Genomic DNA, 55851 nt, shown 5'->3' with positions numbered 1-55851 from the left:
TGCCGGCAATGCCGACCCGATCAAGCTGCTGAACCCGATCGCCAGCCAGCTCAGCGTGATGCGCAGCTCGCTGCTGGGCAGCCTGCTCAACGTGCTCAAGTTCAACACCGACCGCAAGGCCGCGCGCGTGCGCGTGTTCGAGCTCGGCCGCGTGTTCCGCAAGGATGCCAGCGTGCTCGACAGCGAGACCACGGTGGCCGGCTTTGACCAGCCGATGCGCGTTGCCGCGCTGGCCTGGGGTGACGCCGAGCAGCAGCAATGGGGTCTGCCGGCGCGTGCGGTCGATTTCTTCGATGTCAAGGGCGATGTCGAGGCGCTGCTGGCGCCGCGCGTGCCGAGCTTCGAGGCGGCCGAGCATCCGGCCATGCACCCGGGCCGCTGCGCCCGCGTGCTGCTCGACGGCGTGGCGATCGGCTTCGTCGGTGAACTGCATCCGCGCTGGCGCCAGGCCGAGGGCTGGCAGCAGGCGCCGGTGCTGTTCGAACTCGACCTGCCGGCGGTGCTGGCGCGCGAGGTGGCCCAGGCCCGGCCGGTGCCGCGCCACCAGCCGGTCGAGCGCGACCTGGCGGTCGTGGTCAACGAGTCGGTGACCCATGTCGCGCTGATGGCAGCCATTCGTGGCTCGGACGTCGACGGCCTGCTCAAGTCGGCCGTGCTGTTCGACGTCTACCGCGCCAAGAAGGGCGTCGAGGCGCCCGGACTGGCTGCCGACGAGAAGAGCCTGGCCGTGCGCCTGACGCTCGAAAGCTCGGAAGCGACGCTGACCGACGAGCAGATCGACGGTGTGGTGCAGGCCGCTTTGGCCGCGCTGCAGCAGCAAGTCGGCGCACGCCTGCGTTGAAAGTGACCGCCATGCCACACAACGAGCACCAGAGTGCAGAGCAGGGCGGTAACGCCCTGACCAAGGCCCAGCTGTCGGAAATCCTGTTCGAGCAGATCGGCCTCAACAAGCGCGAGTCCAAGGACATGGTCGACGGCTTTTTCGAGCTGATCGCCGAGACCCTGGTCGAGGGCCAGGATGTCAAGATCTCGGGCTTTGGCAATTTCCAGTTGCGCACCAAGGCCCCGCGTCCGGGGCGCAATCCGCGCACCGGCGAGGTGGTAGCGATTGACGCACGCCGCGTGGTAACCTTTCATGCGAGCCCCAAGCTCAAGGAAGCGGTGCAGTCCGGGTCCCCGGAGGCCGCTGTCTGAAACCTGTCATGAAAGCGTCGACCATGCTCAAGCCGATAGTCCTGGCCCTGTTTGCTTCCCTGATCGCCTTCTCGGCCGCCGCCGAGGGGCCGAGCTGCAGCGCCACTGCCGCCGAGAAGAAGCTGGCCGGCGCGGCCAAGAACAGCTTCATGAAGAAATGCGAGAAGGACGCGCAGGCCGCGGCCTGTGAAGCTCAGGCGGGCGAGAAGAAGCTGGCTGGCGCGGCCAGGAACAGCTTCGTCAAGAAATGCGTCAAGGACGCGGCTGGCGCCTGATCCAGCGCTCGGGCTGGATGAACTCGGTCGACAGCGCGACGCCGAGCAGGATCACCAGCCCGTAGCCGACCATCGCCAGCGTGACCTGTTCGCCCAGCAGCAGCGCGCCGTAGAGCAGCGCGAACAGCGGCACCATGAAGGTCACGGTCAGCGCCTTGGCCGGCCCGGCTTCGGCGATCAGCCGGTAGAACAGCACATAGGCCCAGGCCGTGCACAGCAGTCCGAGCGCGATCAGCGCGCCCCAGGCGGTCAGGCCCGGCATCTGCACCGGCCAGTACCAGACCGTCGGAACGGCGAGCAGCAGCGCCGCACCGATCAGGCTGGCCGCCGTGATCGCCAGCGCAGGCACGCCCTCCAGGTGCTTGCGGGTGTAGGTGGCGCTGATGCCATAGCAAAGGGTCGCGCCCAGGCAGGCCAGCACGGCCCAGCCGGTCTGCTCGCCGCCCACGCTGACCTTGTGCCAGGACAGCAAGGTGATGCCGACAAAGCCCAGTGCCAGCCCGAGCACGCGCCAGCGGTTGGGTACCTCGCGCAGCCAGATCCAGGCCACCAGCGCGCCGAACAGCGGCGCGCTGGCATTCAGTATCGATGTCAGCCCGGTGCTGATGTGCTGCAGCGCGTAGCAATAGAGCGCAAACGGGATGCCGGTGTTGAGCAGGCCCACCAGCAGCAGCGGGACTGCCTTGCGTCGCACCAGCTGCAGGTCGCAGCGCAACAGCAGCAGCGGCAGCATGGCCAGCGCGGCGATGCCGATGCGCAGGCCGGCGGTGCTCCAGGCGCCAAACTCGAGTGCGCCCACGCGCATGAACAGGAAGGAGCTGCCCCAGACAGCGGCCAGCAGCAGGAAATCTGCGCTCAGGGATCGTTGGAATTTCAAGGGAGAAGGAGTCCTTGGGCTTGCTCGAGTTGCAGCAGGAAAGTCTTGCGCGCCAGTCCGCCGGTGTAGCCGGTCAGGCTGCCGTCGGCGCCGATGACGCGGTGGCAGGGCAGAAAGATGGCCAGCGGGTTGCGACCGACCGCTGCCCCGAGCGCGCGCACCGCGCGTGGCCGCCCCAGCGCCTGCGCGAGCTGGCCGTACGGGGTGGTGTGGCCGTAGCGGATCAGAGTCAGCGCCTGCCAGACCGACTGCTGGAATTCCGTGCCATGCGAGTAGTCCAGCGGCAGCTCGAAATCTTGCCGCTGGCGCTCGAAATAGGCTTGCAGCTGGGTACAGGCGCGCGTCAGCAGCGGATGGTCGGGCTTGTCCAGCGCCGCTGCGGTCCAGTCCGGAATGCCCGCCTGGTCGCCGAACCAGCAGCCGCAAAGGGCCTGTTCGTGGCAGAGCAGCAGCAGCTCGCCGACGGGGCTGTGCCAGCGGGTGGAATAAAGGACGGTATTGGCCAGGTTCATCGGGTAGTGATCGTGTGACCCGCCATCATACGCCCAGGCCTGTCACGGATCAGCCAGCTGGATTTCCTACAATGGCAAGCATTTCAACCACAGGCGTTCCAGTTCATGCAAGTTCCTGCCACGGCCTTCAAGGCCTACGATATCCGCGGCGTCGTGCCCGATGCGCTCAATACCGATTTCGCGCGCGCGCTCGGCCTGGCTTTTGGCGCCCGCGCGCTCGGCCTGGGCGAGACCCAGGTCGCGGTCGGCCGTGATGGTCGCCTGAGCAGCCCGGAGTTGGCCGCAGCGCTGATCGAGGGCCTGGTCGAGGCCGGCGTGCAGGTGATCGACATCGGCATGGTCACCACGCCCATGACCTACTACGCGGCCAATGTGCTGTGCAATTCTGGCATCCAGGTCACCGGCAGCCACAACCCCAAGCACCACAACGGCTTCAAGATGGTGCTGGCGGGCCGCGCGATCTACGGCGACGAGATTCAGGCGCTGCGTCAATCGATGGAGGCCGAGGATGCGCCGCGTCGTGCTGGCGGCGGCGTGCGCCAGGTCGCGGTGCAGGACGACTACATCGCGCGCATCGTGTCGGACATCCGATTGGCGCGCCCGCTGAAAGTCGTGGTCGACTGCGGCAATGGCGTGGCCGGTGCCTCGGCGCCGCAGCTGTTCCGTGCGCTCGGCTGCGAGGTGGTCGAGCTGTTCAGCGAGGTCGATGGCGAGTTCCCGAACCACCATCCCGACCCGTCCAAGCCCGAGAACCTGCGCGACCTGATCGCCAAGCTGGCCGAGACCGGCGCCGACCTGGGCCTGGCCTTTGATGGCGACGGCGACCGCCTCGGCATCGTCACGCCGAGCGGCCAGAACATCTACCCGGATCGCCAGATGATGCTGTTCGCGCAGGATGTGCTGAGCCGCGTGCCGGGCGGTCAGATCGTCTTTGATGTCAAGTGCAGCCAGCGCCTGGCACCCGCCATCCTAGAAGCCGGTGGCGTGCCGCTGATGCACAAGACCGGACACTCGCTGATCAAGGCCAAGATGAAGGAAGTCGATTCGCCGCTGGGCGGCGAGATGAGCGGCCATATCTTCTTCAAGGAACGCTGGTATGGCTTCGACGACGGCAGCTACGCCGGCGCGCGCCTGCTCGAGATCGTTAGCCACCACGCCAACCCGGGCGCGCTGCTCGAAGGCCTGCCGACCAGCTTCTCCACCCCTGAGCTCAATGTGGCCTGTGGCGACGGCGAGCAGCATCAGCGGGTGACCGAACTGCAGGCGATCGCATCTTTCGCGGCGCCGGCCCAGGTCAACACCATCGACGGCCTGCGCGTGGACTGGCCGGACGGTTTCGGCCTGATCCGGGCATCGAATACCACGCCGGTGCTGGTGCTGCGCTTCGAGGGCCAGACCCAGGACGCGCTGCACCGCATCGAGGCCGAGATGATGGCGTTGCTGCTGCGCGTCAAGCCCGACGCGGTGGTCGGGGCTTCGGCGCACTGAGAGTCCATCAGCCCTTGAGCTGATCAGCCGGCAGCGCCTGTCTGCCGGTGGCCTGGGCCCAGTATCAGGCCGACAGACCAGCCAGCTGCTGTGCGCGTTCGATCAGCCGCGCGGTGCTGCCCTGGTTCTGGCGCATCCAGTCGGCGACGGCCGGGCTGGCGGCCGGGCTGGGAACCCCCTGCTCGAATGCGGAGACGAGGGCTTGGCCGAGCGCCTGCGCCGAGTCGACCAGCGTCACGGCATCGAGCGCCTGCAGCTCGGCATAGACCTCGCGGAAGTTGAACACCTGCGGTCCGCTGAGCACCGGCAGGTCCAGCACCAGCGGCTCGAGCGGATTGTGGCCGCCGTTGGCCACCAGGCTGCCGCCGACATAGGCCAGGTCGCTGGCGGAGTAGAAGGCCATCAGCTCGCCCAGGGTGTCGACGACCAGCACGGCACCCGTACCTGGGGCTGGCAGGCCGAGCGGCGGCAACTGCGGCACGGGGCCGAGTCCGCTGCGGCGCAGCGGCTGCAGGCCGGCGGCCTGCACCAGCGCCAGTACCGCTTCGGCGCGCTCCGGGTGGCGTGGCGCCAGCAGCAGCAGCGCCTGCGGTTGCTGCTCAAGCAGCAGCCGGTGCGCCGCCAGCACCTGCTCTTCCTCGCCCGGATGGGTGCTGGCGGCGATCCAGACCGGGCGCCCCTGACCCAGCCAGTCGCGCCAGGCCCGGCCCGCTGCGACCACCTGCGGCGAGCGCTCGAGGTCGAACTTGAGGTTGCCCAGCGCCTCGACCTGCCCAGCCGCTGCGCCGAGCGCGACGAAGCGCTCGGCATCTTCGCGCCCGCGCGCCGCGATCAGCGCGACGCGCTGCAGGGTCGGCGCGACCAGCCAGCGCAGCCGGCGGTAGGCCTTGAATGACTTGTCCGACAGCCGGGCATTGGCCATGATCAGCGGCAGCCCGCGCCGCTGCGCGCAGGCGTAGAGATTCGGCCAGATCTCGGTCTCCATCACGATGGCCAGGCTGGGCCGGCTGCGGCGCAGGAACAGCACCACCAGCCACGGCAGGTCGAACGGCAGGTAGCAATGCTCGACGCTGTCGCCGAACAGGCGCCGCACCTGGGCCGAACCGGTCGGGGTCGTGGTCGTGACCAGCAGCGCCCAGTCGGGATGGGCGGCCTGCCAGGCGCGCAGCAGCGGCGCGGCAGCGATCGTCTCGCCGACCGAGACCGCGTGCACCCACAGGCGTTGGCGCCTGGGCAGCACTGGCACGAACCCCAGCCGCTCGCCCCAGCGCTTGCGGTAGTCGGGGTTGCCCCGGCCGCGCAGCCAGAGCCGCAGCAGGGCCAGCGGGGTCAGCAGCAGCAGCAGGGCGGAATAAAGCAGGCGGGTCATGCGTTGAGCAATCGGCGGTAGACGGCCAGGTTGCCTTCACACATGGCATCGATCGAGAATTCATCGAGCACCAGCTGGCGACCGGCCTGGCCCATGGTCTGGCGCAGCGCGGCATCGTCGAGCAGGCGGTTCATGGCGGCGGCTAGGCCCGCCACATCGCCGGGGGCGATCAGCAATCCGTTTTGGCCGTCGCGCACCGCTTCGGGCATGCCGCCGGCCCGGGTGGCAATGATCGGCACCCGCGCGGCCGAGGCCTGCAGCAGCGACACGCCCAGGCCCTCCATGTCGGCCGGATGCACCAGCAGGTCCAGGCAGCCGAGCACGGCCGGCAGGTCGTCGCGAAAACCCAGCAGCCGCACCTGGCCGCTCAGCCCCTGGTCGCCGATGGCCTGCCTCAGCTCGGCCTCGAGCGGGCCGCGGCCGAAGATCAGGACCTGCAGCCTGGGGTGCTTGGCCAGCACCGCGGGCAGGGCGGCGAGCAGATGGCGGTGGCCCTTGCGCGGGATCAGCTGGGCCACGGTGCCGACCAGCAGCGCATCGGGTGCCAGTCCCAGTGCCGCCTTGAAGCCAGCCGGGTCGTAATCGATCAAGTAGGGTTTCGGATCGACCGCGCTGCGCACGCAGCTGACCTTCCCGGGCGCCAGCCCTTCGGCCAGCAGCACCTGGCGGATGCCTTGCGAGATCGTGATCACATGGTCGTACAGCCGGTACTTGAGCTTGACCAGCCAGCGTGGCTCCGGATTGTCGACCCGGCGCGACAGCACGCAGGGCACGCCCGCACGCCTGGCCGCCAGTCCGCCCCAGAGGTCGGCGCCGCGCCGGCTGTGGATATGCACCAGGTCGGGTTGCTCGGCCGCGATCAGGCGCCGCAGCCGCCCGACCAGGCCGAAGTCGAGGTCGCCCTTCATCGGCAGCTCGAACACCTGGGCGCTGGCGCGCGCCGGCTGCGCGATATGCGCACCCGGCGGGCAGGCCAGCAGATTCTCCACGCCGCGCTGGGCCAGCCCTTCCATGATGTAGAGCACCTGCTTGGCGCCACCGTAGAGATGGCGGCCGGATTCGATGTGCAGCACCTTCATGGCTGGTCCTGGCTTGCCAAGGCGGCGCGCGCCTGTTCGAGCACCTGGTCCGGGCGGATGTCGCGCAGGCAGGTATAGGCGCCGTTGCAGGTCGGGCGCCGCCGGCAGGGCGAGCATTCGAGTCCGAGCCAGATCACCCGGCCATTGCGCCGGCCGGTGTCGAGGTAGGGCCGGGTCGAGCCGAACAGCGCCACTGTCGGCCTGGCAAACGCGGTGCCCATGTGGGTCAGGCCGGTATCGACGCCGATCACCAGCGCCGCGTGCTTGATCAGCGCAGCCGCTTCCGGCAGTCGGGTCGCGCCCGCCAGCGACACCACGCCGGGCGTGCCGGCGACGATGCGCTCGGCCGCAGCCTGATCGGCCGGGCCGCCCAGGATCACGGGGGTGAGCCCGAGTTCGTCGCGCACCCGCGGCGCCAGCGCCTGCCAGGCGTCCTCGAACCAGTGCTTCTGTGGTCTTGTCGTGAACGGCGCGAACACCGCGTAGCGGCCGGCTTGCAGGCCATGCTCGGCCAGCAGCGCCTGGGTGCGGGCTTCGGTCTCGGCGGCGACATGCAGCTGCGGCAGGAAATCGCCGACTTCGAGTCCGAGCTGCTCGGCCAGATACAGGTATTCCGAGCTGATGCGGCGCTCGTCGCCACCCTTGGCAATGACCTCGGTCATCAGCCACTGGCTGCCTTCGCGCGAGCCCAGCCCGATGCGGCGCTTCGCACCCGTCAGCCAGGTCAGCCAGCCGCTTTTGAGCAGGCTTTGCAGGTCGATCGCGGTGTCGAAGCGCTTGCCCTTGAGCAGCCTGGCGAAGGCGCGCACGCGGCCCAGCAGCTCGCCGAAGCGGCGCTGCTGCCAGAGCTGCTTCCACTCGCTCTTGGGCCACAGGATCAGTTCATCGATGTTCGGGTCGGCTGCCAGCAGCTCGTGGATGCCGGGCTCGACCAGCCAGGCGATATGCGCTTGTGGATACTTGCGCCTGAGTGCGGCGGCAAACGGCGAGGCGAACACCACGTCGCCGATGGCGGAGGTACGGACGATCAGGAAGCGTTGTGCGGTCATGGATCGGGGTGGCTCAGTCCGGCAGCAAGGCGGCAACGCAGGACTGCAGGTCGGCATGGGCCGCATCGGCTCCGGCCAGCCCGGTGGTCGATTCGGCGTTGTCCGACTGCACGATATAGGCCCGACCGACGCCAGCGGCGCGTGCGGCCTCGATGTCGGACGGCTTGTCGCCGACCAGGATCGAGTCGGCCAGCGACAGGTTCAGCTCCTTGGCCGCGCGCAGGATCATGCCGGGCGCGGGCTTGCGGCAGTCGCAGTCGATGGCCAGTTCCGCCACCTTGCCCTTGGGGTGATGCGGGCAGTGGTAGACCGCATCGACGGCGGCGCCGGCATCCAGCAGCGCCTGCTGCATGGCGGCGGTCAAGGCCTGGTATTGCGCTTCGCTGTAGTAGCCGCGGGCGATGCCGGACTGGTTGGTCACCACCACCAGCGCGTAGCCGGCTTTTTTCAGCCGGCGCATGGCGTCGACGGCTCCCGGCACGAATTCGAAATCTTCCCAGCGGCTGACATAGGCCCGGTCCCGGTTGATCACGCCGTCGCGGTCCAGGAAGGCCGCCTTACGCGGCGTCGCAGCACTGGCTTCGGTGCCATCACCGGCGCGGATGCGCTTGACCAGCGCGGTGGTCGAGTAGCCGTCGACGAAGGGGATTGCCAGCGCGTCGCCGCCCCAGCTGCGCACGACCCGGGTTTCCTCCAGCGTTTCCATGTCGTAGTCGCCGCCCTTGACATAGAGGTCGGGCCGGATTTCCTGGATCAGCTCGACTGGTGTGCGTTCGTCGAAGAAGGTCACCAGTGCCACCGAGGCCAGCCCGGCCAGCACGGCCGCGCGGTCCTCGGCCCGGTTCAGCGGCCGGTCCGGGCCCTTGCCCAGCATGCGGGCCGATGCGTCCGAGTTGACCGCCACGATCAGCGAGCCACCGAGCGCGGCGGCCTGGTGCAGGTAGTTGACATGGCCGCGGTGCAGCACGTCGAACACGCCGTTGGTGAAGACGATCGGGCGTGGCAACGCAGCGATGCGTGCCGGCAGCTCGGCGCGCGGGCAGACCTTGTCTGTCAGTGCGCTCATGCGAACAGCTCCTCGTAGCTGACGGTGGCAGTGCCGAACTTGGCCACCACCAGACCGCCGGCGCGGTTGGCGATCTCCATCGCCTGCTCCAGCGCCAGGCCGCAGGCCAGCATCAAGGCCATGGTCGCGATCACGGTGTCGCCGGCGCCGGTGACATCGGCCACCTCGCGCACCTGGGCCTTGACATGGGAGACCCGGTCGGGCTCGAACAGCGACATGCCTTCCTCGGAGCGCGTCAGCAGCAGCGCCTGCAGCCCCAGGCGCTCGCGCAAGCCTTGCGCCTTGCGCTCAAGCTCGGCCTCGTCCTGCCAGCTGCCCACCACCTGCATCAGCTCGGCGCGGTTCGGCGTGATCAGGCTGGCGCCGCTATAGCGCGCGTAGTCGCTGCCCTTGGGGTCGACCAGCACCGGCTTGCCGGCGGCACGTGCGAGCTCGATCATGCGCGGGATATGCGCCAGCCCGCCCTTGCCGTAGTCCGAGAACAGCACCACGTCGTGCCGCGGCAGTTCGCGCTCGAAGTCGGCCAGCATCTGCGCCAGCACCTCATGTACCGGCTCCTGCTCGAAGTCGATGCGCAGCAACTGCTGGTTGCGGCCGATCACGCGCAGCTTGACGATGGTCTGCAGGCGCGGGTCCTGCCCCAGCACGGTCGCGATGCCTTGCTGGTGCAGCAGGGCCTGCAGCCGTTGTGCGGGTTCGTCCTGGCCCAGCATGCTCAGCAGCGTGACCTGGCCGCCCAGGGTCTTGACGTTGAGCGCGACGTTGGCCGCGCCGCCCAGGCGGTCCTGCTCGCGCTGCACATGCAGTACGGGCACTGGCGCTTCGGGCGAGATGCGCTCGACAGCACCGAACCAATAGCGGTCCAGCATCACGTCGCCGACCACCAGCACGCGGCGGGCTGCCAGCACCGCTTTTTCGGGGCAGGAATTCACGGTCATTGCCATGCTCACACCAGGCCGAGTTGCTGTTCGATCAGGCCGCACAGGGTGTGGCCGATCAGGATATGCGACTCCTGGATGCGTGCCGTCACCTGGCTCGGCACCACGATGGCAACATCACAGAGATCGCGCAGTGCGCCGCCGTCACGACCGAGCAGGCCGATCACTGACATGCCCAGCGCCCTGGCTTCCTCGACCGCGCGGATCACGTTGCGCGAATTGCCCGAGGTCGAGATAGCGACCAGTACGTCGCCGGCGCGACCCAGGCCTTGCAGCTGGCGCGCGAACACCTCGTCGAACGAGTAGTCGTTGCCGATGCAGGTCAGCGCCGAGCTGTCGGTCGACAGCGCCAGCGCCGCCAGCGGCTTGCGGTCCTTGATGAAGCGACCGGTCAGTTCGGCCGCCAGATGCTGGCTGTCGGCCGCGGAGCCGCCATTGCCGCAGAACATCAGCTTGCCGCCGGCGCGCAGCGACTGCGTGGCGAGTGCGCCAGCTTGGGCTACGGCGCCATCCAGGGGCTGCAGAGACTGGAGCAGGGCGATCTGTTCAGCCAGATTGTGCAAAAAGAGGGAATTCATGACGGGTTGCCAGACATGCAATCCCGCTATTGTCAGGGTAAACGGCAGCCGGCCTGCGTCGGCTGCACCGGCTCCATCCGAGCGATGGCGGGTGGTGTCAGGCAAAATACCAGCCTCCTTCCCCCCTCCTGCTTATCCATGCTTCCCACCAACGACAAGCGCCCGCGTACCGTGGTCCTGCTGCAGTACACCGGCATTGGCGACCTGATCTGGCATATCCAGTACTTCAAGGCGATTGCCGGCCAGAGCCAGGGCGGCCAGGTTACCATCGTGGCGCAGCCCTCCACGCTGACGCGCGCCTTCATCGGCAAGGAGAGCTGGGTCGAGGCCGTGATCGACCACGACCACCGTCCGCGGCGCGAAGAAAAGCGCCAGGGACGCCATGCCGGCCTGCTCGGCATGTGGCGCATGGCGCAGCAGCTCAAGCAGGGGCGTTTCGACCGCATCGTGCTGTTCTCGGGTCGCATCAGCCGCGGCCTGGTGGCCGGCCTGAGCGGCATCCCGCTGCGGATCGGCTTTGGCTACAAGCCCTTGCAGCGGATCTTCCTGAACCAAGGCACGTTTGTCCGCGCCTACCAGGGGCCGTCGGTCGCGGCCTACCACGAGGCCAGCGAGCTGATGGTGCGGCATGGTTTCTGCTCCCAGCCGATCGTGCCCCGGCTCGAGGTGCCGGACGAGCAGCTGCGCGCCATGCAGCAGCGCCTGGCCCAGCTGCCCCGGCCGCTCTATGCCTTTGCGATCGGTACCAGCGAAACCCACAAGCAGTGGGGCATCAAGCCCTATGCCGAACTGGCCCAGCGCCTGATCGAGCGCGGCGCCGGCGTCGTGCTGCTCGGCGGCCCGGCCGAGGCGCAACTGGCCCGCGACATCGAAGCCCTGGTGCCGCAGGCGGCGCGCCATGGCCTGGCCGTCCTGACCGATGCGCCGGTGCTGGGCAGCGCCGCGGCGCTCCAGCTGGCCGATGTCTGCGTCGGCAACGACACCGGCATGGTCAACGTGGCCGCGGCCGTGGGCACTCCGACCTTCGTGCTGATCGGGCACCGGCGCACGCTGGACCATGACCCTGAACACCTGTTCAATGTCCAGGCCGAGTCGCTTTCCGCCGTCACCGTCGAGCAGGTGCTGGACCTGGTCACGGCTGCGGCCCCCCAGATGGCGGTGGCCGCATGAAGCAGGCCGAACTCAAGGACACCGGCCGGCGCCTGATGGTCTATGCCCGGCGCCAGTGGCGCATGCTGGGCGCCTCGCTGCTGTTCTTCCTGCTCGGCTCGGCGGTCGAGCCGGTCATCCCGGCACTGTTCAAGAAACTGATCGACTCTGGCTTCCAGGACGGCTTGAAGTTCCCGCTCTGGTCGGTGCCCCTGATCATCATCAGCCTGTTCCTGGTGCGCGGGGTGTTCAACTTCTCGGGCACTTATGTCATGACCTCGGCCACCTCGGCCATGGTGCTTGACCTGCGGCGCGACCTCATGCGCGCCTTGTTGCGCGCCGATGCCAAGCTGTTCACCCATGTCAGCCCGGGGGTGGCGGTGACCAAGGTCATCAACGACCCGCAGTCCGCCTCGCAGGTGATCGGCAACTCGCTGATCACCTTTGTCAAGGACGCGACCACCCTGATGTTCCTGGTCGGCTACCTGCTCTACCTGAACTGGCAGCTCACGCTGCTGTCCTTCATCTCGATGCCGCTGCTCGGCATCACGATCAAGCTGGTGCAAAAGCGCCTGAGCAAGGTCGGCCAGGAGCAGTACCTCTCGCAGCAGCGCCTGGTCAGCACGGTCGATGACAATGCGCGCGCCTGGCGCGTGGTGCGCACCTTTGATGCAGCCGATTTCGAGCTCAAGCGCTTCGACGCCGAGGCCTCCCAATACCGCCGCATGACCTTGAAGCAGGTCGCGACCAGCGCGCTCGTGACGCCGGCGACCCAGGTGGTGGCGGCGATCGGCGTGTCGACCATCATCACGCTGGCGCTGTGGCAGGCCAGCCAGGGTTCGGCCACGGTGGGCGAGTTCGTGTCCTTCGTCACCGCCTTGCTGATGACGATCTCGCCGATGCGCCATCTGACCGATGTCTACCAGCCGATCAACAGCGCGCTGATCACGGCCCGTGGTTCCTTCAGCCTGATGGATGCGCCGCAGGAGCCCGATCACGGCACCCAGGACCTGCCGGTCTGCCAGGGCCGGATCGACTTCAGGCAGGTCAAGGTGCAATACGAGGAGGCGGCCACGCCTTCGCTCGATGGCCTGGACTTGCAGATTGCCCCCGGCACCACGGTGGCGCTGGTCGGCTCATCGGGGGCCGGCAAGACCACGGTGGTCAACACCCTGCTGCGTTTTGCCCATGTCAACAGCGGTGAAGTGCTGCTCGACGGCCAGCCGATCGAGTCGCTCCAGCTCGCCAGCCTGCGGCGCCATTTTGCCGTCGTATCGCAGGACATCGTGCTGTTCGATGGCAGCATCGCGCAGAACGTGGCCTATGCCAGTCCGCTCGGCGTGGACCGGGCCAAGGTCGAGCAATGCCTGCGCGCCGCCAACCTCTGGAACCATGTCGCCAAGCTGCCTGAAGGCATCGATGCGCCGGTCGGCACCAATGGCAGCATGCTGTCGGGCGGCCAGCGCCAGCGGCTGGCGATTGCGCGCGCGCTCTACCGCGACGCCGCGATCTGGATCTTCGACGAGGCCACCTCGGCGCTCGACTCCGAGTCCGAAGCCGTGGTGCAGCGCTCGATCGAGGACCTGCGCCACGCCAAGACCCTGATCCTGATCGCGCACCGCCTGAGCACGATCCGCAACGCCGACCTGATCTGCGTCATGTCCGACGGCCGCATCATCGAGCAGGGCAGCCACGAGGAGCTGATGGCCAAAAACGGCTCTTATGCCGGCATGGTGCGGATCCAGTCGGCCAATCTGTAAACGCTGCGGCGCCTTGGGCGCCAGCCCGAGTGGGTGGCTGCTGCCGCCGGCGAGGGCTTCCTGGCGTCAGTGGCGCCGTGGCAATGCCGCTTTCAGCTGCTGCGCCCGCACGCGCAGATAGAGCTGGAGCTGGTCCCTGGTCCAGCCCAGGCGGTGGCTGCGTCGGCGTACCAAGGCCAGTGCCAGCGCCGACTGGCCGCTGCTCATCAAAGCCTTGATCAGCTGGCGGCCATGCTTGGTCAACACCATCGCGTCGTCGACCGAGAGCAGCCAGTCCTGCAGGTCCTGTGCTGTCATTTCATGGGCAAAGTTGTGCAGCCCGTGAAAGCCGAAGGCGGGGCGCCAGGGGCCGTATTCGATGCCGAATTCCGCGGCCAGCGCCACCGGGGCGATGCGGATGCCGTGCTCGCGTTCCAGCTGCTCGCGCCAGTGGACGCAGATGACCCTGTCCTCCGGCTCGCTGCCGTCGTAGGGCAGCAGCGCCAGCGCATCGATCAGCTGGCGGCTGCGCAGGGAAAAACCGCCGTTGCCGACGGCAGCGGCCTGATGCTTGTAATGCCAGGGCGGGCCGATGTAGTCGTAATCCAGGAACCGGTCTTGCCAGCGCTCCGGGTGGGTGACGAAGCCGTCCCATTGCACGACCAGCACATGGCTGGTGTCGATGTACGGTCCGAGCCCATGCAGCATGAAGCGCGAGTAGGCCTCGATGCTGGTGATGTCCTCGATTGCCACCAGTTCGATGTCGCTCAGGTCCAGTCCCATCGTACGCGCACGGGCCGGGCCCAGGTACAGCACGCGCCCGAAGTCGATCTGGCGCATCGACTGGCGCAGGGCATGCACGGCTTCGGCCGGACTCCGGGTGTCAACGCAGCACAGCGTCACCTGCGGCAAGCACAGTCGCTGCCGCGTCATGGCGGCAGTCCGGTCTGCATCGAGGCCCGTATCACGACATTTGTCATCACGGCATCAGGGCCGCATTGACCGCCTGCAGGTCCTCGCCCTGCAGCACTCCGCCGGCCTGCTTGAGCTTGAGTCCGCCGACCAGCAGGTCGTAGCGGGCCTTGGCCAGGCTGGCCTTGGTCTGGAACAGCTGGCTTTGCGCGTTGAGTACATCGAGGTTGATGCGCACGCCGACCTGGTAGCCGAGCTGGGTTGCTTCGAGCGCGCTCTGGCTCGAGGCCACCGCGGCTTCCAGCGCCTTGACCTGGCCCTGGCCCGAGACCACGCCGTAATAGGCCGCACGCGTGGCCTGCGCCACGCCGCGCCGCGCCGCGTCGAGGTCGTTGCGCGCCTTGTCCTCGAGCGCCAGCGTTTCCTTGATGCGGTTCTGGGTCGCGTAGCCCGCGAACAGCGGCAGGTTGAACTGCACGCCGATCGACGCCGTCTTGTTGCGCAGATAGGGCGGCAGGCTGCTGGCCGAGGAGGGCGTGCGCGCGGCCAGGTATTGCGCCACCGCGTCGAGCGTCGGCAGATGGCCGGCCTGCGCCTTGGCGGTCTCCAGCTTGGCCACTTCGAGCCCGGTGCTGGCCTGGCGCACCTGCGGATGGGCGGTTTCCGCACGTTCCAGCCAGCGACCCAGCTCGGCCGGCTCGAGCGCGGGCAGCGTCACGCCGCTGGCCAGGCGCCAGGGGTTCACCCCCGTCCGGCCGACCAGCTGGTCGAGCGCCAGCCGCTTGACGCGCAACTCGTTGTCGGCCGCGATCTCCTGTGCCACGGTCTGGTCGAAGCGGGCCTGGGCCTCGCGTGTGTCGGTGATGGTGGCGGTGCCGACCTCGAAGTTGCGCTTGGCCGCTGCCAGCTGCTCGGACACGGCGGCTTTTTGTGCCTGCACGAAGGCCAGGCTGTCTTGCGCCGCCAGCACGTCGAAGTAGGCCTGGGCGCTGCGCACCACCAGTTCCTGGCTGGCCGCCTCAAGCTGGGCCTCGGCCGCCTCGAGCGACTTGCGCGCCTGCTCATGGGCCAGCCGGTTGGCTGGCCGGTACAGCGGCTGGCTGGCCGACAGCTGCAGCGTCTGGTTGTTGTAGTTCTTGTCCTGCGTGTCGACGCTGCTGTCGAGATCGCTGAAGTTGGCCGTGGCCGCCAGCGCGGCGCTGGGCAGCAGACCGGCGCGGGCCTGCTCGGCCTTGGCCAGGTTGGCCTGGTATTGCGCCTGCGCCGCCAGGTAGGCCGCATCGTAGCGTTTGGCGGTCTCGTGCAGCTCGGTCAGGCTCTGGGCCTGGGCTGCCAGTGCACAGCCTCCGGCCAGCGCCATCGACCCGAGCAGGCGCGTTGCGCGCGCGACAAGGGCGAGCGTCGGCGTCGGTCCAGCCAGGCGTCGCTCCGGTCTGGCGGTCGTTGGGAAAGCATGGGACAGGGGCATGGCAGATCGACCGTTGGAGGCTAAGGGGAGGGGCTCAGTACTGCGGCACCGACGGATCGACTTCCTGCGACCAGGCGTGGATGCCGCCGTGCAGGTTGACCACCTCGTCATAGCCCTGGTTCAGCAGGAAGTAGGTCACCTGCGCGCTGCGTCCGCCATGGTGGCACAGGCAGGCGATCGGCCGCTCGCGCGGCAGCTCGTTCAGGCGCGCCGGAATGCTGGCCATCGGCATGGCCAGCAGCTCGAAGCCGTCGGGCTTGACGCTGGCGGTCTGCAGCTCCCAGGGCTCGCGCACGTCGAGCACCAGGGGTCGGCATTGCGGGTCCTCGACCTGGCAGGCCGCGATCCAGTCCTTGAGCTGCGCAGGGCGTATCGCTTTGATCACGGCGCGGGTCCGGTCAGAACTTGAACGGGCTGGACTCGGGGAAATGCTGCAGGCGCGGCGCGCTGACATCCCAGGGCTGCTCGACATGCTGGGCGCCAGCGACCGCGCGCACCAGGGTGGCGCGCATGGCGGGGGCGCGGCCGACGACGGCCCACAGGCGACCGCCGGTCTTGAGCAGGGCCAGCAGTTCCGGCGGCACTTCGGCCACCGAGCCGCTCAGCACGATCGCGTCGAACGGTGCGCCGGCGTTGCAGGCGGCAAACTGGTCGGCCGTGGCGTCGGCGGTGCGGACGTCGACGTTCTTCACGCCAGCAGCTTGCAGATTGGCGCGGGCCTGCTGGGCCAGCGCCGGGTCGATCTCGAGGCTGACGACGCTGGCGCACTGGCGCGCCATCAGTGCGGCCAGATAGCCCGAGCCGGTGCCGATCTCGAGCACGCTGTCGCCGGGCTGCAGCGCGAGGTCCTGCAGCAGGCGCGCCTCGACCTTGGGCGCCAGCATGCACTGGCCTTCGCCCTTGCCGAGCGGCACTTCGAGGTCGGCCAGCGCCACGGGCTGGTAGGCTTCAGGCACGAAATCCTCGCGCTTGACCTCGCCCAGCAAGGCCAGCACCTTGGCATCCAGCACATCCCAGGGGCGGATCTGCTGCTCGATCATGTTGAAGCGGGCCTTGTCGAAGTCGAAGGCGATTGCAGTGCTCATGTATATACTCCGGTGGGTATGTTTGCCGATTCTGGTCCATTTTACTGAAGCCAGGCCTCAGGACCCGGTCGCGCTGCTGTCATCTTCATGTGAACGGCCCGACCACAGGCGCTGGAACCAGCGCCCCAGATCGTCCATGTAGCAGTAGACCACCGGCACCACGACCAGGGTCAGCAGCGTCGAGGTCAGCACGCCGCCAATCACGGCCTGGCCCATCGGCGCGCGCTGCTCGGAGCCTTCGCTGATCGCCAGCGCCAGCGGCACCATGCCGAACACCATTGCCAGTGTGGTCATCAGGATCGGTCGCAGCCGCACCCGGCCCGCCAGCAGCAGGGCCGCCTCGCGCTCCATGGCCGGATGGTCGGGCGTGCCTTCGCGTGCGCGGATCGCGAAGTCGATCAGCAGGATCGCGTTCTTGGTCACCAGCCCCATCAGCATCACGATGCCGATGACCGAGAACATCGACAGGCTGGAGCCGAACAGCAGCAGCGCCAGCACCACGCCGATCAGCGTCAGCGGCAGCGAGCTCATCAGCGCCAGCGGCTGCAGGAAGCTCTTGAACTGGCTGGCCAGGATCATGTAGATGAAGATGATGGCCAGCGCCAGCGCCGACGCCGCGTAGCCGATCGACTCGTCCATGTTCTTGGTCGAGCCGCCGAAGCTGTAGCGGTAGCCGCTGGGCAGCTGCAGCGCGTCGAGTTCGCGCCGGATGTCGGCCGAGATCTCGCCGATCGAGCGCGCATAGGCGTTGCCGGTGATGGTGACCTCGCGCGTCAGCGCGCGCCGGTTGATCTGGCTGGCGCCGGTCGATTCGCTGACCTCGGCCACCTGGGACAGCCTGACCACGCGCGCCGAGCCGTCGGCGTTGCTGCCGATCACCAGCGGCAGCGCGCGCAGCTGCTCGAGTGTGCTGCGTCCGGCCAGTGGCAGCCTCACCTGGATGTCGTAGGTCTCGTCGTCGGGCGCGCGCCAGTTGCCCGCGCTCTGGCCCGCCACCAGGGTGCGCAGGCTGGCCGCGAGCTGCGCCGTGCCGATGCCGAGGTCGGAGGCCGCGTCGCGCTTGAGCGTCACCGAGATCGTCGGCTTGTTCGGCTTGGCGCTGCTGTCGAGGTCGACCAGCCCCGGGATGGTACGGATGCGTGCCAGCGCCTGCTGGCCCAGCCGGTCGAGCTGCTGCAGGTCGGGCCCTTGCAGCGAGAACTCGATCTGCTTCTGGCCGCCGACCGGGTCCAGCAGGCCGGCCTGCGTGACCGTGATGCCGCCGACCTGGCGCAGCCGTTCGCGCAGCAGTGCCGACAGCTCGTCGACGCTGCGGCTGCGCTGGTCGCGCTCGACCAGCCGCACATAGAGGCTGGCGCGGGTCTTGCCCTGGGCGTTGCCGCTGTTGATCGTCGTCAGCGTGTAGCGCACCTCGGGCAGGCTGCGCACGATCGCCTCGACCTCGCGCGCCTTGGTCTCGGTACTCTCGAGCGAACTGCCGACCGGGGTCTCGAAGGCGATGCTGGTCTCCGAGAAGTCGGCCTTGGGCACGAACTCGCTGCCGAGCAGCGGCAGCAGCGCGAAGGCCGCTACCAGCGTGCTGGCCGCGATCGCGAGCGTGCTCTTCTTGTGCGCCAGCGACCAGGCCAGCAGGCCCTGGTAGGCCTCGACCAGGCGCTCCTGGGCCTGGTCGATCGCCTGCGTCAGCCGGCCCAGGGTCCGGTCGTAGAGCGTGCGGCGCGGGCGCTGAGGGTCGTGCGGCTCGATCTCGGGGTCATGCCAGACGCTCGACAGCATCGGGTCGAGCGTGAAACTCACGAACATCGAGATCAGCACCGCCGCGACGATGGTGATGCCGAACTCGTGGAAGAACTTGCCGACGATGCCCTGCATGAAGCCGATCGGCAGGAACACCGCGACGATCGACAGCGTGGTCGCCAACACGGCCAGCCCGATCTCCTGCGTGCCGTCGAGCGCGGCCTGGAACGGGGTCTTGCCCATCTGGACATGGCGCACGATGTTCTCGCGCACCACGATCGCGTCGTCAATCAGCAGCCCCACGCACAGCGACAGTGCCATCATCGTGATCATGTTGATGGTGAAGCCGAACAGGTGCATGAACAGGAAGGCGCCGATCAGCGCGATCGGCAGCGTCAGTCCGGTGATGACGGTCGAGCGCCAGGAGTTCAGGAACAGGAACACGATCAGCACCGTCAGCAGCGCGCCCTCGATCAGGGTGCGCGTGACGTTGGCGACCGCGACCCGGATCGGTCGTCCCGTGTCACCGATGGTCGCCAGCTGGATGCCGGCCGGGACTTCCGGGCCGATCTCGGCCAGCACCTGAGTCAGGCTGTCGATGACGGCCAGGGTGTTCTCGTCCTGCGCCTTTTGCACCTGCAGCAGCAAGGTGCGCTGGCCGTTGTAGAGCGCCAGGCTGTCGACTTCCTGCGCGCCGTCGAGCACGCGCGCGACCTGGCCCAGGCGCACCGACTGGCCGTTGTGGCGTGCCACGATCAGGCGTTCGAACTCCTGCGGCCGCGCGGCCCGGGCCTCGATCTGCACCATGCGCTCGCGCTCGAGCGTGCGCAGCGCGCCGACCGGAAGGTCCTGGTTTTCCTGCTGGAGCGTGCTGACGACCTGCTCCGGCGTCACGCCGAAGGCCTCGAGTGCGGCGGGCTGCAGCTCGATCTGGACCGTGCGCCGGCTGGCGCCCGCCAGCGTGATCGCGCCGACGCCGCGCGCATGTTCGAGCCGCTTCTTGAACACCTGCTCGGCCCAGTGGGTCAGCTCGACCGCATCGGGCGCCCGGCCTTGGCTCGGGTCAGCCAGGATCGCCACCGACCAGATCGGCCGGCTGGCGGGGTCGAAGCGCTGGACTCGGGGCTCCTCGACCTCGTCGCGCAGGCTGGCACGCAGCGCCGCGATCTTCTCGCGCACATCCTCGGCCGCCTTGCGCCCGTCGACATGGAGCTGGAACTCGATCACCACCACCGACTGGTTCTCGTAGCTGCGCGAGGTCAGGGTGTTGATGCCGGCGATGCCGTTGACCCCTTCCTCGATCTTGCGCGTGACCTCGGATTCGACGATTTCGGGCGCTGCGCCCGGGTACTCGGTCGAGATCACCACCACCGGAAAGTCGACATTCGGGAACTGGTCGATCTGCAGCCGCTGGAGCGAGAACAGCCCCAGCACCACGAAGGCCAGCATGACCATGGTCGCGAAGACCGGATTGCGCAGCGAGACGCGGGTGAACCACATGGGGGCTGTCCTCGCTCAGCGTGTCGCCGCCGCCGCGTCGGGCTGTGCCGCCGACAGGACGGCACGGGCCGGGGTGCCGGCGGCCAGCGTGCCGGCGCTCGCGCGCAGCACCAGCGTGCCGGGCGCCAGGCCGTCGATCGCGACCAGGGTCTCGCCGCCGACCTTGCCCTGCTGGCCCGGCACCACCTGGCGGTGCACCACCTGGCCGTCCTGCAGCAGCTGCAGATAAGGCTGGGGCTGGTCGCTGCGCAGCGCCGACAGCGGCACGGCGATGGCCCGCAGCTGCCCGGTCTCGATCTGGCCCTGCACGAACAGTCCCTGGCGCAGGCCTTCCTGCGCCGGCACCGTCAGATAGGCCAGCAAGCTGCGGCTGCCGGTCTGCACGGCGGGATTGATGCGCGCGACCCGGGCCCGAGACGGCTGGCTCATGCCTTCGACCGACCAGTCGGCCGGCTGGCCGACCCGCAGCTGCAGCGCATCGGCCGGGGGCAGGGCGGCCTCGATCTCCAGCGCGCGGCTGTCGACGATCTCGAGCACGCGCGCATCGACCGGCACCCGCTCGCCGTCCTGGACCAGCCTGGCCGCGACCTGGCCCGAGATCGGCGCGCGCAGTTCGGTGTCGGCCAGCGCCTTGCGCGCGATGTCGAGCTGGGCCTGCGCCGCCTGCAGGTTGGCGCGCGCGGTCTCGAGATTGAGCTCGGACGTCTGCGCCGCCGTCGACGAGATGAAGCCCTGCCTGACCAGCGCCTGGTTGTTGTCCTGCTGGCGCTGGGCAATCGCGAGCTGGGCCCGGTTCGCAAGGGCCTGCTGTTCGGCCTGCGCCAGCCTTGCCCGGGCCTCGGTGGCGTCCACCTGCGCCAGCAGCTGGCCGGCGCGCACGCGGTCGCCCTCGCGCACCGACAGGCCGCGCAGCTCGCCCGCGACGCGCGCCTTGAGCGTGGCCGAATGCACCGCCTTCAGCGTGCCCGTGAACGGCAGGCTGCGCCGGAGCTCGACCGTTTCGGCGCGGAACAGATCCTGCCCGGACAGCGTGATGGCGCTCGGTGCCTGCGAGCTGGCGGCGAGCCGGCCAGCGGCATCCTGCTGCTGCTGGCGCTTGTCGAGTGCGCGCAGCAGCCCCAGCGCGAGCGCCAGAGTCAACAAGGCCAGCAAGGCCCAGCGTTTCCACGATGTCATCTTGATTTTTTTAGCGAGTGGCTGGCGTATCGGCGGCCTGGCTGGCAACGGGTCAATTGGCCCGGCCGAGGCCCTCTCTTTGTCGTGCGACGAATATAGCCCAGGCGTAACTCCATGATTTTGATAATGTGTACCATCAGTCAAAGGTTATCGAGTTCGTACAAGAAAGGACGCCTGTCATGTCATCACCTGAAACCCTGGTGCTCGGGGGCGGCTGCTTCTGGTGCACCGAAGCCGTTTTCGTGCGCGTCAAGGGCGTGCTCGACGTCGAGTCCGGCTACTGCAACGGCCAGCCCGCGCGCCCGAGCTACGAGCAGGTCTGCAGCGGCCACACCGGCTGCGTCGAGGTCGTCAAGCTCGAGTTCGATCCGGAAGTGATCCCGCTGTCGCAGCTGCTTGCGATCTTCTTTGCCATCCATGACCCGACCCAGCTCAACCGCCAGGGCCATGACGTCGGCAGCCAGTACCGCAGCGGTATCTATTGCAGCAGTCCCGAACAGGAGGTGCAGGCGCGCGACTTCATCGCCGAGCTCGAACGCGAGTCCGCCTTCGCGCAGCCGATCGTGACCGAGGTCAAGCCGCTGGCCCACTACTGGCCGGCCGAGGACTACCACCAGGATTTCTTCGCGCGCAACCCGAACCAGGGCTATTGCCTGGCGGTCGCTGCGCCCAAGGTCGCCAAGCTGCAGCGCGCCTTCGCCGGCTGGCTGCGGGACTGAGCGGGGTGGAGCTGGCCCAGCACCCGGTCCTGGCCTCGCTGATCCCGGTCTGCCTGCTGGTCGGTGCCGGCTGGCTGGCCGGCCGGATGCGCTGGGTCGGTCCGGAGGCCGTGCGCGGCCTGTCCAACCTGGTCTTCATGCTGCTGATCCCGGCGCTGCTGTTTCGCACCATGAGCGCGGTGCGCTTCGAGCAGCTCGACCCCAGGCCCGTGCTGGCGTATTTTCCGGTGGCGCTGGCCTGGCTGCTGGCGCAGATCGGCTGGCGCGGCTTCACGCCGCGCAGCGTGGTGCTGGCGCTGGGCGGGACTTTTTCCAACAACGTCATGATCGGTTTGATCCTGGTCGAGCTGGCCTATGGCAAGCCCGGCCTCGTGACGCTGCTGACCCTGGTCTCGGTGCATTCTCTGATCATCCTGACCGCCGCCTCGGTGCTGATCGAGCTGGCGCAGGCACGCCAGGCCAGCCGGGACAGCGCGCAGGCCCCGCGCCTGCTCAAGACCTTGTGGTCGGCCATGCGCGCCTCGCTGCTGCACCCGATTCCGCTGCCGATTGCCGCCGGCCTGCTGTTTGCCCAGACCGGCTGGAGCTTGTCGCCGCTGGTCGACCAGCCGCTGCGACTGCTCGGCAATGCCTTCGGGCCGCTGTCGCTGGTGCTGGTCGGCATCAGCCTGGCCCTCACGCCGCTGGCAGGCCACTGGCGCGCGGCGCTGCCGGTGGCCGCTTGCAAGAACCTGGCCCTGCCGCTGCTGGTGGCCCTCTCGGGCTGGGCGTTGGGCCTGGGCGGCCTGGCCTGGCAGGTGATCGTGCTCGCGGCGGCCCTGCCGACCGGCGCCAACGTCTTCCTGTTCGCGCAACGCTACCGGGTCGAGCAGGAACTCACCACCGCGGTGGTGGGGCTCTCCACCGCGCTCGGCCTGCTCACGCTCAGCGCCGTGATGCTGCTGACGGCCGCTCTGGCCGGCAGTTGATCGACCTTTTGCTCGCCGGGGCGATCCGGCTATAATGACCGGCTTTGCAACGTTTCGCTGGCCGGGTGGTCAGTCGGTGTCTCAGGCGTTGCGGAAAATTGCGACAGGGCGATGGCGCCCCGTCACCACAGCACCCGAAGGACAAACCATGGTCGTTATCCGACTCTCCCGCGGCGGTTCCAAAGCCCGTCCGTTCTACAACATCGTCGTCGCTCACAAGCAAAACCGTCGTGACGGCCGCTTCATCGAGCGCATCGGCTTCTACAACCCGCTGGCCCGTGGTGGCGAAGAGCCGCTGCGCATCGCCCAGGACCGCCTGACCTACTGGCAGGGCGTGGGCGCCCAGGCTTCCGACGTCGTCGAGCGCCTGGTCAAGCAAGCCGCCAAGGCTGCTGCCGCTACCACTGCTGCCGCCTAATCATGGCTCAGCTGCCCGGCCTCGAACCAGCCGTTCTGCCGCCTGACGCGGTGGAGCTCGGCCGGGTGCAGGAAGCCTGGGGCATCAAGGGTTGGCTGCGACTGCATTCGCACAGCGCCGACCCCGAAGTGCTGCTGGCTGCCAAGCGCTGGTTCCTGATTCCTCCCGAAGCCCGCTTCGCGCGTGGCTTCGATGCATTTTCCGGTGTCGTGACCGTCGTCGTCGACGAGGTCAAGACCCATGCCGATGGCCTGGTGGCGCGGATCGAGGCGATTGCCGACCGCAACGCCGCCGAAGCGCTCAAGGGCGCGCGCATCCATGTGGCGCGTGCCGACTTCCCCGCGGCCAAGAGCGACGACGAATACTACTGGGTCGACCTGCTCGGCCTCGACGTCATCAACCGCGAAGGCGTGCACCTGGGTGTGGTGCGCGACCTGCTGTCGACCGGCCCGAATTCGGTGCTCTGCCTCGAATACACCGAGGACGACAAGACGCAAGAGCGCATGATCCCCTTTGTCTCGGTCTATGTCGACCAGGTCGATCTGCCGGGCAAGCGCATCACGGTCGACTGGCAACCTGACTACTGAAGCGCTGCGGGCGCTCCCGCCTACCATGCGTTTCGACGTCATCACCCTGTTTCCGGAGCTGTTCGCTCCTTTCCTGAGTCACGGCATCAACCGGCGCGCCTTCGAGAGCCGCCAGGTCGACGTGCGCCTGTGGCAATTGCGCGACTTCGCCGAGGGCAATTACCGCCGCGTCGACGACCGCCCCTTTGGTGGCGGTCCCGGCATGGTGATGCAGCCCGATCCGCTGTACCGCTGCTGGCAGGCGATCCGTGCCGAGCGGGCGGCCGAGTCCGCGCAAGCCGATTCCGCCCCGACCGTGCTGTTCTCGCCGCTGGGCCAGCGGCTGGCGCACCCGGTGGTCGAGCGCTTTTGCGGCGAGCAGGGGGCGATCCTGATCTGCGGTCGCTACGAAGGCCTGGATCAGCGCTTCATCGACGCCTGTGTCGATGTCCAGCTCAGCCTGGGCGACTTCGTCCTCTCGGGTGGCGAGATTCCCGCCATGGCGCTGCTCGATTCGGTCGCGCGACTGCAGCCCGGGGTATTGAACGACGCCGGCAGCCACCAGCAAGACAGCTTCAACCCGGCGCTCGACGGCCTGCTCGACTGCCCGCATTACACCCGGCCCGAAGTCTGGCAGGGCCCGCACGGTGCGGAGCCGGTGCCGCCCGTGCTGCTGTCGGGCCACCATGGCCAGATCGAGGCCTGGCGCCGCCAGCAAAGCCTGCGCCAGACCGCCCAGTGGCGGCCCGACGTGCTCGATGCCGCGCGTGCCCGCGGCGCCCTCAGCAAGGCGGACGAGCAGTGGTTGCGTGCCCATCCGCTCGACAAAACCAGGCGATAGGCTATAATCCAAGGCTTTTCGGTCCTCTGGCGGCCGCCTTGACCTGTTGTTTGTCGTCGAGGCCCCTAGCGTAGCCGTATATGAACGAAAACCGAGGTAAATCATGAACCTGATCCAGATCCTCGAGCAAGAAGAAATTGCTCGCCTGAACAAAGAAATCCCCGTTTTCGCTCCCGGCGACACCGTGATCGTCAGCGTCAACGTGATCGAAGGCACCCGCAAGCGCGTGCAGGCTTACGAAGGCGTCGTGATCGCTCGCCGCAACCGTGGCCTGAACTCCGGCTTCATCGTGCGCAAGATCTCGAACGGCGAAGGCGTCGAGCGTACTTTCCCGCTCTACAGCCCGCTGATCGCCAAGATCGAAGTCAAGCGCCGCGGTGACGTCCGTCGCGCCAAGCTGTACTACCTGCGCCAGCGCAGCGGCAAGTCGGCACGCATCAAGGAAAAGCTGGGCGCTTGATCAACTGCTTCGGCAGCTTGATCGTACCCCACGTAAAAAGCGCCTCCGGGCGCTTTTTATTTTTCGGGTCCCAACCCCTTGGAATTCGCATCCGAATGAGTCAGTGTCTTGCATCCTCCCCCATGTGGCGTTCACGGGTTTTCGCTTTTCGCTGGCGCTGCTCGTGGCTGCTGATTGTCTGGTCGTTGCTGTGGGGTTCCGTCGCCCGTGCACAGTCCGCGCCACCCGTCTTGAGCGTGGGCATCGTGCCGCAGCAGGCGGCCAGCGAACTCGCCCGCGCCTGGATTCCGCTGCTGCAGGAAGTGGGACGACGGGCTCGCGTGCAACTGACGTTTCGTACCGCTTCGGACATTCCGGCGTTCGAGGACCGCGTCATGAAGGGCGAGTTCGACCTCGCCTACATGAATCCCTACCATTACACGGTCTTCAGCAACAAGCCCGGCTATCAGGCCTTTCTGAAAGAAAAGGACCGCAAGCTCGTGGGCATCATCGTGGTACCCAAGAGCAGTCCGGTCCAGAGCCTGGAGCAGCTTCAGGGCAAGCGCGTGGCTTTCCCGGCGCCTGCGGCCTTTGCTGCCAGCATCCTGCCTCGGGCCGAATTCACTCGCCACCACCTGGCAATCGAGGCCCGCTTCGTCAGTTCCCATGACAGCGTCTACAAAGGTGTGGCCAGCGGTCTGTTCGAGGCGGGTGGCGGCATCCAGCGCACGCTCGAAGCCATGGAGCCGGAGGTTGCGTCGCAGCTGCGCGTGCTCTCCCGCACTCCGGCCTACACCCCGCACGCGCTGGCGATACACCCAGGCGTGAGTGCCGAGGTGGCCGAGCGCCTGCGCCAGGCCTTCATCGCACTGGACGGTGACGAGGCTGGACGCGCGCTGCTCGAGCCCCTGAACTTCAAGGGCCTGGTGACGGCGACCGACAGCGAATGGGATTCCATCCGCGCTCTCAGGCTCAAGCAGCCAGTGGGTTCCACTGCGGTCAGGCAGTGAAGTTCCGCACCAAGACCATCGTCGGCATCGCACTGATCGAGGCCGTGCTGCTTGCCGTCCTAGTGTGGAACGGCATGAACCAGTTGCAGAGTTCCAACGAGGACAACGTCGAGCGCCGCATGGCCAGCATCAGTCGCTTGCTGGTGGCCAGCCTGCGCGATGCCATGGTCGCATCGGACGTCGCCACCGTGGACGCTGTGGTCAAGGATGTCATGACAACGGGCGACATCAGCTATATGCGCGTGCTGGGGCCCGGCGACATCCTGATTGCCCAGGTGGGCCAGCTTCCCGTTCAGCCGGTACGGCACGAGGCGCAGCTGGACCTGAGCGGTGACGCCTTCTATGACCATGTGCTGCCGGTGGAGGTGGCGGGCCAGAGCTTTGGCCAGATACAGTTCGGCATGGATGTGGGGCGCCTGCAGGACCTGCTGGGCCAGGCCAGGCACTGGTATCTCGCGCTGTCGGCGCTGGAAATGGCACTGGTGGCCGTGTTTTCCTTTGTCTTGGGCGGGGTGCTGACGGGGCAGCTGCTCAAGTTGCGCGATGCCAGCCAGGCCCTGGCTGGCGGCGATTTTTCGGTCCGCGTGCCGGTGCGCGGCGAGGACGAACTGGCCGAGACCGCCAGGGCCTTCAACCGGATGGCCGACATGCTCAGTGATCACACCCGGATCCTCGAGGAAACGGTACGCCAGCGTACCCTGGACCTGCAGGACGCCTTGCGCGAGCGTGAGGCGGCCAACGATCACTTGCAAAGGCTCAACTTCGCGCTCGAGGCTGAAAAGGTCAAGGCCCAGGAGGCTAGCGTCGCCAAGAGCCAGTTTCTTGCCGTCATGAGCCACGAGATCCGCACGCCCATCAATGGCGTGCTGGGCAGTCTGCAACTGGCCCTGCGCTGCCCGCTCGACGAGGTGTTGCGCCAGCATCTGGAGACAGCGTCCAGTTCCGGCCAGCTGCTGCGCCAGATCATCGACGACATCCTCGATCACTCCAAGATCGAGGCCGGCAAGCTCGAGATCCTGCATGAACCGGTGCATCTGCCGAGTCTGCTGCGCGACATCCTGGCCATGCTGGCGCCAGCGGCCGAGGCCAAGCTGCTCCCGCTGCGGGTGCAGGCGGCCGCCGGACTGCCCGACTGGGTGCTGGGCGATGGCCTGCGCCTGCGCCAGGTGCTGCTCAATCTTCTGAGCAACTCCGTCAAGTTCAGCCAGCATGGCGAGGTGGTCCTGCGTGTGCAGCGCCTGCCGGTTTCCCCGCAGCAACCGCTCGGCGAGTGCCTTGAGCTGGCCGTGAGCGACAGTGGCATCGGCATGTCCGCGCAGCAGATCGACCAGCTGTTCCTGCCTTTCCAGCAAGGCGAAAGCACCACCACCCGGCGCTTTGGTGGTACGGGCCTGGGTCTTTCGATCACCAAGCGTCTGGTCGAGGCCATGGGCGGCGATATCCGGGTCGAGAGCGTGCCGGGCCAAGGCAGCTGCTTCACGGTCCGCTTGCCGCTGGAGCTTGCCGATCCGGCTGCCATAGCCGACCGGGACCGTACCACCGCAGAGGAGGGGGCTGCGCAGTCCCGGATCGGCCAGCGGCTGCAGGGCCTCAACATCCTGGTGGCAGATGACATCCCGGTCAATCACCTGATCATGAAGGGGATACTGGGCCAGGAAGGCGCGCAGGTCCAGGTGGCGCAGGATGGGCTCCAGGCGCTGGCGGCCCTGCACGAGCAGCCTCACGCCTTTGATCTGGTCTTCATGGATGTGAGCATGCCGCACATGGATGGCCTGCAGGCCACGCGTGCCATTCGCGCCGATGGGCGCTGGCAAGACCTGCCGATCGTTGCGATCACCGCCAACGTCACCGAGGAGGATCGTCAGGCCTGCCTGGCGGCCGGCATGAATGACTTCGTCGGCAAGCCCTTCAAGCTGGATCAGGTGGTCGAGGTGACTTGCCGGCTCTGCCGCGGCACAGCCACGTGATCGGCGATGTCGACCAGTGATTCACCCCGTCTTCTTGTCCTGTGACAGCCGCTGCCACAGCCAGCTGCCCGAGGATTCGCGGCCGGTCAGCACATATTCCAGCGCATGGGCATTGTTCAGCGTCAGGTCCAGCCGAGACCGGGCGCGGCTGCGTCCGACCAGCAGCAGCTGGTCGCCTTGCCGCAGCAGCAGGTCCGCCGGTGGCAGCAGCCGGCTTGGTTGACCTGCGCGGTCGAGTTGCAGCACTTCACACAGCAAGGCCTGGCTGCGGTCGGCATGGTCCTTCAGCAGATCGCCCAGACGCAGGCCGTCGTCGAGGTTGAGCCTGTGATGCAGCGCCGGCGCTTGCTGCGCAGAAATCCGCAGGCTCCAGACCTCGGGCGCCTCCCAGCCGAGCTGGGCCGTCAGCCGCTGCAGCAGCGACTCGCACCAGTCGGCCGTCTGTGCCAGCCGCAGGAAGGGGGCCAGCATCGGAGTCGTCAGGATCGCGAGGCATTCGTGCGCGATCACCTCGCTCGGCACCATGGTCAGGTCGGCATCGAAGCGCTCGAACAAGGGCCGGTTGCCCATGTTGTTCTGGCGCACGATGGTGAACAGGCCGGGATTGAGTTCGCGCGCGGTGAAGGTGGCCGACAGGTTGTCGACGTCGCTGGAGGTCGCCGCGACGATGCCGGCGGCCTGGGCGACACCGGCCTTCAATAGCGCCTCGGCGCCGGTGCCATCGCCCTGGACCCAGCTGACCTGGGCGCTGGACGCGGTCGGCGGCTGCAGGTCGATCACCGTGACCGGCATGCCCTCGCTGGCGATGGTGGCGGCCAGCCCCTGGCTGAAGCTGCCGAAGCCGAGCAGGATCCAGTGTCCGTGCGGCGGGCTGCGGTGGCGTTCCACCGTGGTGCCGGGCAGGCCGGTCAGCCACAGCAGCAGCTGGTAGGCCGCCGGCGCATGCATCGCCAACCCCAGGTAATGACCGAACTTGAGGTAAGGGTCGATCACATGGTGGGTGCCGAAGGACGCCATGTCGGCCGCCGCCGCCCGACCGCTGGCGCGCGCCAGCACCGGCAGCTCCGGCGCCAGCAGGCGGGTCGACAGGGCGATGCTGCGGTTGGCGTCATCGTCATCGGTCAGCGCCACGATGCCGCGGCATTGCCGGTGCTGCAGTCCGGCCAGCTTGAGCAGGGTCGGATTGGCCGCATCCGCGACCAGGGCCGGCATGTCGGCGATATGGTTCTGCAGCTCCAGCTCGGCCAGATGCTCGCCATTGAGCTCGAGCACGACGACGCGGTATCCCAGCTGGTCCAGTGCGTGGCAGATCAGCCGTCCGGTCTCGCCGTAGCCGCAGACGATGTAGAACGGTTCGCGCAGCTTGCGCACCGCGCGCGCGAAGCGGCTGGTGCGGATCGCGCGCTGCAGGTTGGCGTCGGCGGAAATCTGCAGCAGCTTGCCGATGAAGACCGCCCAGCCGATGACCGACAGGTAGATGCAGACCAGGGTCCAGAGCCGCTGCTGCTCCGAGAAGGCGTTCGGTATCTCGCCAAAACCGATCGTCGTGGCCGTGTAGCTGACGAAATAGAAGGCGTGGAAGAAGCTCATGTGCGTGACCGCACCATTGGCGTCCGGCGGACCTGGCACCAGCGTCAGCCCCAGCACCGAGAGCGCGTAGATCAGCACCAGCGCGATCAGCGTGCCGCGCACGCGCCGCAGCAGCAGGAAGATGGTGCTGATTTCCTGGCCGGCTTTCATGCGCCGGCCTTCAGCGGCGCTGCATGATGGTCTCGGCGATCAGGATCACGACCGAGATCACGTTGGCAAACAGCGCGCCACCCGACAGCGAGACGATGCTGGTTGTGACCTCGGGCGTCATGCCGGTCTGCGCGACATGGGCCGCATAGCCCCAGACCATCGCTGCCGCGATCAGCTGCAGGTCGGCCACCAGGCTGGTCGACAGATGAACTGCGCCGATCTGCGTGCGGTCGCCGAGCTTCAATATGGTCGCGATCAGGTTGACCACCACGGCGGCGAACAGCTCGTAGATATGGTGATGCGCGGGGTTGTCGATCTCGCCGATGAAGAAGCCGAAGTTCAGCGTGGCGGCCAGGACGATGAAGAAACCGAAGACGACTTTTTCGAGATTCATGGCGACAAATTACAGGATTTAGAGTTCTTCGACCCGGATCGGCGGGTAGCTGTCCCAGCTCTGGCAGCCCGGGCATTGCCAGAAATACTGGCGCGCCTCGAAGCCGCAGGCGGCGCAGCGGTAGCGCTTGAGCGGCTCGCAGGCACGCTCAAGCGCCTGCTTGACGCGCTTTTCCTCCTCGGGCTGGCCGAAATGTTCGCCCGCCAGCCAGAAGGCGGCCGCGACCAGCGACGGTTCGCGTTGCAGATGCTCGATGTAGAGCGCGCGCGCCTGCGCGCCATCGGGCTGCAGCAGCGCCAGTGCCTGCGTCACGTCGAGCGAGGGCGAATGCTGCTCGCGCCAGTCGCGCAGCAGCTGTTCGGTATCCTGGCCCTGCGGGCCGAGCTTGGACCATTGCGCCAGGCTGTGCGCGACCAGTGGCAGATGCTGCGGTACCTGGGCCGCGAGCTGATGCAGTGCCTGCAGGGCGCCCTGGGTATCGCCGAGCGACTGGCGCAGGTCGGCCAGCGAGATCCAGGCCCGCGCCGATTTGGGCGAGCGCTGCACCAGCGCCTCCAGCATCGCCAGTGCCTCGACCGTGCTGCCCTGCTTGCGCAGCAGATCGGCCTGTTCGCAGCGGTAATGCGCCTGCCTGAGCTCGAACGAGCCGCAGCCTATCGTTTCGAGCCGGACCGCGGTCTCGGCGGCATGCTCCCAGTCGCGCGAGCGCTCGTAGATCGACAGCAGGGCCAGCAGCGCCTCGGTGGCGTAGGGGCTGTCCTCGAGCTTGCGCAGCGCCGCCTCGGCGCGGTCGAGCAGGCCGGCTTTCAGGAAGTCCTGCGCCAGCGCATGCTGGGCCCGCTGCAGGTCCTTTTGCCCCAGGTCGCCACGCTGCAGCAGGTGCTCGTGCACGCGCACCGCGCGCTCGTAGTCGCCGCGGCGGCGGAACAGGTTGCCGAGCGCGAAATGCAGCTCCGAGGTCTCGGGGTCGTTCTGCACCGCCTCGATGAAGGCGTCGATCGCCTGGTCCTGCTGCTCGCTCAGCAGCAGATCAAGCCCGCGGAAATAGGCTTTCGGGTTCTGCTGGCGCTCGGCGCGCCATTGGCGCAGGTCGTAGCGCGAGGCCAGCCAGCCCAGCACGAAGGCGATCGGCAGGCCCCAGAGCAGCCAGCTGAAGTCAAATGCCATGGGTAGTCTCGGAAGGGGTGGGGCTGGCCGTGACGCCAGCCGGGCTGTTCGACAGCGCCTTGGCCGCCCGGCGCGCGCGCAGCCACAGCGGCAGCATCACGGCCATGCCGAGGAAGACGCCGACGACCAGAGCGGCCAGCAACAGCAGGACCAGTGGCGCCTCCCATTGGGCGCCGAACAGCCTGAGCAGGACCGGGTCCTGGTTGTTGAGTGCGAAGGCGAACAGAGCAAAGAAAATGGCTGCCTTGAGCAGCCACAGAAGGTATTTCACGCACATTCCCCCGGTGATGCGGGGATTGTAGCGGCGCGGACTTCAGCCGGAGGCACCGCTGCGCGGTGCGGCGTCGACTTGCTCGCGCAAGGCCTTGCCGGGTTTGAAATGCGGAACGCGCTTGTCGGGAATGGCCACGCTCTCGCCCGAGCGCGGGTTGCGGCCCATGCGGGCAGGGCGGTGGTTGACCGAGAAACTGCCGAAACCCCTGATCTCTATCCTCTGGCCCTGCATCAGCGCGTCGACCATGGCTTCGAGAATGGCCTTGACCGCGAGTTCGGCATCACGCTGTCCGAGTTGGGCAAAGCGTGCCGCCAGGGCTTCTACAAGGTCGCTGCGAGTCATGGGTCTGTGAATCTGGAGAGCAAAGAAAAAGGCCCGGCGCGATAAGCGCGCCGGGCCCTGGCGCTAACGGTTAGGGATTAACCGTTGTTGCTGTCCAGCTTGGCGCGCAGCAGGGCGCCCAGGCTGGTGGTGCCGGCGTTGCCAGCGGTCTGGCTCAGGGTAGCCATGGCTTCCTGTTGCTCGGCCATGTCCTTGGCCTTGATCGACAGCTGGATGTTGCGGGTCTTGCGGTCGATGTTGACCACAACAGCGGTCACTTCGTCGCCTTCCTTCAGCACGTTGCGGGCATCTTCGACGCGGTCGCGCGAGATTTCCGAAGCGCGCAGGTAGCCCACGATCTCTTCGCCCAGGTCGATCTCGGCGCCACGGGCGTCAACGGTCTTGACCTTGCCGGTGACGGTCTGGCCCTTGTCGTTGATCGACACGAAGGTGGTGAACGGGTCGCTGTCGAGCTGCTTGATGCCCAGGCTGATGCGCTCGCGGTCGACGTCCACGCCCAGCACCAGAGCTTCAACTTCCTGGCCCTTCTTGTAGTTGCGGACAGCGGCTTCGCCGGTTTCGTTCCACGACAGGTCAGACAGGTGAACCAGACCGTCGATGCCGGCAGCCAGGCCGACGAAGACGCCGAAGTCAGTGATCGACTTGATCGGGCCCTTGACGCGGTCGCCGCGCTTGGTGTTCTGCGCGAATTCCTGCCACGGGTTGGCCTTGCACTGCTTCATGCCCAGCGAGATGCGACGCTTGTCTTCGTCGATCTCGAGCACCATGACTTCGACCTCGTCGCCCAGCGACACGATCTTGTTCGGAGCGATGTTCTTGTTGGTCCAGTCCATTTCGGACACGTGCACCAGACCTTCGATGCCGGGTTCCAGCTCGACGAAGGCGCCGTAGTCGGCGATGTTGGTGACCTTGCCGAACATGCGGGTGCTCGACGGGTAGCGGCGCGAAACGCCCAGCCACGGATCGTCGCCCATCTGCTTCAGACCCAGCGAGACGCGTTGCTTCTCGGTGTCGAACTTCAGGACCTTGGCGGTGATTTCCTGGCCAGCGGTCACGACTTCCGACGGGTGACGCACGCGGCGCCATGCCATGTCGGTGATGTGCAGCAGGCCGTCGATGCCGCCGAGGTCAACGAAGGCACCGTATTCGGTGATGTTCTTGACCACGCCGGAAACGATCGCGCCTTCGCGCAGGGTTTCCATCAGCTTGGCGCGCTCTTCGCCCATCGAGGCTTCGACCACGGCACGGCGGCTCAGCACGACGTTGTTGCGCTTGCGGTCGAGCTTGATGACCTTGAATTCCAGGGTCTTGTTCTCGTACGGGGTCAGGTCCTTGGTCGGACGGCTGTCGACCAGCGAGCCCGGCAGGAAGGCGCTGATGCCGTTGACCATGACCTTGAGGCCGCCCTTGACCTTGGCGCCGGTGGTGCCGGTGACGAATTCGCCGGATTCCAGGGCCTTTTCCAGGGCCATCCACGAAGCCAGGCGCTTGGCCTTGTCGCGGCTCAGCAGGGTGTCGCCGTAGCCGTTTTCGACCGAGTCGATCGCGACCGAGACGAAGTCGCCGACCTGGACTTCGAGTTCGCCCTGGTCGTTCTTGAATTCTGCGATCGGCACATACGCTTCGGACTTCAGACCGGCGTTGACGACCACATGGTTGTGCTCGATGCGAACGACTTCGGCAGTGATGACCTCGCCCGCGCGCATGTTGGCACGTTGCAGGGATTCTTCAAACAGGGCGGCAAAAGATTCAGACATGTTTTTCCTAAACCGGGCGCCCAGCTGAATGGGGAACAGGCGCGCGGCAGATGCCAATACGCGTCGCCAGAGCCGGCGTCGCGGGTTGCAGGTTGAGATCCCTGGGGCCTGCGGATCTTGTCCGGCGGGGCCTTCGGGGCCTGGCCCGAATGGGCCAAATACACGAGCGCCCCGGGCGGAGCGCTCAATTTCAGGCGCTCGCGAACGGGCGCCGACCTTGCCACCAGGACAACACGAGCTGCACCGATTCCTCGATGCCCAGCCCGGAGTTGTCCAGCGTCAAGGCGTCCTGGGCCGGCTCCAGTGGAGCGCTCTTGCGCGTGGTGTCGCGCAAGTCACGCTCGACCAAGTCGGCTAACAGGTCTTCTAGTCTAGCACTGACTCCCTTGGAAATCAACTGCTTATGGCGCCGAATGGCGCGCTGTTCGGCGCTGGCGCTCAGAAACACCTTGAGCGGCGCCTCGGGGAAGATCACCGTACCCATGTCGCGACCGTCGGCGACCAGTCCGGGCAGGCGTCGAAAGCTGTGCTGCAGCTCGACCAGCGCCGCGCGCACGCCCGGCAATGCCGAGACTTTCGACGCGTTCATGCCGCCGGTTTCACTGCGGATCGCATCGGTCACATCCTGGCCCGACAGCAGCACGCGATCGCCATCGAAGCTGACCGGCAGTGCGCGCGCGAGCTCGGCGATCGCCGCCTCGTCGCCGGCTTCGAGTGTCAGCCCGGCCTGCAGCGCCGCAAAGGCAGTCACGCGATAGAGCGCGCCCGAGTCGAGCAGCGCGTAGCCCAGGCGCTCGGCCAGCTGGCTGGCCAGCGTGCCCTTGCCCGAAGCGGTCGGACCGTCGACGCAGATCACCGGGATGTCGGTGGCATCAGCCTGCACGACGCTGAAAAGGGCCTCGAAATAGTCCGGGAAGGTCTTGGCGACGCATTTCGGGTCCTCGATCCGCACCGGTAGCTTGGCCGGGTTGAAGGCCGCGAGCGAGAAGCACATCGCGACCCGGTGGTCGTCGTAGGTGTGGATCGAGGCCGGCTGCCAGCCGTCGGCCGCCGGTGGCGTGACGCGGATGTAGTCCTGGCCTTCCTCGACGCTGGCGCCGAGCTTGCGCAGTTCGCAGGCCATGGCGGCGATGCGGTCGGTTTCCTTGACGCGCCAGCTCTCGATGTTGCGCAGCGTGGTGGTGCCGTCGGCGTAGAGCGCCATCACGGCCAGCGTCATCGCGGCATCTGGAATATGGTTGCAGTCGAGATCGATCGCTTTCAGCGGCCAGGCGCCGCGCTGTATCTGCAGGCTGTTGGCCGAGCCGGTCACGACAGCGCCCATCGCCTGCGCGGCCTCGACGAAGCGGATGTCGCCCTGGATCGAGTCGAGTCCCACGCCCTGGATCGTGATGCCCTGCTCGGACGGCGCGATCGCGCCGAGTGCGACGAAATAGCTCGCCGATGACGCATCGCCCTCGACATGCAGGCTGCCCGGCGAGCTATAGCGGCTGCCAGCCGGGATGATGAAGCGCTGCCAGCCTTCGCGCCGCACGGTGACGCCGAAGCGCTCCAGCAGCTTGAGCGTGATCTCGATATAGGGCTTGGAAATCAGCTCGCCGACCACCTCGATCACGATGTCCTGCGTCGCGACCAAGGGCAGCGCCAGCAGCAGCGCGGTCAGGAACTGGCTCGATACGTTGCCGCGCACCTGGATCGGGGCATCGAGTTGCAGCGCGGCCGGCTCGCCATGACCCAGGCGCAGCGGCGGGTAGCCGTCATTGCCGAGGTAGTCGACCGGGCAGCCGAGCTGGCGCAAGCCATCGACCAGGTCGCCGATCGGGCGCTCGTGCATGCGCGCAATGCCGCGCAGCTCGAAGGCTCCGCCCTGTTGCGCTGCCAGCAGCGCCAGCGCGGCCGTCAGCGGGCGCATCGCGGTGCCGGCGTTGCCCAGGAACAGGTCGGCCGACTTGACTGGCAGCGCGCCGGCCAGGCCGCGCACCTTGACGCTGTGGCCGCCCAGGCGCTCGATGCCGCAGCCCAGCGTCTCGAGTGCGGCCAGCATCACGCGGGTGTCGTCGGAGTCGAGCAGGTCGTGCAGGGTGGTCTCGCCCGCGCTGAGCGCCGCCAGCAGCAGCACGCGGTTCGAGATGCTCTTGGAGCCGGGCAGGGTGACGCTGCCGCCGGCCGCGCGCAGCGGCGGCAGGTCGAGGAAATGGGTCGAGTACATGGAGGGGTCAGGCCGCTACGGCTTCAGAGGGGTTGTAGGTCAGGCCGCCGAGCTGCCAGCCGGTGCGCGCCTGGCTTGCCTGCGCGATCAGCGACTGCAGCGCGTCGGCGTCTGGCGCCAGCATGGCGGCTTCGAGCGCGTCGAGCGCGGCGCGGAACTGGCGCGACTGCAGCAGCACCTGCTCGCGGTTGGCCAGCAGGATGTCGCGCCAGACGCTCGGGTCGCTGGCCGCGATGCGGCTGAAGTCACGAAAGCCCGGGCCGGCCAGCGCCAGCCATTCGTCGGCCTGCGGTTGCGCCAGGATCGCGTTCATCGCGGCAAAGGCCAGCAGATGCGGCAGATGGCTGACGCTGGCGTAGGCGGCATCATGCCGTTCGGGGCTCATCTCGAGCACCTGGCTGCCCAGCAGGGTCCAGAGCTCGGCAGCGAGCTCGACCAGCGGCGCGTGGGTCTCGGGCAGCGGGGTCAGGATCAGCTGGCGCTCGCGGTAGAGGCTGGCCTCGGCATGCTCGACCCCGGCCGATTCCTTGCCGGCGATCGGGTGTGCCGGCACGAAGCGGCTCAGCCGTTCGCCCAGGGTGCGGCGCGCCGCGGCGACCACATCGCCCTTGGTCGAGCCGACGTCCATCAGCAGCGCGCGTGGCGCCAATACCGGCGCTATCGCGGCCAGGCTGGATTCGGTCGCTGCCACCGGCACCGCCAGCAGCACCAGGTCCGAGCCTGCGACCGCCTGCTCCAGCGTAGCGGCTTCGAGGTCGATCACGCCGAGCTCGAGCGCGCGCTCGCGCGTGCGGGCCGACTTGCTGTAGCCGACCACCTGGCGCACCAGGCCGGCCTCCTTGAGCGCGAGCGCAAAGGAGCCGCCCATGAGGCCGCAGCCGATCAGACCGAGTTGCTCGAACATAGTGGAATCTTCAGGAGTCTTCGGGAATGGCAGGCGCTGCAGCGCCGGATCAGTCGGCAGTCGGGTAGGCACCGAGCACCTGGTAGAAGGCGCACAGGTCCTTGAGCTCATTCAGCGCGGCGGCGACCGCCGGTTGCGCCGGATGACCCGCGATGTCCATGTAGAAGTAATACTCCCACTGGCCCGACTTGGCCGGGCGCGACTCGAAGCGGGTCAGCGAAACGCCGTTCTTCTTGAGCGGCACCAGCAGGTCATGCACCGCGCCGGGCTTGTTCGGCACCGAGACCACCAGGCTGGTGCTGTCCTTGCCGGTGACCGGCGGCATCGCCATGGTCTGGGGCAGGCAGATCACCGCAAAGCGGGTCCGGTTGAAGGCCTCGTCCTGGATCGCATGCGCGACGATGTGCAGGCCGAACTGGCTGGCAGCACGTTCGCTGGCCAGGGCTGCCCATTTCGGGTTCGTCGCGGCCAGGCGTGCGCCCTCGGCATTGCTCGAGACCGCGCGCCGCTCGGCATGCGGCAGATGCTTGGACAGCCAGTTCTGGCATTGCGCCAGCGCCTGCGGGTGCGCCATCACGACCTCGATGCCGTCGAGCGAGTTCTGCTGGCGCAGCAGGTTGTGCCGCACCTGCAGGCTGACCTGGCCGATCACATGCACCGGCGAGCGCAGGAACAGGTCGAGCGTGCGTGCCACCGCGCCCTCGGTCGAGTTCTCGATCGCGACCACGCCGTACTGCGCGGTGCCCGACTCGGTGGCGTGGAACACCTCGTCGAAGTTGTCGCAGTAGATCAGGTTGGCGGCGCTGCCAAAGAACTCGATCGCGGCTTCCTCGGTGAAGGTGCCTTGCGGGCCCAGCACGGCGACGCGCTGCGGCGACTCCAGCGCCAGGCAGGCCGACATGATCTCGCGCCAGATCGCTGCCACATGGGCGTTGAGCAGCGGCCCCGGGTTGGCGGCCTCGATCTTGGCGATCACCTGCGCCACCCGGTCCGGGCGGAAGAAGGGCGAGCCCTCGGCGCGCTTGATGGCGCCGACCTGTTCGGCCACGCGTGCGCGCTGGTTCAGCAACTGCAGCAGCTGGTGGTCGAGCGCGTCGATCTGGATGCGCAGCTCGCCCAGGGCAGCGCTCTGCACCGGGCCGGCCGGTTGGTGGGTGTTGTCGGTCATGGAGCTTGGGCTTTCTCAGGCCTGGGTGCGCTCGAATTCCTGCATGTAGGCGACCAGCGCCTGCACGCCTTCGATCGGCATCGCGTTGTAGAGGCTGGCGCGCATGCCGCCGACCGACTTGTGGCCCTTGAGCTGCAGCAGCCCGGCCGCCTTGGCGCCAGCCAGGAAGGCGTCGTTGCGGCTCTCGTCGCGCAGGAAGAACGGGATGTTCATGCGCGAGCGGCAATCCTTGGCGACGCGGTTCTCGTACAGCTGCGAGCCGTCGAGGTAGTCGTAGAAGCTTTGCGCCTTGGCGATGTTGGCCGCCTCGATCGCTGCCACGCCGCCCTGGGCTTTGAGCCACTGGAACACCAGGCCCGCCATGTAGATGGCATAGGTCGGCGGCGTGTTGTACATCGAACCGGCTTCGGCGACCAGCTTGTAGTCGAAGGCGCTCGGGCATTGCGGCACAGCGTGGCCGAGCAGGTCATCGCGCACGATCACCAGCGTCAGGCCGGCCGGCCCCAGGTTCTTCTGCGCGCCGCCGAAGGCCAGGCCGACCCGGCTCCAGTCGACCGGGCGCGAGGCCACGTTGGACGAGAAGTCGACCACCAGCGGCGCGTCGCAGCCCAGCGCCTTGAGGTCGGGCAGCTGGTGGAACTCGACGCCGTGGATGGTCTCGTTGCTGCAGATATGCACATAGGCGCTGTCGGCGCCGAGCTGCCAGCTGGCCGGGTCGGGCAGGGTGGTGAAGCCGTTGCCTTGGGTCGATGCCGCCAGTCGCGCATTGCAGAACTTGCCGGCTTCCTGGTACGACTTCTGACCCCAGCTGCCAGTCACGACAAAGTCGGCCGCGCCGCCGCGCGCCAGGTTCAGCGGGATGATCGCGTTCTCGGCCAGCGCGCCGCCCTGCATGAACAGGATGCGGAAGTTGGCCGGCACCGCCAGCAGCTCGCGCAGATCGGCCTCGGTCTGCTCGTAGATCGAGATGAATTCCTTGCCGCGATGGCTCATTTCCATCACGCCCATGCCGCTGCCATGCCAGTCCAGCATCTCGGCGGCGGCTTGTTGCAGCACGGCCTCGGGCATGGTGGCCGGGCCGGCGGAGAAGTTGTAGGGTCGCTTCATGTAAGGGCTTTCGGTGCGGATGCTGTTAGTCGGCGCTGGTTTCGCCAGCGGGGGTGGCATCGTCCGCGTCAGCCGCATCGGCGACCTCGGAATCCGCCACGTCGGCCATGTCAGCCACATCGGCGCTGGCATCGTTCTCGACGATGCGCTGCAGACCCGACAGCTGGGCGCCCTGGTCGAGCGCGATCAGCGTCACGCCCTGGGTCGCGCGTCCCAGTTCGCGGATCTCGCTGACCCGGGTGCGCACCAGCACGCCGGTGTCGGTGATCAGCATGATCTCGTCGTTGGCATGCACCAGCGTCGCCGCCACCACCTTGCCGTTACGCTCGGATTGCTGGATCGCGATCATGCCCTTGGTGCCGCGACCGTGGCGGGTGTGTTCGGCGATCGGAGTCCGCTTGCCGTAACCGTTCTGGGTCGCGGTCAGCACGCTGGAGAGGCCGTCCTTGGGTAGTGCTGCCACGGCGTCCGCCGCAACTGCTTCGGCATTTTTTGCTTTGGCCCGCGCCTGTTCAAGCTCAATAAACAGTTCTTTTAGCTTTTCAGATTCCGACGGCTCGCTGTCCTCAAGCTCTTTGTATTTCTGTTGAAGCACATCTGCTTCATCTTTAGCTCTTCTGGCATCAACTTCAGTGGGGTGTTGTTTGGAGACTAGCATGGCGATAAGGCTCTGCCCCTCTTCCAGCGTCATGCCCTTAACGCCGCGCGCGTTGCGGCCCATCGGGCGCACATCGTTCTCGTCGAAACGCACCGCCTTCCCGCCGTCGCTGAACAACATTACATCGTGCTTGCCATCAGTCAGCGCTGCGCCAATCAGAAAATCGTCTTCATCTAAGCCCACGGCGATGATGCCTGCCTTGCGCGGGTTGGCGAACTCGTTTAATGCAGTCTTCTTCACGGTGCCCATGCTTGTTGACATGAACACATAGTGGTCGGTCGGGAAGCTGCGGTACTCGCCGGTCAGCGCCAGCACGACGTTGATCTTCTCGCCTTCCTGCAGCGGGAACATGTTGACGATCGGGCGGCCGCGCGAACCGCGCGAACCCGCCGGCACTTCCCAGACCTTGAGCCAGTACAGGCGGCCGCGGTTGGAAAAGCACAGCAGCCAGTCATGGGTGTTGGCGATGAAGAGCTGGTCGACCCAGTCGTCTTCCTTGGTCGCGGTGGCCTGCTTGCCGCGGCCGCCACGCTTCTGGGCCCGGTATTCGCTCAAAGGCTGGCTCTTGATGTAGCCGCTGTGCGACAGCGTCACCACCATGTCGGTCGGTGTGATCAGGTCCTCGGTGCTGAGGTCCTGCGCGCTGTGCTCGATCTCGCTGCGGCGTGCGCCGGCCTTGGTCTGGCCGAACTCGGTCTTGATCACGCGCAGCTCGTCGCCGATGATGGTCGAGACCCGCTCGGGCTTGGCCAGGATGTCGAGCAGGTCGTCGATCTCGGCCATGACCTGCTTGTACTCGGCGACGATCTTGTCCTGCTCCAGGCCGGTCAGGCGCTGCAGCCGCATCTGCAGGATTTCCTGCGCCTGCGTCTCGGACAGGCGGTACAGGCCCTCGGCTTGCATGCCGAACTCGCGCTCCAGGCCCTCGGGGCGGTAGTCGTCGGAATTGACCACGCTGCCGTCGGCCTTGGCCCGGGTCAGCATCTGGCGCACCAGCGCGCTGTCCCAGCTGTGCGTCATCAGCTCGGCCTTGGCCAGCGGCGGCGTCGGCGACTCGCGGATGATGCGGATGAACTCGTCAATGTTGGCCAGCGCCACCGCCAAGCCTTCGAGCACATGGCCGCGGTCGCGCGCCTTGCGCAGCTCGAACACGGTGCGGCGCGTCACGACCTCGCGCCGGTGCTGCAGGAAGACTTCGATCAGGTCCTTCAGGTTGCACAGCTTGGGCTGACCATCGATCAGCGCCACCATGTTGATGCCGAAGGTGTCCTGCAGCTGGGTCTGCTTGTACAGGTTGTTCAGGATGACCTCGGGCACCTCGCCGCGCTTGAGCTCGATCACCACCCGCATGCCGTCCTTGTCGGACTCGTCCTGGATATGGCTGATGCCCTCGATCTTCTTCTCGTGCACCAGCTCGGCGATGCGCTCGAGCAGGGTCTTCTTGTTGACCTGGTACGGGATCTCGTCGACCACGATCGCCTGGCGCTGACCACGGTCGATATCCTCAAAATGACATTTGGCGCGCATCACGACCCGGCCGCGACCGGTGCGGTAGCCGTCCTTGACGCCGTTGATGCCGTAGATGATGCCGGCGGTCGGGAAGTCCGGCGCCGGAATGATCTCCATCAGCTCGTCGATCGTGGCCTGCGGCGCGCCCAGCAGATGCAGGCAGGCGTCGACCACTTCATTGAGGTTGTGCGGCGGGATGTTGGTCGCCATGCCGACCGCGATGCCGGCCGAGCCGTTGACCAGCAGATTCGGCAGTCGGGTCGGCAGCACCAGCGGCTCGGTCTCGGAGCCGTCGTAGTTGGGGCCGAAGTCGACCGTTTCCTTGTCGATGTCGGCCAGCATCTCGTGGGCGACCTTGGACAGGCGGATTTCGGTGTAACGCATGGCCGCGGCGCTGTCGCCGTCGACCGAACCGAAGTTGCCCTGGCCGTCGACCAGCATGTGACGCAGGCTGAAGTCCTGCGCCATGCGCACGATGGTGTCGTAGACCGCCGAGTCGCCGTGCGGGTGGTACTTACCGATCACGTCACCGACGATGCGGGCCGACTTCTTGTAAGGGCGGTTCCAGTCGTTGTTGAGCTCGTGCATCGCGTACAGCACGCGTCGGTGCACGGGCTTGAGGCCATCACGCGCATCAGGCAGCGCACGCCCGACGATCACGCTCATCGCGTAGTCGAGGTAGCTGCGCCGCATTTCCTCCTCGAGGCTGATGGGCAGGGTTTCCTTGGCGAAAGAGATCATTGGCGCGACGGGACCGGAAGGTCGTCTGGTAGAAGATAACCTCTTATTTTAAGTCGCCGCGCCAGCCCGCGTTCAAGGAATATGTCGAACCGGTTTTCAGGCGCCTTGTTGCGGTATCGCAACACAATCGGCAGCTAGTGGGCGGCGCTCTCCGGGCCGGTCTCGATCCGGCTTGGTGGGGACTAAGCTTGTGGCACAATGATAAATACCCGCTGCCGGTAGGAACTGTCGGGGCGTGCAACCCAATTCGCAGGCATCTGCGCCAACAAAACCGAGGAAACCATGATCAAGCTCAACAAAGTGGCCATGTTGTTCGCTACCGCCGCACTGGCAACCGCCGCCGGCGCACAAACCGTCGACAACTGGAAGAACGGCACCGGCGACCTGGTGTGGAAGAACGGCACCAACGAACTGTGCTGGCGCGACGCCAACTGGACCCCGGCTACTGCTGCTCAGGGTTGCGACGGCGCCATCGTGCCGAAGCCCGCTGCTGCTCCGGCACCGGCTCCCGCACCGGCACCTGTCGCTGCCCCGGCTCCCAAGGCCGCACCGGCTCCGGTTGCTGCCTCCAAGGTCACCTTTGCTGCTGACGCTTTCTTCGACTTCGACAAGGCTGTCCTGAAGCCCGAAGGCAAGGCCAAGCTCGACGACCTGGTCTCCAAGGTCAAGGGCATCAACCTCGAAGTCATCATCGCTGTCGGTCACACCGACTCGGTTGGCTCCGACGCCTACAACCAGAAGCTGTCGGTCAAGCGTTCGGAAGCCGTCAAGGCTTACCTGGTGTCCAAGGGCATCGAAAAGAACCGCGTCTACACCGAAGGCAAGGGCGAGAAGCAGCCGGTCGCTGACAACAAGAGCTCGGCTGGCCGCGCCAAGAACCGCCGCGTCGAAATCGAAGTCGTCGGCACCAAGTAATCTCCTTAATCCGGGATTCGAAAAGACCGCGCCTCGGCGCGGTTTTTTTCTGCCCCGACGCATAATTCAGCCATGGACAAGAACATGAACGTGGACCCGGCCGAGCTGGCCAAGTTCTCGGAGCTGGCACACCACTGGTGGGATCCCGAGAGCGAATTCCGACCCCTGCACCAGATCAACCCGCTGCGTCTGGACTGGATCGCCAAGCAGGCGCCGCTGGCTGCCGGCCAGCAGGTACTCGACGTCGGCTGCGGCGGCGGCATATTGGCCGAGGCCATGGCACGCCAGGGTGCCGAGGTGCTGGGCATAGACCTGGCCACCAAGTCGCTCAAGGTCGCGCAGTTGCACGCGCTCGAATCGGGGCTGAGCAATATCAGCTACCGCGAGGTCGCGGTCGAGGCGCTGGCGGCCGAGCGCCCGGCCAGCTTCGATGTCGTGACCTGCATGGAAATGCTCGAGCATGTGCCCGACCCGGCTTCGGTCGTCAAGGCCTGCGCCGAGCTGGTCAAGCCGGGCGGCTGGGTCTTCTTCTCGACCCTCAACCGCAACCCGAAGTCCTTCCTGTTCGCGATTGTCGGCGCCGAGTATGTGCTCAAGCTGTTGCCGCGCGGCACGCACGAGTTCGCCAAGTTCATCAAGCCCAGCGAGCTCGCCTCCTACTGCCGTGCCGCCGGACTCGACCTGCAGGGCACGCGCGGCATGGAGTACAACCCCTTGACCAAGCGCTACTGGCTCAGCGGCGACACCAGCGTCAACTTCATGTTCGCCACCCGCAAGCCCGCATGAGTCGCTTCACCCATCTGCAGGCGGTGCTGTTCGACCTCGACGGCACCTTGGTCGACAGCGCACCCGACCTCGGCCATGCGGCCGACTTGTTGCGCCTCAAGCGTGGCTTGCCCTCCTTGCCCTACGAGCAATACCGGCCGATGGCTGGCGCTGGCGCGCGCGGCATGATCGGTATCGCCTTCGGCTACGGCCCGGATCACCCCGAGTTCGAGGCGCTGCGCCAGGAGTTCTTCGCCAACTACGAGGCCTGCCTGACCGAGCGTACCCGCGCCTTTGACGGCATCGCCGAGCTGATCGGCGCGCTGCAGGCCTGCGGCAAGCGCTGGGGCGTGGTGACCAACAAGTCCGAGCGCTTTGCCTTGCCGCTGACCGCGGCGCTGCCGCTGTTCGATGCTGCTGCCACCGTGATCGGCGGCGACACCACGCCGCATGCCAAGCCGCATCCGGAGCCCTTGCTCGAGGCGGCGCGCCGCCTGGGCCTGCCGCCCGAGGCCTGTCTCTATGTCGGCGACGATGAGCGTGACATCGTCGCGGGACGTGCCGCCGGCATGCCCACGGTCGCCGCCACCTACGGCTACCTGGGTGCGCTGGGCGATGTCTCGGCCTGGGGCGCTGACGCCGTGATAAATAATCCGCTCGAGCTCTTGAACTTTTTCGATCTGGCGTAAACTAACAGGCTCAGGGGCTGCACTGGTTTCGACGTGGGTTCGGACACGCAGCAGGGCATGTCGAGGTTCTGTCACCTCGTAAAACCGCAGAAAAAAACTAACTGCAAACGACGAACGTTTCGCACTCGCCGCTTAATCCGGTGAGCCTTGCAACAGTCGGCCAATGGGCTGGGCAAGGGCAGTCGTAAGACTGTCCCGGCTGCAAGGAAAATTTCATAGGCTGGTCATCATGCGGGCAACTTGCCTGGTGACGAGATCCAAGGTTGCTGGCTGGGTGCATAGCGTGTCGCTGCGCGATGCATCTGGCGAGACTCAAATCAGACGACTACACATGTAGAACTGCGCGGAGAAGGCTTGCGGACGGGGGTTCAAATCCCCCCAGCTCCACCATATACAAGGGCTCGGACTCATCTCCGGGCCCTTTCCTTTTGGTATTTCCCCCGGGTGGCGAGGTGAAGTGCTGCGGGTGGCACTTCGCCAGAACGCCCGAAATCTGCCACTTTCTCGGCCAGAGCCGTCTCTTTTCTCCGTTTGGCCTGCGGGTAGGCGCAGTGGGTGCTCATGAAAAATCAAGCACTTACGATATCAGGTTCGCTGTCAACCATGGCCAGCAATTAATATCTTCGCTGAAGCACACACTGACGCGGGAGGCGCCATGACGGAGAGAGCAGCCATCAAGCATTCACTGGGATTGATTTTTGAAGGCATCCGGCACCTTCATGACGCATTTGGTGGCCGAAGGAAGTTCACTATTGACGGCCGCCTTGTTGGTGACATCGGAGAAGTGATGGCAGAGTTGCATTACGAGCTCCGCCTTGATGAGACATCCCAGCCTACATACGATGCCACGACCAAAGACGGTCGCAGGGTACAAGTTAAAGCAACCTTCAAGGAGAGCTTGACCCTATCTTCGGTGCCGGACCTTTACCTCGGCCTCAAGCTGCACGAGGACGGGACATTTGAGGAAATCTTCAACGGCCCTGGTCAACTGATTGCTGAGCGCTATGCGCACCGAAAAGGCATTGGTGAGAAGCTGCTGAGCTTTCCGATCAAGGAGCTTCGCTTGTTGCAGTCGTCTGTAGACGACAAGGATCGTGTGACGCGGCGAGGTAGTTGATCACGCATCAAACCCCGCCACCACCTCCCGCTGCGCCACCCAGTCGGTCGGCAGCGGGTTGCGCTGGAACCACAAGAGGCTCATGCACTTGGGCTGCTGGCCAGCCAGGATGGCTTGGATGATGGCCGGCTCCAGCAGCGTCAGGCGCAGCAGCTCGTTGACCGTCGAGTGATGCAGACCTTCGCGCTGGGCGATTTCGCTGCCGCTGGCGATCATCCCATCTTCGAGCAACTGCTGCCAGTAGAACGCGCGTGTCAGTGCCACCAGCAAGGGCTGGTCGTGCTGGGCGGCGACCTTGCACGGGGCCTGCGCTTGCCCATCGGGACGCACCACCAGCGGCGCGAAGCAGGGTCGATTGGGTGGGCGTGAGTTGCGTCAGGATGGTCATCGCGAGGCTCCTTGGTTGATCAGCGATGCCTGCATTCAGGCATTGATTGATCAGAAAGCCAAGCTTTTCTGAGATGTTGCTGACCCCTCTGCTAGACTGGCAAGGGGATTGCTGGCGACAGCACAAGAGCTCGGACGGTGGTAGCGGCAACTGCGCCATCAACATCGATCGCTTCGCATCGGCTGTTCCCTTGATCACTGATCAAGCATCCAATCAGATCTGATCTTCCTACTGCCTTGTGCTTCGTCGGCATGCGGCGGGCGAGTGCGCGCGCAGCGCCCGCTGACGACATCGAACAATAACAGGAGGAGCCTGTGGCTTCCCAACAAGACCTGCACGCACTGATCGCTGAAACCCTGCTGTCACTAGTCCCCCCGGATGGATCTACCATAGGCAACACTGCTTTGCGGCGCGAGATCGAATCCCGGCTGAAGGCCGAGGGCCTGGTCAGCACCGAGGACGATTACTGGAAGGTCCACGCCGACCTGATTGCGCAGGGGCAGCTGGTGAAAGGGCAGGGGCGCGGCGGCTCGGTGCGTCGTGCGGCTGCTGCCATCACTGCCACGCCGGCCAGTGAAATCGCTGACAGCGGCGAAGGCTTCGCCCTTCAGGCCGAGCAGGCTCCGGCGCCGCTGGAACTGGAACCGAAGGCCGCGCCGGTGAAAACGCCTGCCAAGGTGTCTGCGCCGGCCAGCAAGACCCCCGCGCGCCGCGCGCCTGCGGACGAAGCGGCGCAGATCATCGCCTACCGCCACCCCGACAAGCGGGTCAACAACCCGGAAGTCGGCATGGTCACGCCGGCCACCGATCCCGAAGCCGGCAAGACCCGCTGGGCCTTCGACCCGCACCTTGACCCCGCGCTGGCCTTCGACCCCCAGCGCGCCGGCATCGAGGCACTGATCGACGGCGCGCTGGAATCCGGCGACGCTGACCAGATGCGCGCCGCGCTGGAAGAACTCAAGCGCCTGCAGTCGCCCTACCTGAACTGGGCCGGCAAGGCCGAGCGCACCAGTTTCGAGATCGATACCGTCAGCCTGCATGTGCATGAGCGCGTGGACCCGGCCAGCATCCTGTCGGCCGTGCGCAAGGCGATGAAGGGCGAGGCCAAGTCGGGCGGAAAAGGGGCCGAGAAGGCGGTGCAGCCCGGCCTGTTCGATGCACCGTTCGAGAACCTGCCGCTTCGCGACGCGATCGACTTCTACCGCCACGAGAAGGGCTGGGCCAACCGCCTGGTCGCTGGCGACAGCCTGCTGGTGATGAACAGCCTGCTGCACAAGGAAAGCATGGCCGGCCGGCTGCAGATGATCTATATCGATCCGCCCTACGGCATCAAGTACGGCAGCAACTTCCAGCCCTTCGTGGGCAAGCGCGACGTCAAGGACCGCAACGACGCCGACCTGACGCAGGAACCCGAGATGATCAAGGCGTTCCGCGACACCTGGGAGCTGGGCATCCACTCCTACCTGACCTATCTGCGCGATAGGTTGCTGCTAGCGCGCGAACTGCTGAACGAGTCGGGCAGCGTGTTCGTGCAGATTTCAGATGAGAACGTTCACCGAATTCGGGGATTGATGGATGAGGTATTCGGTGACAATAATTTCTGCGGTGAAATTGTCTATCGGAAGACCACAGGAAAGGGGAGCGTTCTTCTCGATAACACTTGTGACTACATTGTCTGGTATGCGAAGTCGAAACAGCAGGTTAAGTACAACGCGCTGAATGTAGAGCGAGAATTAGCCGCGGAGAGCAGCATTTGTTTGGTCCAGGAAAACAATGACCAACGGCGCACCATGACCAGGCCGGAAGTGCTGCAAGGGAAACCTAAGACTGACGGAAAGGTCTTCTTTCCACACCCGATGACCAGCGCGCGTTCTGGAGGAGCGAGCGACGTCACGAAGTTTGAATATCGAGGTGTCGAGTATTCGCCCGGTGGTCGTACTTTCAGTACAGACTTGAAAGGGCTTCGTCGTCTTTCGAGGAGCAATCGTGTCCACGTTATTGGCTCAACGATGCGATTCGTCCGGTATTTTGATGACTTTCCATTCATGCCAATCAACAATGTTTGGGATGACACGCGGCAGAGCGGATTCGCAGATTCAAAAGTTTATGTGGTTCAAACGTCGAGCAAGGCTGTCGAACGCTGCCTGCTCATGACCACCGACCCCGGCGACCTCGTGCTTGACCCGACCTGCGGTTCGGGCACGACTGCCTACGTGGCCGAGAAATGGGGGCGGCGCTGGATCACCTGTGACACCTCGCGCGTAGCGGTCACGCTGGCCAAGCAGCGGCTGATGACGGCGAGCTTCGACTATTTCGAGCTGAAATACCCGCATGAAGGGCTCAAGGGCGGCTTCATCTACAAGACCGTGCCGCATGTCACGCTCAAGTCGATCGCCAACAACCCCGAGATCGATGCTATCTACGAGCGCCTGCACCCGGCCATCGAGTCCGCGCTGGCGGCGCTGAACGCCGCGCTCAAGTCCGATCCTCCATCCGAACCCTTCGCAGTCAACGAAGGTGCTCGCAAGGGCCAGAAGCTGGTGCCGGGACTGGCCGGCCAGGACCTGCTGGAGTGGGAGGTACCGTTCGACTTTCCCGCCGACTGGCCCGAGGCCGTCCGCCCGGCCTTCGACGCCTTCCACGTCGCGCGCCAGGCCATGCAGCGGCAGATGGATGCGTCGATCGCCGCCCATGCCGACCAGGAAACGCTGTACGACCAGCCCGCTGTCGCCAAGAACAAGCTGCGCATCACCGGCCCGTTCACGGTCGAGGCGGTGCCCTTCCCGAGCGTGAAGTCCTTCGACGAGGCCAGCGGTCCGCAGGAAGCCGACGCCAGCATCGCGCGCACCGGCGAGAGTGGCCGCCAGCACCAGTGGCGCGACGAACTGCTCAAGACCGGCATCCGCGGCAAGGGCGGCCAGATGCTCAAGTTCGCCGATCTCGAAACGCTGGCAGACTGCGCCAGCCTGCACGCTAGCGGCCACCTCGACAGCGGCGAGCGCGTCGTCGTCAGCTTCGGCCCTGAATATGCCGCGCTGGAGCAGCGCCAGGTCAGCAACGCGCTCAACGAGGCTGGCAACCTGTTCCCGCTGCCCAAGATGATCGTGTTCTGCGCTTTCACCTTCGACCCCGAAGCGGCCAAGGACATCGACGCACTCAAGGGCATCACCGCGCTGAAGGCGCAGATGAACACCGACCTGCTGACCGAGGACCTGAAGAAGGCACGCGCCAGCAACCAGAGCTTCTGGCTCATGGGTCAGCCCGAGGTCGAGTTGCGCCGGCGCCAGGACGGCCGCTACGAGGTCGAGGTCCACGGCTTCGACTATTTCGATACCGTCAAGGGTGAGCTGGTGTCGGGCGGCAAGAGCAAAATCGCCATGTGGGCGCTCGACACCGACTACGACGAGCGCAGCCTGTTCCCGCGCCAGGTGTTCTTTCCCATGGCCGGCAAGGGCGAGGGCTGGGACAAGCTCAAGAAGAACATCCGCGCCGAACTCGACGAGTCTCGCTTGCACCAGTTCCACGGCACGGTCAGCCTGCCGTTCGACGCCGGCGACAACCGCAAGATCGCGGTCAAGATCGTCGATGATCGCGGCATCGAGTCGCTTAAAGTGGTAGCGCTGGAAGGGTGACCATGCTGATTACAAGACTGAAACTGAAGAACTGGCGCAATTTCCGCGACGTCGATGTGCCGCTGGGCCCACGGACTTACCTGATCGGCGCCAATGCGTCGGGCAAGTCGAATCTGCTGGACCTGTTCCGCTTCCTGCGCACGCTGGCGCAGACCGAAGGCGGTGGCTTGCAGAAAGCCCTGAAGGAGCGCGGTGGACTGACCAAGTTGCGCAGCCTTCATGCGCGCAAGGACCCCGAGGTCCGCATCGAAGTGGAACTGTCAGACTCACCTTCGGCAGAGGTCCCGACCTGGCGTTATGTGCTCGCGTTCAAGTCGGAAGGCAAGGGCCAGCAGCGCGTGTTGATCAGCGAGGAGAGGGTTGAGCATCTGGGCCAGGAACTGCTGAATCGCCCCAACCAGGACGATCTTCAGGATCTCCAGCGCTTGACGCAGACCCATCTGGAACAGATCAACAACAACGAGCCGTTCCGGGCTCTGGTCGAGGATTTTTCCGTCACCACCTATTTGCATCTGGTCCCGCAGTTGCTCAAGCACGGCGGCGAGATCAGTGCCCGGGTGATGGAAAACGATCCTTTTGGCCAGGGCTTGATGCAGCGAATCGCCCAGACGAACAAGAGGACCCGTGAGGCGCGACTCAGGCGCATCGCCCAAGCCCTGGCGCAGGCCGTTCCCTTGTTCTCGGAGTTGCGCTTCGCGCAGGATGAGGTCACGGGCTTGTGGCATCTGGAAGCCAACTTCACGCATTGGCGCGTGCACGGCTCCTGGCAGAAGGAGGACCAGTTTTCCGATGGCACGCTGCGCCTGATCGGCCTGCTGTGGGCCTTGCAGGAGGGTGATGGCCTGTTGCTGTTGGAGGAGCCTGAGTTGTCGCTGAACGATGGCATCGTCGAGCACATTCCGCTGATGATCGACCGCGTGCTGCGCGGCCTGAAAAAACCGGCGTCGGCACGCCAGGTGCTGATCAGCACGCACAGCGAGGTGTTGCTGAGCCAGGTCACCGATCCACAATCGGTCTTGCTGATCGAGCCGGGGGTCAATGGCTCTACCGTGCGGCAGCCGGCGCCCGATGAACTGCAGGCGATGGAGCATGGGCTCAATCCCGCCGAGGTCTTGCTGCCCAAGACCAAGCCGCAATCGCTGGACCAGTTCGGGTTGTTCTCATGAGTCGTATCCTCGTCGTCGGTGAGGATGCTCTGTGCTGTGCCCTTGGCGAGCGTCTGGTTGCGGCCTGTCTGCCGGACTGGCAGTTGGCGCAACCCTCGATCGACACCAAGGGCGTGACCAAGCTGCAACCGTCTTTGCCACGTTACGTCGGTTTGGCTCGGAGTCTGCACCCGGTGCTGTGCATCGCCGACACCGATGGGCAGTGTGCCGTGGAATTGCGCGCCAAGTGGCTGCCGCAAGCCCATGAGCGCTTCGTCTTGCGCCTGGCCATCACCGAAGCTGAAAGTTGGGTGCTGGCCGACCGTCAGGGTTTTGCGCAAGCACTGGAGGTACCTCTGAACAAGCTGCCGCAGTGTCCCGATGAGGAATCCGATCCCAAACGCTTGATCCTGACCCTGGTGAAGAAGTCGAAAATCCGTCAGTTCCGTGACGAGGTCGTGTCGTCCGCCGACCCCAGCAAGCCTGGGTCAGGTTACAACCTGCACCTCGGGGCATTTGTCCGGGGTCAATGGGATGCGAAACGTGCAGCGCAACATTCGCCTAGCCTGGCCAGGGCTGTCAAGCATCTGGAACGACTGGGAGCTGAGCATGTCTGACGCGATGGCCAACAAGCGCTCCCTGATCATCAGCTCGCCATTCGAGCGACCGACCCACCACTGGAAGCGCGCCAGCGACAGCCGGCTCGAACTGGTCGAGGGCCGAAGGCCTGCAGGCTACGAGATCTTCGACACCCGCAACAACACCGTCCGTGGCGTCGAGCTGGAGCTGGTCAACCGTATCCGCGAGCGCGTCGATGAATGGCGTGCGGCCGACTATCCTGGCGTGACCGCCATCACCCGGCAGCTGCTCGAGCATTGGCGTGATGGGGGAGCCAGGCGCCTGTACGCCTTCTATTTCTGCCAGCTCGAAGCCATCGAGACGCTGATCTGGCAGGTGGAAGCGCCGTCCGAGTTCAAGCAGGGCGTGGCGATTCCGGGCGATGGCGGTGCATGGGAGCGCCTGCAGGTGCTGCAGCCAGGTCACCCTGAGAACTACTACGACCTGTTCTCGGTCTGCCCCAACGAGGCCTTGCGCCAGAAGCTCAACCAGGTCGAACTGCTGATCGACAATTGGCACAGCCTGATGCCGCTCAAGGAGCAGGCCAAGTCCGTGGTCAGGAAGGGCGCCGAGAGCGATGAGGCCTATGTGCGCCGCGTGCTCGGCAAGCTGGCCGCGTACAAGGATCTGGTCATCATCAACGATGAGGCGCACCACGCCTACCGCAAGCCCGCCGAGGCCAAGGTCAGCAAGAAGGATGCCGAGGAACTGGGCATAGACCTCGAAGAGGCGACGCGCTGGATCGAGGGCCTGGACCGCATCCACAAGATGCGCCGCATCACGCGCTGCTTCGATCTCTCGGCCACGCCTTTTGCGCCGACCGGCAGGACCAGCACCGAGCAGTCCCTGTTCGAATGGGTGGTGTCGGATTTCGGCCTCAACGATGCGATCGAGGCGGGCCTGGTCAAGACGCCGCGGGTGGTGATCCGCGACAATGCCTTGCCCAATGCGCAGACCTACCGCAGCAAGCTGTACCACCTCTACCGCGAGCCCGAGGTCGCCGAAGACCTGAACCGTCGCGGCGCCGAGCCCCACGAGGCCTTGCCGCAGATCGTGCAGGAGGCTTACACGCTGCTCGGTGCCGACTGGCGCGAGACCATGCTGGCCTGGAAAGCGGCCGGGCATCTGTCGCCGCCCGTGATGCTGACCGTCTGCAACAAGACCGAGACCGCAGCGCGGGTCGAGCACTATTTCCGCCAGGGCGATGTCTACTGGCCCGAGCTCAAGGCACCCGAGCGCACGCTGCGCGTCGATTCCAAGGTGCTGGAGAAGGCCGAGATCGGTGAGACTGCGCCTGCCGACAAGGCTTACGAGGAAGTGCTGCGCTCCATTCTGGATGCGGCGGGCATCCCTGAGTCGCGCCAGGAGGATCTGCGCCGCCTGAAGAAGGAAGAGCTGCTGCGGGCCATCGTCGACAACGTGGGCAAACGTGGCAGTGCCGGCCAGGACCTGCAGAACGTGATTTCGGTCGCGATGCTCTCGGAGGGCTGGGACGCCAAGAACGTGACCCACATCATGGGACTGCGCGCCTTCACCAGCCAGCTGCTGTGCGAGCAGGTGATCGGTCGCGGCCTGCGGCGCGTGTCCTACGACACCGAGCCGGTGCTGTGCCCCGATGGCGTGACGCGCGAGCTGTTCCGTCCCGAGTTCGTCAACGTCTTCGGCGTGCCGCTGTCGATTTTCCAGGAATCCGACGGTGACGGTGATCCGCCGCCCCCGCCCAAGTCCAGCACGCAGATCGAATCCATCGCGGACCGCGCCGAGCTGGAGATCAGCTGGCCCAATGTGCTGCGGGTGGATGTGGTGGTGCGGCCTGAGCTCACGGTGGACTGGTCGAAAATGCCGCCGCTGAAGATTGATCCGGCACAGGTTCATGTGACGGCCGACCTGGCGCCGGCGCTGGGCGGTGCCGCTGATCTGTCCAAGGCCGTGTCGATCGACCTCGAGGCTCTGCCCGAGGAGTTCCGTCTGCAGCGCTTGCTGTTCCTGGCCGCGCGCAAGGCGCTCTCGACCGTCGAGCACGGCTACGTCGGTGGGCGCGAGTGGCTGATCCAGCAGTTGGTGCGTCTCGTCGAGCAGTTCTTCAACTCGAAGCAGCTCGAGATTCCTTCGCTGTTCCATCAGGACCCGCTGCGCAAGCGCATCCTGGTCGCGCTGTCGATCGACACTTTGGTGCAGCACGTGGTGGCGCAGATCCAGCAGCAGAACCACGAGAGGCTGGAGCCGGTGTTCGATCCCGAGTTTCCGATCGGTTCGACCCGCCTGATGCGGACCTGGTATTCCACCAAGCCCTGTCTGGAAACGTCGAAGTCGCAGATCAGCCATGCGGTGGTCGACAGCACCTGGGAGCATTACACGGCCTCATTACTGGAGAAGCGGGCTGACGTCTCGGCTTATGTCAAAAATGACCATTTGGGTTTCCAGATCTACTACCTCTGGCGCGGCAGCAAGCGCAAGTTTGTCCCGGACTTCCTGATCCGCCTCGCCAATGGCAAGCACCTCGTGCTGGAGATCAAGGGCGAGGATTCGGACCAGAACCGCAACAAGCGCATGGCGCTCGACACCTGGGTGCGCGCCGTCAACGAGCGCGGCGGCTTCGGCTCCTGGTGCTGGGACGTGGTCAAGGCCGAGCCCTCGAAGGTCGACGACGTGATTGCGCATCACTCGGCCAGTGGACTGCACACAGAGCCGATCGGCGAGTTTCCTATTGACGACTTCGTGCCGAAGTTGCCAGAAATCGGAAACTATGCCTGAGGTGCAGCCAGAAAAGAACAGGACTTGAAAGTGGCCACGAAGAAGAAAACTCCCAGTTGGGTCGACGTCAAGGCCAGGCTGGCTGACATCGACCGTGCCGGCCTGATCGGTCTGGTGCAGGATCTGTACGCGGCCAGCAAGGACAACCAGGCCTTCCTGCACGCGCGGTTTGCGTTGGGCGATGATGTGCTCAAGCCTTACAAAGCGACCATCACGCAATGGATCAACCCGGCCGATCCGCGCAAGCCGCAGTCGGTGGCCAAGGCCAAGAAAGCCATCACCGATTACAAGAAGGCTCTCGGCCAACCTGAGGGCCTGGCAGAACTCACGGTGTTCTACTGCGAAGAGGTATTCGCTTTCCTGGCCGTCTGTGGCGTGGAGGACGAGGACTTCTATGTCGCGCTGGTGAGTATGTTCGAGCAGGCACTGAAATACGTGCTGGCCTTGCCGGTCTCGCAGCAGCCGGACTTCATCGCCCGTCTGGACCGGGTGCGCGGCCTGGGGCAGGACCTCGGCTGGGGCGTGGGCGAAGATTTTGACATTTTCTGGGCGGAAGCCGGCCTGCCGGGGGAAGCATGAAGAAGGCAGAAAAAGTAGTGGTGGGCGACTGGCGCATCACCAGCATGGAAATGTGGGACGCTGACTACTTCGACATGGAAGTGCCGGCGCACATCACGATCCGCGAAGACCTGCTGGGTGAATTCCAGTTCGGCCTGGTGCAGGGCAGTCTCGACGCCCGCGTCAGCGTGAGCGCTGGCGTCGCACGCGTGGAGTTCTCCTGGGAAGGGGGCGATGAAAACGACCCTGCTAGCGGTCGTGGCTGGATGGAAGTCAAGGGTGATCAGGCCAAAGGCCGCATCTTCCTCCACCAGGGTGACGACTCGGACTTCACGGCAGTCCGCCGGAGCAGCCAGTGAGTCGAAGCCGCCGCAAGACACCGATTTTCGGCCACACCAGCGCGCGCTCGGAGGCCGATGACAAGCGGCTGTGGCACAAGCGCTGGCGTTCGCGGGAGCGTGATCAACTGGCGACCCTTGGCCCAGAAGGCGATCCGTTGCCGGTGCATCGGCAAGCGGTGTCGAGTACCTGGGATATGGCCAAGGACGGAAAGCATTGGTTCGATCCGCGCCGTCAGCGCGAGGTGGCGGAACGCATCGCCGCCCGCCGCAGCCAGTTGCAGCCGGAGCGCAAAGCACTGCAGGCACGGCTTCTGGCTAAGTGGCGGACTAAGTGAAACGATGGGCAATTTCGGATCTGTGGCGGTGAGCCTACGGAATGTGAAGCAATAAATTTGCCAGACAGTGTCTGGCACTTCCTAAGTGGTACGCAGCAGCCCGCAGCAGTGCTATTAAGCTCGGGACGCCAGCCGGCACAGGGTCAACCGTCCGCCACCACTTTGAACCCCAAGTGATTGATTCACTTGGGGTTTTTCATTGTCTGACTTGCGGTAACACGCCTGGCTGTGCCGTCGCACTGTGCCGGGCAGTGAAGAGTCCCTGTCGATCAAAGTCACCTCAAGCAGACCTCGATCGAAAAATCCCTCTCATCACTCTGAATAAAACCCAACTTCAGTCGATCAGCGAGGACTGGTTGACGCCGAGCCGGAAGAAGAGTTTGGGCGAGATCACCTGGGCTTGAGGTCCTTCAGCCAATGATGGGGACTGCCAGCAGCAAGGATTGAAATTGCTGGGCGCGTTGCGTGTAGCCTTCGTAGGCTGGGACCATGATGGCTGCCAAAA

General features: G+C 66.1%; 51 protein-coding genes, 1 other RNA gene and 2 pseudogenes (2 of these 54 only partly in view). 26 read left to right on the top strand and 28 right to left on the bottom strand.

Annotation, left to right across the window (positions count from 1 at the left end):
* The 3 genes in view from pheT to C6P61_RS06995 are tightly spaced (at most 11 nt apart) and all read left to right on the top strand, a layout consistent with a single transcriptional unit that may run on beyond the window.
* Positions 1-841, top strand: partial view of a phenylalanine--tRNA ligase subunit beta gene (gene pheT / locus C6P61_RS07005; protein WP_105729203.1) — the end only. The gene continues 1580 nt to the left of window position 1, outside the view; only the last 841 of its 2421 coding nucleotides appear in the window; its start codon lies beyond the left edge, outside the window; it ends in the stop codon at positions 839-841.
* An 11-nt stretch (positions 842-852) separates the two neighbouring features.
* On the top strand, positions 853-1194 hold the full coding sequence (locus C6P61_RS07000) for an integration host factor subunit alpha (RefSeq protein WP_105729230.1): 342 nt from the start codon (positions 853-855) through the stop codon (positions 1192-1194).
* An 8-nt stretch (positions 1195-1202) separates the two neighbouring features.
* Entirely contained in the window at positions 1203-1469 is a 267-nt protein-coding gene (locus C6P61_RS06995) for a PsiF family protein (protein WP_244908804.1), read from the top strand.
* Here the strand turns inward: C6P61_RS06995 and C6P61_RS06990 are convergent.
* Complete coding sequence (locus tag C6P61_RS06990) at positions 1447-2346, bottom strand: DMT family transporter (RefSeq protein WP_244908802.1); 900 nt, start codon at positions 2344-2346, stop codon at positions 1447-1449. The genes C6P61_RS06995 and C6P61_RS06990 overlap by 23 nt on opposite strands.
* Positions 2343-2858 carry a methylated-DNA--[protein]-cysteine S-methyltransferase gene (locus C6P61_RS06985; protein ID WP_105729201.1) on the bottom strand — a complete coding sequence of 172 codons (516 nt, stop codon included), beginning with the start codon at positions 2856-2858 and terminating at the stop codon, positions 2343-2345. Before C6P61_RS06985 ends, C6P61_RS06990 begins: the two co-directional genes overlap by 4 nt.
* Positions 2859-2963: 105 nt before the next feature.
* Between C6P61_RS06985 and C6P61_RS06980 the strand changes: the two genes are divergently transcribed.
* Positions 2964-4346 carry a phosphomannomutase/phosphoglucomutase gene (locus C6P61_RS06980; RefSeq protein ID WP_105729200.1) on the top strand — a complete coding sequence of 461 codons (1383 nt, stop codon included), beginning with the start codon at positions 2964-2966 and terminating at the stop codon, positions 4344-4346.
* Between the two features lie 64 nt (positions 4347-4410).
* Here C6P61_RS06980 and waaA read toward each other — a convergent pair whose 3' ends face one another.
* From waaA to C6P61_RS06950, 7 genes and pseudogenes are all read right to left on the bottom strand, one after another.
* Positions 4411-5715 carry a lipid IV(A) 3-deoxy-D-manno-octulosonic acid transferase gene (gene waaA, locus C6P61_RS06975; RefSeq protein ID WP_105729199.1) on the bottom strand — a complete coding sequence of 435 codons (1305 nt, stop codon included), beginning with the start codon at positions 5713-5715 and terminating at the stop codon, positions 4411-4413.
* Complete coding sequence (locus C6P61_RS06970; RefSeq protein ID WP_105729198.1) at positions 5712-6794, bottom strand: glycosyltransferase; 1083 nt, start codon at positions 6792-6794, stop codon at positions 5712-5714. Before C6P61_RS06970 ends, waaA begins: the two co-directional genes overlap by 4 nt.
* Positions 6791-7843: a lipopolysaccharide heptosyltransferase II gene (gene waaF, locus C6P61_RS06965; protein WP_105729197.1), complete on the bottom strand. Its 1053-nt coding sequence runs from the start codon at positions 7841-7843 to the stop codon at positions 6791-6793. Before waaF ends, C6P61_RS06970 begins: the two co-directional genes overlap by 4 nt.
* Before the next feature lie 13 nt (positions 7844-7856).
* Positions 7857-8393, bottom strand: a pseudogene (gene gmhB, locus C6P61_RS06960) (D-glycero-beta-D-manno-heptose 1,7-bisphosphate 7-phosphatase); the annotation flags it as partial.
* Between the two features lie 45 nt (positions 8394-8438).
* A pseudogene (gene rfaE2, locus C6P61_RS18155) lies at positions 8439-8909 on the bottom strand (D-glycero-beta-D-manno-heptose 1-phosphate adenylyltransferase); the annotation flags it as partial.
* On the bottom strand, positions 8906-9853 hold the full coding sequence (rfaE1, locus tag C6P61_RS06955) for a D-glycero-beta-D-manno-heptose-7-phosphate kinase (protein WP_105729196.1): 948 nt from the start codon (positions 9851-9853) through the stop codon (positions 8906-8908). The pseudogene rfaE2 and the gene rfaE1, both read right to left, overlap by 4 nt.
* Before the next feature lie 2 nt (positions 9854-9855).
* Positions 9856-10425, bottom strand: coding sequence for a D-sedoheptulose-7-phosphate isomerase (locus C6P61_RS06950; protein ID WP_105729195.1), 570 nt, complete (start codon positions 10423-10425; stop codon positions 9856-9858).
* A 138-nt stretch (positions 10426-10563) separates the two neighbouring features.
* Between C6P61_RS06950 and C6P61_RS06945 the strand changes: the two genes are divergently transcribed.
* Both C6P61_RS06945 and msbA read left to right on the top strand, forming a co-directional pair.
* Positions 10564-11595 (top strand): glycosyltransferase family 9 protein, encoded by a 1032-nt coding sequence (locus C6P61_RS06945; RefSeq protein ID WP_170067334.1) that lies wholly within the window; start codon positions 10564-10566, stop codon positions 11593-11595.
* Positions 11592-13334, top strand: coding sequence for a lipid A export permease/ATP-binding protein MsbA (gene msbA, locus C6P61_RS06940; RefSeq protein ID WP_105729193.1), 1743 nt, complete (start codon positions 11592-11594; stop codon positions 13332-13334). Before C6P61_RS06945 ends, msbA begins: the two co-directional genes overlap by 4 nt.
* A gap of 66 nt (positions 13335-13400) precedes the next feature.
* Here the strand turns inward: msbA and C6P61_RS06935 are convergent, their stop codons facing one another.
* Genes C6P61_RS06935 through C6P61_RS06910 form a run of 6 tightly spaced genes read right to left on the bottom strand, consistent with a single transcriptional unit; the run spans position 13401 to position 21191 of the window.
* Complete coding sequence (locus C6P61_RS06935; RefSeq protein WP_146114980.1) at positions 13401-14246, bottom strand: DUF5672 family protein; 846 nt, start codon at positions 14244-14246, stop codon at positions 13401-13403.
* Between the two features lie 46 nt (positions 14247-14292).
* Entirely contained in the window at positions 14293-15693 is a 1401-nt protein-coding gene (locus C6P61_RS06930; RefSeq protein WP_105729191.1) for a TolC family outer membrane protein, read from the bottom strand.
* 34 nt (positions 15694-15727) lie between these two features.
* Positions 15728-16078 (bottom strand): rhodanese-like domain-containing protein, encoded by a 351-nt coding sequence (locus C6P61_RS06925; RefSeq protein ID WP_105729190.1) that lies wholly within the window; start codon positions 16076-16078, stop codon positions 15728-15730.
* A 13-nt stretch (positions 16079-16091) separates the two neighbouring features.
* On the bottom strand, positions 16092-16778 hold the full coding sequence (locus C6P61_RS06920) for a protein-L-isoaspartate O-methyltransferase family protein (RefSeq protein WP_105729189.1): 687 nt from the start codon (positions 16776-16778) through the stop codon (positions 16092-16094).
* A gap of 57 nt (positions 16779-16835) precedes the next feature.
* Entirely contained in the window at positions 16836-20015 is a 3180-nt protein-coding gene (locus C6P61_RS06915) for an efflux RND transporter permease subunit (RefSeq protein WP_105729188.1), read from the bottom strand.
* Positions 20016-20030: 15 nt separating this feature from the next.
* Complete coding sequence (locus C6P61_RS06910) at positions 20031-21191, bottom strand: efflux RND transporter periplasmic adaptor subunit (RefSeq protein ID WP_105729187.1); 1161 nt, start codon at positions 21189-21191, stop codon at positions 20031-20033.
* Between the two features lie 179 nt (positions 21192-21370).
* Between C6P61_RS06910 and msrA the strand changes: the two genes are divergently transcribed.
* From msrA to C6P61_RS06870, 8 genes are all read left to right on the top strand, one after another.
* Positions 21371-21910, top strand: a complete 540-nt coding sequence (gene msrA / locus C6P61_RS06905; RefSeq protein ID WP_105729186.1) for a peptide-methionine (S)-S-oxide reductase MsrA — start codon at positions 21371-21373, stop codon at positions 21908-21910.
* A gap of 5 nt (positions 21911-21915) precedes the next feature.
* Positions 21916-22878: an AEC family transporter gene (locus C6P61_RS06900; RefSeq protein ID WP_105729185.1), complete on the top strand. Its 963-nt coding sequence runs from the start codon at positions 21916-21918 to the stop codon at positions 22876-22878.
* Between the two features lie 148 nt (positions 22879-23026).
* The gene (rpsP, locus tag C6P61_RS06895; RefSeq protein WP_105729184.1) at positions 23027-23296 is read left to right on the top strand and encodes a 30S ribosomal protein S16; all 270 of its coding nucleotides are present in this window, start codon (positions 23027-23029) and stop codon (positions 23294-23296) included.
* Between the two features lie 2 nt (positions 23297-23298).
* Positions 23299-23883: a ribosome maturation factor RimM gene (gene rimM / locus C6P61_RS06890; protein WP_105729183.1), complete on the top strand. Its 585-nt coding sequence runs from the start codon at positions 23299-23301 to the stop codon at positions 23881-23883.
* Between the two features lie 25 nt (positions 23884-23908).
* Positions 23909-24703, top strand: coding sequence for a tRNA (guanosine(37)-N1)-methyltransferase TrmD (trmD, locus tag C6P61_RS06885; protein ID WP_105729182.1), 795 nt, complete (start codon positions 23909-23911; stop codon positions 24701-24703).
* A 103-nt stretch (positions 24704-24806) separates the two neighbouring features.
* Positions 24807-25163 carry a 50S ribosomal protein L19 gene (rplS, locus tag C6P61_RS06880; protein WP_105729181.1) on the top strand — a complete coding sequence of 119 codons (357 nt, stop codon included), beginning with the start codon at positions 24807-24809 and terminating at the stop codon, positions 25161-25163.
* A gap of 236 nt (positions 25164-25399) precedes the next feature.
* Entirely contained in the window at positions 25400-26152 is a 753-nt protein-coding gene (locus C6P61_RS06875) for a phosphate/phosphite/phosphonate ABC transporter substrate-binding protein (protein WP_244908810.1), read from the top strand.
* Positions 26149-28119 (top strand): ATP-binding protein, encoded by a 1971-nt coding sequence (locus C6P61_RS06870; RefSeq protein WP_170067333.1) that lies wholly within the window; start codon positions 26149-26151, stop codon positions 28117-28119. Before C6P61_RS06875 ends, C6P61_RS06870 begins: the two co-directional genes overlap by 4 nt.
* A 21-nt stretch (positions 28120-28140) precedes the next feature.
* Here the strand turns inward: C6P61_RS06870 and C6P61_RS06865 are convergent, their stop codons facing one another.
* The 11 genes from C6P61_RS06865 to gyrA form a co-directional block, all read right to left on the bottom strand.
* Entirely contained in the window at positions 28141-29859 is a 1719-nt protein-coding gene (locus C6P61_RS06865; RefSeq protein WP_105729178.1) for a potassium channel family protein, read from the bottom strand.
* A gap of 10 nt (positions 29860-29869) precedes the next feature.
* Positions 29870-30253, bottom strand: coding sequence for a DUF6394 family protein (locus tag C6P61_RS06860; RefSeq protein WP_105729177.1), 384 nt, complete (start codon positions 30251-30253; stop codon positions 29870-29872).
* Between the two features lie 18 nt (positions 30254-30271).
* Positions 30272-31420, bottom strand: coding sequence for a lipopolysaccharide assembly protein LapB (gene lapB / locus C6P61_RS06855; RefSeq protein WP_105729176.1), 1149 nt, complete (start codon positions 31418-31420; stop codon positions 30272-30274).
* On the bottom strand, positions 31410-31691 hold the full coding sequence (locus C6P61_RS06850; RefSeq protein ID WP_105729227.1) for a lipopolysaccharide assembly protein LapA domain-containing protein: 282 nt from the start codon (positions 31689-31691) through the stop codon (positions 31410-31412). The genes lapB and C6P61_RS06850 overlap by 11 nt, the downstream gene beginning before the upstream one ends.
* 42 nt (positions 31692-31733) lie before the next feature.
* A complete protein-coding gene (locus C6P61_RS06845) occupies positions 31734-32036 on the bottom strand; it encodes an integration host factor subunit beta (RefSeq protein ID WP_105729175.1) in 303 nt (100 codons plus the stop codon).
* 77 nt (positions 32037-32113) lie between these two features.
* Entirely contained in the window at positions 32114-33793 is a 1680-nt protein-coding gene (rpsA, locus tag C6P61_RS06840) for a 30S ribosomal protein S1 (RefSeq protein ID WP_105729174.1), read from the bottom strand.
* Between the two features lie 190 nt (positions 33794-33983).
* Positions 33984-36002: a bifunctional 3-phosphoshikimate 1-carboxyvinyltransferase/cytidylate kinase gene (locus tag C6P61_RS06835; protein ID WP_105729173.1), complete on the bottom strand. Its 2019-nt coding sequence runs from the start codon at positions 36000-36002 to the stop codon at positions 33984-33986.
* Positions 36003-36009: 7 nt separating this feature from the next.
* Positions 36010-36906, bottom strand: coding sequence for a prephenate dehydrogenase (locus C6P61_RS06830; RefSeq protein ID WP_105729172.1), 897 nt, complete (start codon positions 36904-36906; stop codon positions 36010-36012).
* Between the two features lie 49 nt (positions 36907-36955).
* Positions 36956-38074: a prephenate dehydratase gene (gene pheA, locus C6P61_RS06825; protein ID WP_105729171.1), complete on the bottom strand. Its 1119-nt coding sequence runs from the start codon at positions 38072-38074 to the stop codon at positions 36956-36958.
* A 15-nt stretch (positions 38075-38089) separates the two neighbouring features.
* Positions 38090-39181 (bottom strand): 3-phosphoserine/phosphohydroxythreonine transaminase, encoded by a 1092-nt coding sequence (gene serC / locus C6P61_RS06820; RefSeq protein WP_105729170.1) that lies wholly within the window; start codon positions 39179-39181, stop codon positions 38090-38092.
* A gap of 25 nt (positions 39182-39206) precedes the next feature.
* A complete protein-coding gene (gene gyrA / locus C6P61_RS06815; protein ID WP_211296938.1) occupies positions 39207-42089 on the bottom strand; it encodes a DNA gyrase subunit A in 2883 nt (960 codons plus the stop codon).
* Between the two features lie 282 nt (positions 42090-42371).
* Here gyrA and ompA point away from each other — a divergent pair, with 282 nt between their 5' ends.
* The 5 genes from ompA to C6P61_RS06790 all read left to right on the top strand — a co-directional run bounded on the left by ompA (position 42372) and on the right by C6P61_RS06790 (position 45575).
* A complete protein-coding gene (gene ompA / locus C6P61_RS06810) occupies positions 42372-43004 on the top strand; it encodes an outer membrane protein OmpA (protein WP_105729169.1) in 633 nt (210 codons plus the stop codon).
* A 72-nt stretch (positions 43005-43076) separates the two neighbouring features.
* The gene (gene ubiG / locus C6P61_RS06805) at positions 43077-43790 is read left to right on the top strand and encodes a bifunctional 2-polyprenyl-6-hydroxyphenol methylase/3-demethylubiquinol 3-O-methyltransferase UbiG (protein WP_105729168.1); all 714 of its coding nucleotides are present in this window, start codon (positions 43077-43079) and stop codon (positions 43788-43790) included.
* The gene (gph, locus tag C6P61_RS06800; protein WP_105729167.1) at positions 43787-44458 is read left to right on the top strand and encodes a phosphoglycolate phosphatase; all 672 of its coding nucleotides are present in this window, start codon (positions 43787-43789) and stop codon (positions 44456-44458) included. The genes ubiG and gph overlap by 4 nt, the downstream gene beginning before the upstream one ends.
* Positions 44459-44471: 13 nt before the next feature.
* Positions 44472-44848: a transfer-messenger RNA gene (ssrA, locus tag C6P61_RS06795) on the top strand.
* A gap of 265 nt (positions 44849-45113) precedes the next feature.
* Positions 45114-45575 carry a DUF6998 domain-containing protein gene (locus tag C6P61_RS06790; protein WP_146114979.1) on the top strand — a complete coding sequence of 154 codons (462 nt, stop codon included), beginning with the start codon at positions 45114-45116 and terminating at the stop codon, positions 45573-45575.
* Here the strand turns inward: C6P61_RS06790 and C6P61_RS06785 are convergent, their stop codons facing one another.
* Positions 45576-45911 (bottom strand): hypothetical protein, encoded by a 336-nt coding sequence (locus tag C6P61_RS06785; protein WP_425319736.1) that lies wholly within the window; start codon positions 45909-45911, stop codon positions 45576-45578.
* 456 nt (positions 45912-46367) lie between these two features.
* On the opposite strand from C6P61_RS06785, the gene C6P61_RS06780 reads away from it, so the two are divergent.
* Genes C6P61_RS06780 through C6P61_RS06750 form a run of 7 tightly spaced genes read left to right on the top strand, consistent with a single transcriptional unit; the run spans position 46368 to position 55346 of the window.
* Positions 46368-49595 carry a site-specific DNA-methyltransferase gene (locus tag C6P61_RS06780; RefSeq protein ID WP_244908798.1) on the top strand — a complete coding sequence of 1076 codons (3228 nt, stop codon included), beginning with the start codon at positions 46368-46370 and terminating at the stop codon, positions 49593-49595.
* Between the two features lie 2 nt (positions 49596-49597).
* The gene (locus C6P61_RS06775; protein ID WP_105729165.1) at positions 49598-50761 is read left to right on the top strand and encodes an AAA family ATPase; all 1164 of its coding nucleotides are present in this window, start codon (positions 49598-49600) and stop codon (positions 50759-50761) included.
* The gene (locus C6P61_RS06770) at positions 50758-51357 is read left to right on the top strand and encodes a hypothetical protein (protein WP_146114978.1); all 600 of its coding nucleotides are present in this window, start codon (positions 50758-50760) and stop codon (positions 51355-51357) included. Before C6P61_RS06775 ends, C6P61_RS06770 begins: the two co-directional genes overlap by 4 nt.
* A gap of 4 nt (positions 51358-51361) precedes the next feature.
* Complete coding sequence (locus C6P61_RS06765) at positions 51362-54112, top strand: BPTD_3080 family restriction endonuclease (protein ID WP_105729163.1); 2751 nt, start codon at positions 51362-51364, stop codon at positions 54110-54112.
* A 30-nt stretch (positions 54113-54142) separates the two neighbouring features.
* Complete coding sequence (locus C6P61_RS18040; protein ID WP_244908808.1) at positions 54143-54691, top strand: hypothetical protein; 549 nt, start codon at positions 54143-54145, stop codon at positions 54689-54691.
* Positions 54688-55029 carry a hypothetical protein gene (locus C6P61_RS06755; protein ID WP_105729162.1) on the top strand — a complete coding sequence of 114 codons (342 nt, stop codon included), beginning with the start codon at positions 54688-54690 and terminating at the stop codon, positions 55027-55029. Before C6P61_RS18040 ends, C6P61_RS06755 begins: the two co-directional genes overlap by 4 nt.
* Positions 55026-55346, top strand: a complete 321-nt coding sequence (locus C6P61_RS06750) for a hypothetical protein (protein ID WP_105729161.1) — start codon at positions 55026-55028, stop codon at positions 55344-55346. Before C6P61_RS06755 ends, C6P61_RS06750 begins: the two co-directional genes overlap by 4 nt.
* A gap of 410 nt (positions 55347-55756) precedes the next feature.
* On the opposite strand, the gene C6P61_RS06745 is transcribed toward C6P61_RS06750, so the two are convergent.
* Positions 55757-55851 carry the 3' end of an NINE protein gene (locus C6P61_RS06745; protein WP_105729160.1) on the bottom strand. The gene runs 376 nt beyond the window's last position, so only the last 95 of its 471 coding nucleotides appear in the window; the start codon falls outside the window, past its right edge — the gene reads right to left on this strand; its stop codon occupies positions 55757-55759.

The organism is Malikia spinosa, from assembly GCF_002980625.1.
In the GTDB taxonomy this organism is placed as follows: domain Bacteria; phylum Pseudomonadota; class Gammaproteobacteria; order Burkholderiales; family Burkholderiaceae_C; genus Malikia; species Malikia spinosa.
The sequence above is the reverse complement of the archived record's forward strand: the minus strand, read 5'-3'. Positions and strand labels throughout refer to the sequence as shown.

What these genes read in the sequence shown, in the direction of transcription:
- pheA (WP_105729171.1), bottom strand. Translation starts at nt 38,074, where the DNA reads ATGACCGACAACACCCACCAACCGGCCGGCCCGGTGCAGAGCGCTGCC.
- gph (WP_105729167.1), top strand. Translation starts at nt 43,787, where the DNA reads ATGAGTCGCTTCACCCATCTGCAGGCGGTGCTGTTCGACCTCGACGGC.
- C6P61_RS06970 (WP_105729198.1), bottom strand. Translation starts at nt 6,794, where the DNA reads ATGAAGGTGCTGCACATCGAATCCGGCCGCCATCTCTACGGTGGCGCC.
- msrA (WP_105729186.1), top strand. Translation starts at nt 21,371, where the DNA reads ATGTCATCACCTGAAACCCTGGTGCTCGGGGGCGGCTGCTTCTGGTGC.
- ompA (WP_105729169.1), top strand. Translation starts at nt 42,372, where the DNA reads ATGATCAAGCTCAACAAAGTGGCCATGTTGTTCGCTACCGCCGCACTG.
- waaA (WP_105729199.1), bottom strand. Translation starts at nt 5,715, where the DNA reads ATGACCCGCCTGCTTTATTCCGCCCTGCTGCTGCTGCTGACCCCGCTG.
- C6P61_RS06775 (WP_105729165.1), top strand. Translation starts at nt 49,598, where the DNA reads ATGCTGATTACAAGACTGAAACTGAAGAACTGGCGCAATTTCCGCGAC.
- rfaE1 (WP_105729196.1), bottom strand. Translation starts at nt 9,853, where the DNA reads ATGGCAATGACCGTGAATTCCTGCCCCGAAAAAGCGGTGCTGGCAGCC.
- C6P61_RS06765 (WP_105729163.1), top strand. Translation starts at nt 51,362, where the DNA reads ATGGCCAACAAGCGCTCCCTGATCATCAGCTCGCCATTCGAGCGACCG.
- ubiG (WP_105729168.1), top strand. Translation starts at nt 43,077, where the DNA reads ATGGACAAGAACATGAACGTGGACCCGGCCGAGCTGGCCAAGTTCTCG.
- C6P61_RS06985 (WP_105729201.1), bottom strand. Translation starts at nt 2,858, where the DNA reads ATGAACCTGGCCAATACCGTCCTTTATTCCACCCGCTGGCACAGCCCC.
- msbA (WP_105729193.1), top strand. Translation starts at nt 11,592, where the DNA reads ATGAAGCAGGCCGAACTCAAGGACACCGGCCGGCGCCTGATGGTCTAT.
- C6P61_RS06770 (WP_146114978.1), top strand. Translation starts at nt 50,758, where the DNA reads ATGAGTCGTATCCTCGTCGTCGGTGAGGATGCTCTGTGCTGTGCCCTT.
- C6P61_RS06860 (WP_105729177.1), bottom strand. Translation starts at nt 30,253, where the DNA reads ATGAATCTCGAAAAAGTCGTCTTCGGTTTCTTCATCGTCCTGGCCGCC.
- C6P61_RS06935 (WP_146114980.1), bottom strand. Translation starts at nt 14,246, where the DNA reads ATGACGCGGCAGCGACTGTGCTTGCCGCAGGTGACGCTGTGCTGCGTT.
- C6P61_RS06950 (WP_105729195.1), bottom strand. Translation starts at nt 10,425, where the DNA reads ATGAATTCCCTCTTTTTGCACAATCTGGCTGAACAGATCGCCCTGCTC.
- C6P61_RS06945 (WP_170067334.1), top strand. Translation starts at nt 10,564, where the DNA reads ATGCTTCCCACCAACGACAAGCGCCCGCGTACCGTGGTCCTGCTGCAG.
- C6P61_RS06830 (WP_105729172.1), bottom strand. Translation starts at nt 36,906, where the DNA reads ATGTTCGAGCAACTCGGTCTGATCGGCTGCGGCCTCATGGGCGGCTCC.
- serC (WP_105729170.1), bottom strand. Translation starts at nt 39,181, where the DNA reads ATGAAGCGACCCTACAACTTCTCCGCCGGCCCGGCCACCATGCCCGAG.
- rplS (WP_105729181.1), top strand. Translation starts at nt 24,807, where the DNA reads ATGAACCTGATCCAGATCCTCGAGCAAGAAGAAATTGCTCGCCTGAAC.
- C6P61_RS06930 (WP_105729191.1), bottom strand. Translation starts at nt 15,693, where the DNA reads ATGCCCCTGTCCCATGCTTTCCCAACGACCGCCAGACCGGAGCGACGC.
- C6P61_RS07000 (WP_105729230.1), top strand. Translation starts at nt 853, where the DNA reads ATGCCACACAACGAGCACCAGAGTGCAGAGCAGGGCGGTAACGCCCTG.
- C6P61_RS06865 (WP_105729178.1), bottom strand. Translation starts at nt 29,859, where the DNA reads ATGAAAGCCGGCCAGGAAATCAGCACCATCTTCCTGCTGCTGCGGCGC.
- waaF (WP_105729197.1), bottom strand. Translation starts at nt 7,843, where the DNA reads ATGACCGCACAACGCTTCCTGATCGTCCGTACCTCCGCCATCGGCGAC.
- C6P61_RS06915 (WP_105729188.1), bottom strand. Translation starts at nt 20,015, where the DNA reads ATGTGGTTCACCCGCGTCTCGCTGCGCAATCCGGTCTTCGCGACCATG.
- C6P61_RS06845 (WP_105729175.1), bottom strand. Translation starts at nt 32,036, where the DNA reads ATGACTCGCAGCGACCTTGTAGAAGCCCTGGCGGCACGCTTTGCCCAA.
- rpsA (WP_105729174.1), bottom strand. Translation starts at nt 33,793, where the DNA reads ATGTCTGAATCTTTTGCCGCCCTGTTTGAAGAATCCCTGCAACGTGCC.
- rimM (WP_105729183.1), top strand. Translation starts at nt 23,299, where the DNA reads ATGGCTCAGCTGCCCGGCCTCGAACCAGCCGTTCTGCCGCCTGACGCG.
- C6P61_RS06910 (WP_105729187.1), bottom strand. Translation starts at nt 21,191, where the DNA reads ATGACATCGTGGAAACGCTGGGCCTTGCTGGCCTTGTTGACTCTGGCG.
- C6P61_RS06980 (WP_105729200.1), top strand. Translation starts at nt 2,964, where the DNA reads ATGCAAGTTCCTGCCACGGCCTTCAAGGCCTACGATATCCGCGGCGTC.
- lapB (WP_105729176.1), bottom strand. Translation starts at nt 31,420, where the DNA reads ATGGCATTTGACTTCAGCTGGCTGCTCTGGGGCCTGCCGATCGCCTTC.
- C6P61_RS06835 (WP_105729173.1), bottom strand. Translation starts at nt 36,002, where the DNA reads ATGTACTCGACCCATTTCCTCGACCTGCCGCCGCTGCGCGCGGCCGGC.
- C6P61_RS06995 (WP_244908804.1), top strand. Translation starts at nt 1,203, where the DNA reads ATGAAAGCGTCGACCATGCTCAAGCCGATAGTCCTGGCCCTGTTTGCT.
- gyrA (WP_211296938.1), bottom strand. Translation starts at nt 42,089, where the DNA reads ATGATCTCTTTCGCCAAGGAAACCCTGCCCATCAGCCTCGAGGAGGAA.
- rpsP (WP_105729184.1), top strand. Translation starts at nt 23,027, where the DNA reads ATGGTCGTTATCCGACTCTCCCGCGGCGGTTCCAAAGCCCGTCCGTTC.
- trmD (WP_105729182.1), top strand. Translation starts at nt 23,909, where the DNA reads ATGCGTTTCGACGTCATCACCCTGTTTCCGGAGCTGTTCGCTCCTTTC.
- C6P61_RS06755 (WP_105729162.1), top strand. Translation starts at nt 54,688, where the DNA reads ATGAAGAAGGCAGAAAAAGTAGTGGTGGGCGACTGGCGCATCACCAGC.
- C6P61_RS06920 (WP_105729189.1), bottom strand. Translation starts at nt 16,778, where the DNA reads ATGAGCACTGCAATCGCCTTCGACTTCGACAAGGCCCGCTTCAACATG.
- C6P61_RS06790 (WP_146114979.1), top strand. Translation starts at nt 45,114, where the DNA reads ATGACGGAGAGAGCAGCCATCAAGCATTCACTGGGATTGATTTTTGAA.